Annotated in this window: 52 protein-coding genes; 21 read left to right on the top strand and 31 right to left on the bottom strand. The window is 60.9% G+C overall.

Annotation, left to right across the window (positions count from 1 at the left end):
* Positions 1–321 precede the first annotated feature (321 nt).
* The 3 genes from ACU680_RS07935 to ACU680_RS07925 all read right to left on the bottom strand — a co-directional run bounded on the left by ACU680_RS07935 (position 322) and on the right by ACU680_RS07925 (position 5,758).
* Positions 322–2,010, bottom strand: a complete 1,689-nt coding sequence (locus tag ACU680_RS07935) for an ATP-dependent DNA ligase (RefSeq protein WP_448179164.1) — start codon at positions 2,008–2,010, stop codon at positions 322–324.
* The gene (locus ACU680_RS07930; RefSeq protein ID WP_367083469.1) at positions 2,007–3,041 is read right to left on the bottom strand and encodes a ligase-associated DNA damage response exonuclease; all 1,035 of its coding nucleotides are present in this window, start codon (positions 3,039–3,041) and stop codon (positions 2,007–2,009) included. The genes ACU680_RS07935 and ACU680_RS07930 overlap by 4 nt, the downstream gene beginning before the upstream one ends.
* Positions 3,042–3,307: 266 nt before the next feature.
* Positions 3,308–5,758 (bottom strand): penicillin acylase family protein, encoded by a 2,451-nt coding sequence (locus tag ACU680_RS07925; protein ID WP_448179163.1) that lies wholly within the window; start codon positions 5,756–5,758, stop codon positions 3,308–3,310.
* A gap of 445 nt (positions 5,759–6,203) precedes the next feature.
* Between ACU680_RS07925 and ACU680_RS07920 the strand changes: the two genes are divergently transcribed.
* On the top strand, positions 6,204–6,761 hold the full coding sequence (locus ACU680_RS07920; RefSeq protein WP_448179415.1) for a cysteine hydrolase family protein: 558 nt from the start codon (positions 6,204–6,206) through the stop codon (positions 6,759–6,761).
* Between the two features lie 192 nt (positions 6,762–6,953).
* On the opposite strand, the gene ACU680_RS07915 is transcribed toward ACU680_RS07920, so the two are convergent.
* The 4 genes from ACU680_RS07915 to ACU680_RS07900 form a co-directional block, all read right to left on the bottom strand.
* Complete coding sequence (locus ACU680_RS07915; RefSeq protein WP_003198420.1) at positions 6,954–7,157, bottom strand: SEC-C metal-binding domain-containing protein; 204 nt, start codon at positions 7,155–7,157, stop codon at positions 6,954–6,956.
* Positions 7,154–7,648: an LEA/WHy family protein gene (locus ACU680_RS07910; protein WP_448179162.1), complete on the bottom strand. Its 495-nt coding sequence runs from the start codon at positions 7,646–7,648 to the stop codon at positions 7,154–7,156. Before ACU680_RS07910 ends, ACU680_RS07915 begins: the two co-directional genes overlap by 4 nt.
* A 112-nt stretch (positions 7,649–7,760) precedes the next feature.
* Positions 7,761–8,237, bottom strand: coding sequence for a YchJ family protein (locus ACU680_RS07905; RefSeq protein WP_448179161.1), 477 nt, complete (start codon positions 8,235–8,237; stop codon positions 7,761–7,763).
* Between the two features lie 4 nt (positions 8,238–8,241).
* Positions 8,242–8,739 carry a DUF6231 family protein gene (locus ACU680_RS07900; RefSeq protein WP_041070621.1) on the bottom strand — a complete coding sequence of 166 codons (498 nt, stop codon included), beginning with the start codon at positions 8,737–8,739 and terminating at the stop codon, positions 8,242–8,244.
* Positions 8,740–8,936: 197 nt separating this feature from the next.
* Between ACU680_RS07900 and ACU680_RS07895 the strand changes: the two genes are divergently transcribed.
* The 4 genes from ACU680_RS07895 to ACU680_RS07880 all read left to right on the top strand — a co-directional run bounded on the left by ACU680_RS07895 (position 8,937) and on the right by ACU680_RS07880 (position 11,634).
* A complete protein-coding gene (locus ACU680_RS07895) occupies positions 8,937–9,632 on the top strand; it encodes a PA1041 family peptidoglycan-binding anchor lipoprotein (RefSeq protein ID WP_007961897.1) in 696 nt (231 codons plus the stop codon).
* Between the two features lie 90 nt (positions 9,633–9,722).
* Positions 9,723–10,445 (top strand): PA1041 family peptidoglycan-binding anchor lipoprotein, encoded by a 723-nt coding sequence (locus ACU680_RS07890; protein ID WP_108590261.1) that lies wholly within the window; start codon positions 9,723–9,725, stop codon positions 10,443–10,445.
* A 162-nt stretch (positions 10,446–10,607) separates the two neighbouring features.
* Positions 10,608–10,883 (top strand): DUF1145 domain-containing protein, encoded by a 276-nt coding sequence (locus tag ACU680_RS07885; protein WP_007961894.1) that lies wholly within the window; start codon positions 10,608–10,610, stop codon positions 10,881–10,883.
* The gene (locus ACU680_RS07880; RefSeq protein WP_448179160.1) at positions 10,876–11,634 is read left to right on the top strand and encodes a collagen-like triple helix repeat-containing protein; all 759 of its coding nucleotides are present in this window, start codon (positions 10,876–10,878) and stop codon (positions 11,632–11,634) included. Before ACU680_RS07885 ends, ACU680_RS07880 begins: the two co-directional genes overlap by 8 nt.
* A gap of 441 nt (positions 11,635–12,075) precedes the next feature.
* Here ACU680_RS07880 and ACU680_RS07875 read toward each other — a convergent pair whose 3' ends face one another.
* The gene (locus ACU680_RS07875; RefSeq protein ID WP_095138445.1) at positions 12,076–12,540 is read right to left on the bottom strand and encodes a DUF2269 family protein; all 465 of its coding nucleotides are present in this window, start codon (positions 12,538–12,540) and stop codon (positions 12,076–12,078) included.
* 99 nt (positions 12,541–12,639) lie between these two features.
* On the opposite strand from ACU680_RS07875, the gene dinG reads away from it, so the two are divergent.
* The 5 genes from dinG to pdxH all read left to right on the top strand — a co-directional run bounded on the left by dinG (position 12,640) and on the right by pdxH (position 20,473).
* Complete coding sequence (dinG, locus tag ACU680_RS07870) at positions 12,640–14,784, top strand: ATP-dependent DNA helicase DinG (RefSeq protein ID WP_448179159.1); 2,145 nt, start codon at positions 12,640–12,642, stop codon at positions 14,782–14,784.
* Positions 14,785–14,878: 94 nt separating this feature from the next.
* Positions 14,879–17,221 carry a beta-galactosidase gene (locus tag ACU680_RS07865; RefSeq protein WP_448179158.1) on the top strand — a complete coding sequence of 781 codons (2,343 nt, stop codon included), beginning with the start codon at positions 14,879–14,881 and terminating at the stop codon, positions 17,219–17,221.
* A 190-nt stretch (positions 17,222–17,411) separates the two neighbouring features.
* The gene (locus ACU680_RS07860) at positions 17,412–18,557 is read left to right on the top strand and encodes a serine hydrolase domain-containing protein (protein WP_448179157.1); all 1,146 of its coding nucleotides are present in this window, start codon (positions 17,412–17,414) and stop codon (positions 18,555–18,557) included.
* Between the two features lie 113 nt (positions 18,558–18,670).
* Positions 18,671–19,801, top strand: coding sequence for an OmpA family protein (locus ACU680_RS07855; protein ID WP_448179156.1), 1,131 nt, complete (start codon positions 18,671–18,673; stop codon positions 19,799–19,801).
* Positions 19,802–19,825: 24 nt separating this feature from the next.
* Positions 19,826–20,473 (top strand): pyridoxamine 5'-phosphate oxidase, encoded by a 648-nt coding sequence (pdxH, locus tag ACU680_RS07850; protein ID WP_448179155.1) that lies wholly within the window; start codon positions 19,826–19,828, stop codon positions 20,471–20,473.
* A gap of 5 nt (positions 20,474–20,478) precedes the next feature.
* Here pdxH and ACU680_RS07845 read toward each other — a convergent pair whose 3' ends face one another.
* Positions 20,479–20,715, bottom strand: coding sequence for a hypothetical protein (locus ACU680_RS07845; RefSeq protein ID WP_448179154.1), 237 nt, complete (start codon positions 20,713–20,715; stop codon positions 20,479–20,481).
* A 167-nt stretch (positions 20,716–20,882) separates the two neighbouring features.
* On the opposite strand from ACU680_RS07845, the gene ACU680_RS07840 reads away from it, so the two are divergent.
* Positions 20,883–21,347 (top strand): outer membrane lipoprotein, encoded by a 465-nt coding sequence (locus ACU680_RS07840; protein WP_007969461.1) that lies wholly within the window; start codon positions 20,883–20,885, stop codon positions 21,345–21,347.
* Between the two features lie 72 nt (positions 21,348–21,419).
* Here the strand turns inward: ACU680_RS07840 and ACU680_RS07835 are convergent, their stop codons facing one another.
* From ACU680_RS07835 to ACU680_RS07825, 3 genes are read right to left on the bottom strand one after another with little or no spacing between them, the layout of a single operon-like run.
* Positions 21,420–21,677, bottom strand: a complete 258-nt coding sequence (locus ACU680_RS07835; RefSeq protein ID WP_448179153.1) for a DUF7683 domain-containing protein — start codon at positions 21,675–21,677, stop codon at positions 21,420–21,422.
* A complete protein-coding gene (locus tag ACU680_RS07830; protein WP_448179152.1) occupies positions 21,674–21,904 on the bottom strand; it encodes a DUF7683 domain-containing protein in 231 nt (76 codons plus the stop codon). Before ACU680_RS07830 ends, ACU680_RS07835 begins: the two co-directional genes overlap by 4 nt.
* Positions 21,901–23,088, bottom strand: coding sequence for a colicin E3/pyocin S6 family cytotoxin (locus ACU680_RS07825; RefSeq protein ID WP_448179414.1), 1,188 nt, complete (start codon positions 23,086–23,088; stop codon positions 21,901–21,903). The genes ACU680_RS07830 and ACU680_RS07825 overlap by 4 nt, the downstream gene beginning before the upstream one ends.
* A 336-nt stretch (positions 23,089–23,424) precedes the next feature.
* Here ACU680_RS07825 and ACU680_RS07820 point away from each other — a divergent pair, with 336 nt between their 5' ends.
* On the top strand, positions 23,425–24,519 hold the full coding sequence (locus tag ACU680_RS07820; protein ID WP_448179151.1) for a PLP-dependent cysteine synthase family protein: 1,095 nt from the start codon (positions 23,425–23,427) through the stop codon (positions 24,517–24,519).
* A 133-nt stretch (positions 24,520–24,652) separates the two neighbouring features.
* On the opposite strand, the gene ACU680_RS07815 is transcribed toward ACU680_RS07820, so the two are convergent.
* From ACU680_RS07815 to ACU680_RS07805, 3 genes are all read right to left on the bottom strand, one after another.
* Positions 24,653–26,266, bottom strand: a complete 1,614-nt coding sequence (locus ACU680_RS07815; protein ID WP_003222357.1) for an NAD(P)/FAD-dependent oxidoreductase — start codon at positions 26,264–26,266, stop codon at positions 24,653–24,655.
* 97 nt (positions 26,267–26,363) lie between these two features.
* A complete protein-coding gene (locus ACU680_RS07810) occupies positions 26,364–27,017 on the bottom strand; it encodes a COG3650 family protein (protein WP_007969466.1) in 654 nt (217 codons plus the stop codon).
* A 135-nt stretch (positions 27,018–27,152) separates the two neighbouring features.
* Positions 27,153–27,752 carry a short chain dehydrogenase gene (locus ACU680_RS07805; RefSeq protein WP_367083498.1) on the bottom strand — a complete coding sequence of 200 codons (600 nt, stop codon included), beginning with the start codon at positions 27,750–27,752 and terminating at the stop codon, positions 27,153–27,155.
* A gap of 103 nt (positions 27,753–27,855) precedes the next feature.
* On the opposite strand from ACU680_RS07805, the gene ACU680_RS07800 reads away from it, so the two are divergent.
* Complete coding sequence (locus ACU680_RS07800; protein ID WP_448179150.1) at positions 27,856–28,770, top strand: LysR family transcriptional regulator; 915 nt, start codon at positions 27,856–27,858, stop codon at positions 28,768–28,770.
* Between the two features lie 145 nt (positions 28,771–28,915).
* Here ACU680_RS07800 and ACU680_RS07795 read toward each other — a convergent pair whose 3' ends face one another.
* From ACU680_RS07795 to ACU680_RS07780, 4 genes are read right to left on the bottom strand one after another with little or no spacing between them, the layout of a single operon-like run.
* Positions 28,916–29,392 carry a DoxX family protein gene (locus tag ACU680_RS07795; RefSeq protein WP_448179149.1) on the bottom strand — a complete coding sequence of 159 codons (477 nt, stop codon included), beginning with the start codon at positions 29,390–29,392 and terminating at the stop codon, positions 28,916–28,918.
* Positions 29,389–30,144: an HvfC/BufC N-terminal domain-containing protein gene (locus ACU680_RS07790; protein ID WP_448179148.1), complete on the bottom strand. Its 756-nt coding sequence runs from the start codon at positions 30,142–30,144 to the stop codon at positions 29,389–29,391. The genes ACU680_RS07795 and ACU680_RS07790 overlap by 4 nt, the downstream gene beginning before the upstream one ends.
* On the bottom strand, positions 30,141–31,028 hold the full coding sequence (gene bufB / locus ACU680_RS07785) for an MNIO family bufferin maturase (protein ID WP_448179147.1): 888 nt from the start codon (positions 31,026–31,028) through the stop codon (positions 30,141–30,143). Before bufB ends, ACU680_RS07790 begins: the two co-directional genes overlap by 4 nt.
* Positions 31,029–31,053: 25 nt before the next feature.
* Positions 31,054–31,362 (bottom strand): BufA1 family periplasmic bufferin-type metallophore, encoded by a 309-nt coding sequence (locus ACU680_RS07780; RefSeq protein WP_448179146.1) that lies wholly within the window; start codon positions 31,360–31,362, stop codon positions 31,054–31,056.
* Positions 31,363–31,664: 302 nt separating this feature from the next.
* On the opposite strand from ACU680_RS07780, the gene ACU680_RS07775 reads away from it, so the two are divergent.
* A complete protein-coding gene (locus tag ACU680_RS07775) occupies positions 31,665–33,368 on the top strand; it encodes a DUF2599 domain-containing protein (RefSeq protein ID WP_448179145.1) in 1,704 nt (567 codons plus the stop codon).
* Positions 33,369–33,402: 34 nt separating this feature from the next.
* Positions 33,403–34,641, top strand: a complete 1,239-nt coding sequence (locus tag ACU680_RS07770) for a DUF2599 domain-containing protein (RefSeq protein WP_448179144.1) — start codon at positions 33,403–33,405, stop codon at positions 34,639–34,641.
* A 170-nt stretch (positions 34,642–34,811) separates the two neighbouring features.
* On the opposite strand, the gene ACU680_RS07765 is transcribed toward ACU680_RS07770, so the two are convergent.
* The 5 genes from ACU680_RS07765 to ACU680_RS07745 form a co-directional block, all read right to left on the bottom strand.
* The gene (locus ACU680_RS07765) at positions 34,812–35,513 is read right to left on the bottom strand and encodes an ABC transporter ATP-binding protein (protein ID WP_367083507.1); all 702 of its coding nucleotides are present in this window, start codon (positions 35,511–35,513) and stop codon (positions 34,812–34,814) included.
* Entirely contained in the window at positions 35,514–36,281 is a 768-nt protein-coding gene (livG, locus tag ACU680_RS07760) for a high-affinity branched-chain amino acid ABC transporter ATP-binding protein LivG (RefSeq protein WP_007969480.1), read from the bottom strand.
* Entirely contained in the window at positions 36,278–37,534 is a 1,257-nt protein-coding gene (locus ACU680_RS07755) for a high-affinity branched-chain amino acid ABC transporter permease LivM (RefSeq protein ID WP_007969481.1), read from the bottom strand. Before ACU680_RS07755 ends, livG begins: the two co-directional genes overlap by 4 nt.
* Positions 37,531–38,454, bottom strand: coding sequence for a high-affinity branched-chain amino acid ABC transporter permease LivH (livH, locus tag ACU680_RS07750; protein ID WP_027614381.1), 924 nt, complete (start codon positions 38,452–38,454; stop codon positions 37,531–37,533). Before livH ends, ACU680_RS07755 begins: the two co-directional genes overlap by 4 nt.
* A 230-nt stretch (positions 38,455–38,684) precedes the next feature.
* A complete protein-coding gene (locus ACU680_RS07745) occupies positions 38,685–39,812 on the bottom strand; it encodes a branched-chain amino acid ABC transporter substrate-binding protein (RefSeq protein WP_367083509.1) in 1,128 nt (375 codons plus the stop codon).
* Between the two features lie 351 nt (positions 39,813–40,163).
* Between ACU680_RS07745 and ACU680_RS07740 the strand changes: the two genes are divergently transcribed.
* Positions 40,164–40,484, top strand: a complete 321-nt coding sequence (locus ACU680_RS07740; RefSeq protein WP_400759511.1) for a DUF2288 domain-containing protein — start codon at positions 40,164–40,166, stop codon at positions 40,482–40,484.
* Between the two features lie 304 nt (positions 40,485–40,788).
* On the opposite strand, the gene ACU680_RS07735 is transcribed toward ACU680_RS07740, so the two are convergent.
* Positions 40,789–42,987 carry a hypothetical protein gene (locus ACU680_RS07735; protein ID WP_367083513.1) on the bottom strand — a complete coding sequence of 733 codons (2,199 nt, stop codon included), beginning with the start codon at positions 42,985–42,987 and terminating at the stop codon, positions 40,789–40,791.
* 197 nt (positions 42,988–43,184) lie between these two features.
* Between ACU680_RS07735 and ACU680_RS07730 the strand changes: the two genes are divergently transcribed.
* Positions 43,185–44,081 carry an NAD(P)-dependent oxidoreductase gene (locus ACU680_RS07730; protein WP_448179143.1) on the top strand — a complete coding sequence of 299 codons (897 nt, stop codon included), beginning with the start codon at positions 43,185–43,187 and terminating at the stop codon, positions 44,079–44,081.
* On the opposite strand, the gene ACU680_RS07725 is transcribed toward ACU680_RS07730, so the two are convergent.
* Together ACU680_RS07725 and ACU680_RS07720 are read right to left on the bottom strand one after the other, a co-directional pair.
* Positions 43,972–46,254: a putative bifunctional diguanylate cyclase/phosphodiesterase gene (locus ACU680_RS07725; RefSeq protein ID WP_045121932.1), complete on the bottom strand. Its 2,283-nt coding sequence runs from the start codon at positions 46,252–46,254 to the stop codon at positions 43,972–43,974. The two genes, ACU680_RS07730 and ACU680_RS07725, sit on opposite strands and share 110 nt — an antisense overlap.
* Before the next feature lie 147 nt (positions 46,255–46,401).
* Complete coding sequence (locus ACU680_RS07720; RefSeq protein WP_007969491.1) at positions 46,402–46,770, bottom strand: YkgJ family cysteine cluster protein; 369 nt, start codon at positions 46,768–46,770, stop codon at positions 46,402–46,404.
* A 301-nt stretch (positions 46,771–47,071) separates the two neighbouring features.
* Here ACU680_RS07720 and ACU680_RS07715 point away from each other — a divergent pair, with 301 nt between their 5' ends.
* Positions 47,072–48,421 carry a spinster family MFS transporter gene (locus ACU680_RS07715; RefSeq protein WP_367083517.1) on the top strand — a complete coding sequence of 450 codons (1,350 nt, stop codon included), beginning with the start codon at positions 47,072–47,074 and terminating at the stop codon, positions 48,419–48,421.
* Between the two features lie 186 nt (positions 48,422–48,607).
* Here the strand turns inward: ACU680_RS07715 and rapA are convergent, their stop codons facing one another.
* A complete protein-coding gene (gene rapA / locus ACU680_RS07710) occupies positions 48,608–51,454 on the bottom strand; it encodes an RNA polymerase-associated protein RapA (RefSeq protein WP_448179142.1) in 2,847 nt (948 codons plus the stop codon).
* 251 nt (positions 51,455–51,705) lie between these two features.
* Here rapA and ACU680_RS07705 point away from each other — a divergent pair, with 251 nt between their 5' ends.
* Entirely contained in the window at positions 51,706–52,047 is a 342-nt protein-coding gene (locus tag ACU680_RS07705) for a hypothetical protein (RefSeq protein ID WP_003222394.1), read from the top strand.
* On the opposite strand, the gene ACU680_RS07700 is transcribed toward ACU680_RS07705, so the two are convergent.
* From ACU680_RS07700 to ACU680_RS07690, 3 genes are all read right to left on the bottom strand, one after another.
* Complete coding sequence (locus ACU680_RS07700; RefSeq protein ID WP_448179141.1) at positions 52,008–53,228, bottom strand: aminotransferase class V-fold PLP-dependent enzyme; 1,221 nt, start codon at positions 53,226–53,228, stop codon at positions 52,008–52,010. The genes ACU680_RS07705 and ACU680_RS07700 overlap by 40 nt on opposite strands.
* On the bottom strand, positions 53,225–53,695 hold the full coding sequence (locus tag ACU680_RS07695; RefSeq protein WP_007969495.1) for a RidA family protein: 471 nt from the start codon (positions 53,693–53,695) through the stop codon (positions 53,225–53,227). The genes ACU680_RS07700 and ACU680_RS07695 overlap by 4 nt, the downstream gene beginning before the upstream one ends.
* 88 nt (positions 53,696–53,783) lie before the next feature.
* Positions 53,784–54,650, bottom strand: coding sequence for a LysR substrate-binding domain-containing protein (locus tag ACU680_RS07690; protein WP_448179140.1), 867 nt, complete (start codon positions 54,648–54,650; stop codon positions 53,784–53,786).
* 181 nt (positions 54,651–54,831) lie between these two features.
* On the opposite strand from ACU680_RS07690, the gene ACU680_RS07685 reads away from it, so the two are divergent.
* On the top strand, positions 54,832–54,993 hold the full coding sequence (locus ACU680_RS07685) for a hypothetical protein (protein ID WP_007969497.1): 162 nt from the start codon (positions 54,832–54,834) through the stop codon (positions 54,991–54,993).
* A gap of 149 nt (positions 54,994–55,142) precedes the next feature.
* A complete protein-coding gene (gene ccoM / locus ACU680_RS07680; RefSeq protein WP_003222396.1) occupies positions 55,143–55,256 on the top strand; it encodes a cytochrome c oxidase subunit CcoM in 114 nt (37 codons plus the stop codon).
* The last annotated feature ends 713 nt before the right edge of the window (positions 55,257–55,969 follow it).

The following is a 55,969-nucleotide window of genomic DNA, read 5'->3' as shown; positions in this document are numbered from 1 at the left end:
ACCTATAGAAAGTAGCAATTTCCGAACCAGAGTCCCGAACAAGTGTTTTAAAAGGTTGGGGGAGGGGGGAGGGAGAGGGATTGGTGCACGGGAATGGGCGTTCATTAGCGACTGCACCAACTTGGGTCGATGCATGCATTTTTAAGTAATGTGACGAGCTATTGTGGCGAGGGAGCTTGCTCCCGCTGGAGGGCGAAGCACTCCCCAGGATTTTCAGACAGACCGCATTTTTTGCGACTGCTGCGCAGCCGAGCGGGAGCAAGCTCCCTCGCCACAGGGACTTCATTCAGTTAAATGTTATCGCTGTCCCGGAAAACCCGGTCAGGCCAACAAATCCTGCAACGTCGCCAGACTATCGGCCTCATCCACCGTCTTGTCCTGCCGCCAGCGCAGCATCCTTGGAAAACGCACGGCAATCCCGCTCTTGTGCCGTCGCGACAGGGCGATACCTTCGAAACCCAGTTCGAACACCAGACTCGGTTTGACGCTGCTGACCGGGCCGAATTTTTCCACAGTGGTCTTGCGCACAATGCTGTCGACCTGGCGCATTTCCTCATCGGTCAGCCCCGAATAGGCCTTGGCGAACGGCACCAGCGCGCGTTGGCTGGACTCCGGCGGGCCGTCCCACACGGCGAAGGTGTAATCGCTGTACAGACTGGCGCGCCGACCATGTCCGCGCTGGGCATAGATCAACACTGCGTCGACGCTGAACGGATCGACCTTCCACTTCCACCACACGCCCATGTCCTTGGTTCGGCCCACGCCATACAGGGCGTCGCGGGCCTTGAGCATCATGCCCTCGACCCCCAGGCGCCGTGAGGCTTCACGCTGCCGGGCGAAATCGAACCAGTCGCTGCCGGTCAGAATTGGCGAGGCCAGTAACACCGGATTGTTACCGCGGGCGATCACTTGTTCCAGTTGCGCACGTCGTTCGGCCTGCGGACGGTTGCGCCAGTCTTCGCCCTGCCACTCCAGCAAATCGTAGGCGAGCACCACCACCGGCACTTCTTCGAGGATTTTCCTGTCGAGGGTCTTGCGCCCGATGCGTTGCTGCAGCAGGGCGAAGGGTTGCACCGCCGGTGGTTCTGTCGATTGCGGATCGAAGGCGTCTGCGGTGCTCGGATGGGTGCTTTTCCAGACCACGATTTCGCCGTCGATTACCGTGCCGTCCGGTAACGCGTGGACCAGTGTGTCGAACTCGGGGAAACGCTCGGTCACCAGTTCTTCACCCCGCGACCAGACCCACAGCCGACCCTCGCGCTTGACCACCTGCGCGCGGATGCCATCCCACTTCCATTCCACCTGCCAGTTGCTCGCCGGCCCCAGCAGCCCTTCAAATTCCTCGACCGGTTGCGACAAGGCATGCGCGAGGAAAAACGGGTAGGGCTGGCCGCCACGTTGCGCATGTTCGTCGGCGGACTCCGGCGCGATCAGTTTCAAATAGCTCGCGGCATTCGGCCGGTTCGACAGGTCGGTGTACCCCACCAGGCGCTGCGCCACGCGTTTGCTGTCGAGGCCGGCCATCGACGCCAGAGCGCGGGTGACCAGCAGTTTCGACACGCCGACGCGGAAACTGCCGGTGATCAGCTTGATGCACAGCATCAGGCTCGGCCGATCCAGTTGCGCCCATAGCGCGGGCAGGTGGCGGGCGAGGTACTCCGGGGTTTCACCGCGCAGCGGCAGCAGCTTGTCTTCGATCCATTCGGCAAGGCCGGCTTCGGAGCTGTGTGAATTTTCCGGCAGCACCAGGGAAATCGTTTCCGCCAAATCGCCGACGGATTGATAACTTTCCTCGAACAGCCACGGTTGCAGCCCCGAGACCTCGACGGCCAGTTCGCGCAGGATCCGCACTGGCACCAGTTGGCGTGGGCGCCCGCCGGACAGAAAGTACACCGCCCACGCCGCATCCTGCGGTGCAGCCTGGGCGAAATAGGCTTGCATGGCGGCCAGTTTGGCGTTGCTGGACGTGGTGGCGTCGAGTTCGGCATACAACTCGGCGAAGGCTTTCATGCTTGCACCTCGGCGATCACAGGTTCGGCGGCGATGTTTTCCTCTTCATCGTCGCCGTATTCGGTGTTGAACCCCTGCGCATCCAGACCCTTTTCCCGCAGATGCCGCACCAGCACGCCGATCGAACCGTGGGTGACCATCACGCGTTCGGCGCCGGTCTGTTCGATGGCCCAGAGCAGGCCGGGCCAGTCGGCGTGATCCGACAACACGAAACCGCGATCCACACCGCGCCGCCGGCGGGTGCCGCGCAAACGCATCCAGCCGCTGGCAAACGCATCGCTGAAATCACCGAAGCGGCGCATCCAGGTACTGCCGCCCGCCGAGGGCGGGGCGATCACCAACGCCTGGCGCATGATCGGGTCGGACTTCTTCACATCACCGGCGTAGATCGTCGGCGGCAGGTACACACCGGCCTCGCGGTAAACCCGATTCAGCGGCTCGACTGCACCGTGGCTGAGGATCGGGCCGAGGCTGGCGTCGATGCCGTGCAGAATCCGCTGAGCCTTGCCGAATGAATAACAGAACAGCACGCTGGCCTTGCCCGCCGCAATGTTCGCCTGCCACCACTGGTTGATCTCGTTGAACACCTGCGCCTGTGGCTGCCAGCGATAGATTGGCAGGCCGAAAGTCGATTCGGTGATGAAGGTGTGGCAGCGCACCGGTTCGAACGGCGCGCAGGTGCCATCAGGTTCGATCTTGTAATCGCCGGATGCGACCCAGACCTCACCGCCGTATTCCAGACGCACCTGGGCCGAACCGAGCACGTGCCCGGCAGGGTGGAAACTCAAGGTCACGCCGTGGTGGGTCAGTCGCTGGCCGTAGGCGAGGGTTTGCAGGTTGATGTCCTGACCCAGACGCGCACGCAAAATCCCTTCGCTGGCGCTGCTGGCAAGGTAATGCTGGTTGCCGCCACGGGCATGATCGCCGTGGGCATGAGTGATCACCGAGCGCTCGACCGGGCGCCACGGATCAATATAGAAATCCCCGGCAGGGCAATACAAACCTTCGGGGCGGGCGATAACAAGGTCCATGTCGTTACCAGAATGGAGGGCTTGTTAGCTATGAGGTTGGCGCGAGTCCGGAAGTTCTATCGATTTTAGAAAGCCCCCTCACCCCAGCCCTCTCCCGGAGGGAGAGGGAGCCGACCGAGGTGTCTGGCCAGCTACATCGACCTGAAAGTCCGCGTCGATTATGGATTCGGTGCGGCACGTTCAGGTCGGTGTATTGCGAAAGAACAACTCCGTCAGTCCCCTCTCCCTTGGGAGAGGGTTAGGGTGAGGGGCTTTTGATGTTTGCCTTACTTGCCCGGGGTCAGGGTCAAACGCGTCTTGCCATACACCCGGTCAAAGTTCTGCGGCTGCAGCGGCAAGCCGATGTACTGGCCCTTGAGCCAGGCGTCGATGCCGTTGAGGTAGTTCGGGCTGGCCGGGTTGCCGGACTGACCGGTGCCGTTCTGCCCCATCAGTGGCTCGCTCTGGCTGAAGTCGACGATAAAACGCATCGACGGTGCACGGGTGGTGTTGAAGTCCTGACCCCAGGCAAACGCCGCGGTATTCAGCGTGGTGTGATCGCCACCAGCCGCCAGTGGGCCGCGAACGGTCTGGCCATTGGCGTTTTTCCACGTGTAGCCATGCAGTTTGCCCCACTGCCAGGCCTTGCGATCGCCACCCAACTGACTGTCGCCGGCACTGATCGCCGCCGCCAGACTGCGCGCCAGAATCTGCGCTTTGTCTTCTTTCTGCGGCGTGCGGATGTCATCCCAGAACGGGCTGTCTTCGCGCCCGAGCAGGTGATCGGCCTGCGCTGCGTAGGACAAGTCGCCATTGGCGATAAAGGCTTTCCACGCTGGGCTCGACTCGGGGCCGAGCTCATCGAGGAAGATCTGCTTCATGCTTTCTTGCAGGAACAGTTCATAGATCGCCGCATCCGCCGAGGTCGGGCTGAGCTTGCCGTCAAACGCCATCAACCGCGTGAAGGCCTCGCGAGCCTTGCTGCGATCGGCTTCCGGCAGGGCGTCGATCGCCTGTTTCAGCGGCTGCTTCATGCCCGGCGCTTCAAACATCTTCTTCAGCTTGGCGGCAAACGTCGTGGTCTGGTCATACTGCATGGCGATTACGCTGCGACCGTCCTGTTTGCCGCTGCCGGCCAGTTCTGCCAGACGTTCGCCGCGCTCCGGCGCCGCCCACGAGTTGGACAACTGCATGCCGTAGCCGTGAGGAATGACCCGCTGGTTGGCGGTGCCGAGCCAACCCTGGGTCGGGTCCTGATCGTACGGATGCAACATCGGGTCGGCATAACCGTCCCAGTCGTAACGACCTTCCCAGCCCGGCGATGGCAGCAAACCTTCGCCTTCGCGACGGTTGGGGAAACGTCCGGTGACCTGCCAGCCGATGTTGCTGGCGTCGGCGAATACCATGTTCAGGGCGATGGCGCGGATCTCGCGGCTGGCGTCTGACGCGCGTTCAACGTTCTGCGCACGGGTCAGGTCAAAAAATGCGTCCAGCGATTTGTCATCGGTGAAGCTCGGGGTCTGCAGGGCCAAGCCGAAACCGTTGCCTTGCGCCGCAGCCTGGGCACTGTTGAGCAGCGCGCCGTGGCGGGTTTCATACACGGCTTCGCGAATCGGCCGCTGGCCTTTGACGAAATAGGTTTCGTTGCGCACGCCCAGCGGCTGCCATTTGCCGTTGACCTCGTAGGTCAGGCTGCTGCCCTGACGGCGGATTTTTTCCAGGAACAGGTCCTGATTGTCGCCGAGGACGCTGGTGGCGCTCCACGCGACTTTGCCGTTGAAACCACCGAGGACCATCGGCAAACCGGCAACGGTGACACCGGCAGCCTGATACTTCGGCGCGCGGATCTGCACGAAGGTCCACAGCGATGGCGCTGCCAGTGGGCCATGGGCATCGCTGGCGAGAATGCTTTTGCCGCTGCGGCTGCGTTGCGGGGCGATGGCCCAGTTGTTCGAGGTGCTGGCGCCCAGCAGATTCACCGCCGCCAGTTGCTGGCTGGCGTTGCTCAGTTCCGTCAGGCCGGGGATCTGCCCGTTGAGCTTGAGGCCTTGCAGCTTGTCGGCTTCGGCCAGTGGCAGGTTTTCATCCGGTGCGGACGGGGTCAGCCAGGCGAGTTTGTCGCTGGTCACGGTCTGCGCCAGCACCAGTGAGGAAATCTCTTCCGGCAGGTTGGCCGACTGGCTGAAGTTCAGCAGCGCGAACATCAGCGCCGAATCTTCCGGTTTCCAGTATTCCGGCTTGTAGCCGCTGCTGGCGAGATCGCCCGGCAGTTTATCGGCGTAGCGGAACAGGTAGGCGTTGACGCCCCGCGCATAGACTTCGAAGAAGCGCTTGAGGCGTGGCGAGGAGGCCTTGTACAGCTCGTCGGCGCTCTTCTTCAGGTTGACCGCGCGCATGTAGCGGTCGGCGTCGAGCATCGAAGCACCGGACATTTCCGCCAGTCGGCCCTGGGCCAGCAGGCGCAGGGTGACCATCTGGTTGATGCGGTCGCTGGCATGCACGTAACCGAGGGTGAACAGCGCGTCGTGGAAGCTGTTGCTTTCGATCAACGGCATGCCCATGGCATTGCGTCGCACCGAAACATTCTGCGCCAGGCCCTTGAGCGGTTGCACGCCGGAGGTGGGCGGGAGGGTGTCCTGCGCGTTCCAGGTCTGGCAACCGGACAGGCTCAAGACACCGGTTACTGCTGCGGCAACGCCGAACCGGGGAAGAAAATGTGTGAGGGCTGGCGAGGCCATGGCAAAGCTCCTGCGGGGGTGTAGAGGCTGGGGGCGCAATAAAGCCGCTACGTTAGTGAGCAGGCGGTGGCCGCGCAAGCGGGGCGAGTGGTTATTTCTGTATTTGTCTGACCAACAGTAAATCTGCAGAGATAACAGTGTTTTTGTGGCGAGGGAGCTTGCTCCCGCTCGGCTGCGCAGCAGTCGTTATCCAGACTGCGCATTTTTCTGATAGATCGCGGCGACCACTTTGGGAGCGCTTCGCACTCCAGCGGGAGCAAGCTCCCTCGCCACAACAACGATCCATCCAGATATCAGGATTTCGGCGGGGTGATCTTCTGCACCAAGACATACGCGTTCACCGTCGCCGGGCGATCCTTGATCGGGTTGAATCAGAGCTTGCTCACCCCGTGGCGGTGATGCTGAAGTGTGGGAAATTCACTGACCCTGCATGAGAAAAAACGCCATGGAGCTCAAGGCCGACGCCGCACTGATCATCATCGACCAGCAACAAGGCATTCTCGAGCCGCGCCTGGGGCGGCGGAATAATCTACAGGCCGAAGAGCGCATGCTCGATTTACTGAGGGCGTGGCGCAGTAGCGCGCGGCCGGTGATTCACGTGCAGCATCTGTCGCGCGAACCGGGTTCGGTGTTCTGGCCCGGGCAGTCTGGGGTGGAGTTTCAGCAACGGTTTTTGCCGCAGGAGGGCGAATGGCTGATCCAGAAACAGGTGCCGGATGCATTTTGTGCCACGGGGCTGGAATTGCAGTTGCGTGAGGCCGGGATCGGGCAATTGATCATCGTCGGCGTGGCGACCAACAACTCGGTGGAGTCCACGGCGCGCACGGCGGGCAATCTGGGGTTTGAGGCGTGGGTGTCGGAGGATGCGTGTTTTACCTTCGACAAGGCCGATTACTTCGGCACACCGCGTTCAGCCGAAGAGGTGCACGGGATGTCGCTGGGGAATTTGCACGGGGAGTATGCGACGGTGGTCAGTGCTGCGCAGATTCTGGCAGTCGCCTGAGGAACCTGTGGGAGCTGGCTTGCCAGCGATAGCGGAGCGTCAGGCTACATCAATGCTGGATGTACCGGCCTCATCGCTGGCAAGCCAGCTCCCACAGTGATTGCATTCCAGTTGGAGGAATACGCTCGAATGTAGGAGTGAGCCTGCTCGCGATGGCGATGGTTCAGGCGAAGAAGGTCTTCACCGGAAACATCAAGCGCCGTGGCACTTCTTGAATTTCTTGCCGTTGCCGCATGGGCAAGGGTCGTTGCGGCCGACGTCTTTCAGGGCGTTGCGCACCGGTTCCTGGTGGGCGTGGCCGCAGTTCGGGCCGTGGACATGGCCATGGTCGTGATCGTGATGATGGTCATGATCGTGGTTGCAGTCAGGGCCATGGACATGAGGTTGCTGAGTCATCGTTTGTGCTCCGGAATTAAATCGGCGGGGATTATCACGCCATTGCGCTCCAGGTGCACGTAGTGGGCGATGAATAAACCGGTTTCCATTTCGCCCTGCAACCGATAAGGAATCTGCTGATTGGGACTTTTCAGCATTTTCACCACGTCTTTTACCCGAGGCCACAGGTTGGTGCGGATCGGTATCCGGTAGAACCCGCTGCTTTTCGGCCCCACAGTGATCCAGTGTTCATGCTCGCCTTCGGCCAGCAGCATATCGGCCAGATGAATGCGATATTCCATGCCGCGCACGGTCAGATCGCTGTCGTTGGGGTTGTCGATACGAAAGTGCAGGATGAATTTCTGTTCGAGCAATTTGGCCCGCACCACCTCGACTTTCACCAGGTGCACGGCGGGGTCGATGCTGTCGTCGCTGAACCATGAGGCGCAACCGCCGAGGTTCAGGATCAGCATCAATGTGAAGAACTGAAATGTGCGCCAACGACCGAGCATGGTTGAACTCCCTTTGCAGCCAGTCTAGACGCTAAAAAGATCGCAGCCTGCGGCAACTCCTACAGGAGTTGCGTTTCCTGTAGGCGCTGCCGCAGGCTGCGATCTTTTGATCCTAAGCGCCGAAATACCCCGCACAGCACTTCTTGAACTTCTGCCCGCTGGCGCACGGACACGCATCGTTGCGCCCCAGCTTCAACTGCACGGTCGGGTCGATGAAGTACCAGCGACCGCTGTTCTGCACGAACGATGAGCGCTCGCGGTGGCTGTGTTCGCCCTGGCTGTCATGCCAGCGTGCGGTGAAGGTGACGAACGCATGCTCAGGCTGGCCGCCGAACACTTCCGAGCTTTCGACCGCCAGGCCGAGCCAGGTGCTCTGCGCGCTCCAGGCACTGATCGCCTGGCGATCCAGACCGGCCTGCTGGGCGGGCAGGGTGGTGGCCACCAGATAATCGATCAGCCCCAGCACGTAGGCGCTGTAGCGTGAACGCATCAGAGCTTCGGCGCACGGCGCCGGGTGGCCTTCGTGATAGTGACCGCAGCAGGCCTCCAGCAGGTTGCCGCTGCCGCACGGGCAAATGGCTGTACTCATTGCATTACCACCAGTATTTCCCGAAGTTTTCCGGATTGGCCCAGAACCGCGAGTTGAGCCAGTCGGGGACTTGTTTGTAGTCAAGCAGATCGTAGGTGAACAGGGTCAGTACCTGCTCGTCTCGCTGAAAACGTTCGCTGGCTTGCAGCGCCAGTGAATAGAAATCGGTTTCCTGCCAGCCGCTGGCCGGCAGATCCGCCAGCACGGCGATGCGGCTGGCGTTGAGGTTGCGGATCCCGCCCAGCAGGTTCAGGCCGTCGCGCTTGGGCAGGTGCTCCAGGCAATCGACCACCAGCGCCAGGTCAAAGCGCCGCGCCGCGAGTTCAGCGGGCAACGCACCGGGTTCGGCGTGGGCGACGCAGCAGTCCGGGTGCGCCTGCTTGAACGCGGCCAGCGCCGGAAATTCGCTGGCGCCGATCAGCAGCAGACGCGCCGGGGCATAGCGATCCAGTAAAGCGGCCAGCGCCTGTTGCGGCGTGCGCGAAGAAATGGCGACGTTCATCGAAGCTCCTCAATCAGATCGCCAAGACTAGCGCGCCAGACGGATCCGGCCTAGACCCCGTTTTGTCACGCATGGCAAAAGTGCCAAATCCCTGTGAACACGGTCCCAAATGACGCTGGCCTATTGCTGGCGGAGATTAAAACTCCGGTCTTTACTCCGTGAATCGGTTCTAAGCCGATCCCTCAGGAGAAAACCAGATGAGCATAGTTCGGACAGCATTACCTTTGATTCTGCTAACCAGTGTGTTGACTGGTTGCGCAGGTTTGCAGAAAACCGACTGGCCGACCTGTGCGGCGGTCGGTGGTGTGGTCGGTGCCGGTCTCGGTGCGACGGAAAGTTCGGCGTGGGCCGGCTACGGCGCCCTGTTGGTCGGCGGTACGGCGGCAGCCTATTGCTGGGTGCACGGTGATGGCGACGAAGACGGCGATGGTGTGCCGGACAGTCGCGACAAGTGCCCGCACACCCCTAAAGGCGTGCAGGTCGATGCTGACGGCTGCCCTCCACCAGCCCCGGCGCCAGTGGTAGAAGAGGCCGTTGTGGTCAAGGAAGAAACCATCGTCATTCGCGATGTGCACTTCCAGTTCGACAAAGCCACCCTGACCGGTGCCGATAAACAGGTTCTGGACAAAGTCGCCACGCGCCTGAAACAAGAGTCGTCCACGGCGCAACTGACCGTGACCGGCCACACCGACAGCGTCGGCAGCGATGCCTACAACAAGAAACTGTCGGATCGCCGTGCGCACTCGGTGGTGGAATACCTGATTTCGCAAGGTGTGCCGCGTGCCAGCTTCGTTTCGGTATCGGGCATGGGTGAAAGCCAGCCAGTGGCGGATAACAAAACCGCCGATGGCCGCGCACAGAACCGTCGCACCGAAATCAAAATCGTCCGCTAGTCCCTCTCGCATCCGCGGCTTGTGCAGTCGCGGATGCGGGTCTTTACTCCTGTGTAACCGGTATGGGCCGGTGACACAGGAGCTTTCACAATGACTGTTTTCTCAAGGTCCGTCTTGCCGGTGCTGCTGCTGGGCAGCCTGCTCACTGGTTGCGCCACTCATAGCGATGGCGATGCACCCCTCAATCAACGTACGTGGCCGATCTGCAGCCTGATCGGCGGGCTGGTCGGTGGCGGTCTTGGCGCCATTGAAAGTGGCGGCTGGGCCGGTGGCGGTGCGGCGCTGGGGATTCTGACTGGCGGGCTGATCTGTTATGCCCAGGATGGCGATGAAGACGGCGATGGCGTGTTCGACCGCCGCGACCGTTGCCCTGACACCCCGGCCAATACTCCGGTCGATCATCGTGGCTGTCCGCTGCCGCAATATCCGGTCACTGCAAAAGCCCCCGAGCCTGCGCCGCAAACCGAAGTCATCACCCTCAGCGATGCCGGCAATGTGTTGTTCGATTTCGACAAGTCGGATCTGACCCCGGCCGCCAAAGCCCAGCTCGATACGCTGATGGACAAGTTGCGCAACGCCGACGTGGTGAGCATCAAGGTTATCGGTCATACCGACAGCAAAGGTTCGGATGCCTATAACCAGGCATTGTCGGAACGACGCGCCAGCAGCGTGGCGGCGTACCTGCTGAGTCAGGGCCTGGCGCCGGACAAACTGACCAGTGAAGGACGCGGCGAGAGCGAGCCTGTGGCTGACAACGCGACCGACGAGGGACGGGCGAAAAACCGTCGGGTGGAGTTGCATATCAATCGCTAGGACTTGTCTGTAGTCCGCAGGCTAGAGCTGCCGGTCGACGATCGTCGTCGAACCGGCAGCGATCCGACGACTGACAAAAGTTTTTTCTTTTGCCCCTCTGGCTTATCCCCCGCGTAAGCCGTTACTGTGCGCCCAAAGAATAATTCCGACACGGGGGAGCGTATGAAGGTTTTCTGGGGGCTGGGGCGTTTGCTGACCCTGCTGTTCTGGTGCGTGGTGGTGGTCAATCTGCTGCTGCCGTTTGTGCATCCGCTGCATTTGCTAGTCAATCTGGCCGGCGGCTTGTTGCTGGCGCTGCATGTACTCGAATTGCTGTTCTCGCGCCTCAAGGGGCGTCCCAATCCGTGGCGCGACCGTCTGCGCATCCTGCTGTTCGGCGTTTTTCACCTGCAAACCATCCCGGCCCCGGCCGCTCCGGAGGCTTCTTCCCATGCGTAAACTTTGCCTGCTCGCTGCACTCATCAGTCCCCTGGCCTGCGCCCAGGTGGTCAGCGTCGAAACCAATTCCCTGATGCGTTTGCCCAACACCGCCAGCACTTTGCAGCTGGAACGGCTGGAGGTGGCGGATTACGGCACCTTGCTGATTCCTTCCAACGTGACCGAGCTGACCGTCGGCGAACTGCGCCTGGGCCACGAAGCGCGCATTGCGATCGTCCCGAGTGAACAAGCGCTGGACATGAAAGTCAGCCGTGCGCAGTTGTCCGAAGGCAGCCTGATCACTGCACGCGGGGCGCCGGGCACTTATGAAAAAGCCGCCCGCGCCGGGCGCAATCTGAATTTGCAGTTCAAGGCGCTGGACGCGCCAAAACTGTTTGTCGACGCCCGCGGCGGCACCGGCGCACCGGGTTTTGTCGGCCTCGATGGCGGCAATGGTGAAGATCCGGGCTGCACCTGGGGCGAAGCCGGACACGGTTTTGATGGCAGCAATGGCAGCGACGGCCAGCCAGGTGCTCCGGGAGCGCTGGTGCGCCTGCAAGTGCCACGCGAGTTTCCGGCTGAACTGATCAAGGTCAACGTCGCTGGCGGCGCCGGTGGCCCGGCAGGCGTTGGCGGCAAGGCCGGCCAAGGCGGCAAGTCCAAGGGCTGCCTGGTGTACCGCGCCGATGGCGGCAAAAACGGCAAGGCCGGGGCTGATGGTCAGCCAGGGCCTGCGGGTGCGGCGGGGGCTGTGACCGTGCAGCGCCTCTAAAGCACCGCACAATTCACAACTGTGGCGAGGGAGCTTGCTCCCGCTGGGTCGCGAAGCGGCCCCACCCCAGATACCGTTTCGTCAGATTGAACGCGCCAGCTGATTTGGGGCTGCTGCGCAGCCCAGCGGGAGCAAGCTCCCTCGCCACAAAAAGTGCTGGTCGTCTGTGGCTCAGAACATCGGTCGAGCTGCGGCAATCGCCACCAGCACGAATCGTCAGCCTGGGCCGGTGGGGGCCGCGGGTGCGGTGACCGTACAGCGCCTGTAAATAACAGCGCTACTCACAATTGTGGCGAGGGAGCTTGCTCCCGCTGGGTCGCGTAGCGGCCCCACCCCGGATACCGCGCTCCATCAGATTGAACGCGTCCGTTGATTTGGGGCTGCTGCGCAGCCCGGCGGGAGCAAGCTCCCTCGCCACAAAAAGTGTTGGTCGTCTGTGGGTCAGAACATCGGTCGCGCCGCGGCAATTGCCACCAGCACCAACCCGACAATCAGGTTGATTCCCACCACCCGGCGAATCCGCCCCAGCACCGCCGCACCTGCCGGCCAGTCTTTCGCCTCCACCGCTTTGCGCAACTCCGGCAGCATCAAGCCCTGAATCCGGATGAACAGTGCGGTCATCACCACATACAGCCCGATCATCACCTGCACGTACTTCGGCGCGGTCTCGAAACCGACCTGCTGCAAATGCAACATGCCCACGCCGCTGATCGGCAGCAGGATCACCGCGACCCAGACCCAGCGGAAAAAACCTTGAAACACTTCCACCCACAAGGTCAGGCGGGCGGGGCCGTCGAGCGCCTTTACAGCCGCGGGGCGCAGGACCATCCAGGCGAAAAACATGCCGCCGACCCAGACCAGGGCGGACAGGACATGCAGCGGATAAACGAGGCTAAAAGGTGTCATTGGGGCACTCCGTTCTGCGCGGGATTGATTAGCGGGGTATGATAGCCGCCATCCGAAACCACTGAAAATTTATCCAGCGTTTTTTGCGCCCGACAATCAATGATCAGCACTGAACTCAAAACCACGATCCAGGGCGCCTATTCGCGTTTTCTTGAAGCCAAGAGCCTCAAGCCGCGTTACGGCCAGCGCCTGATGATCGCCGAAGTCGCCAAAGTCCTCGGGGATATCGACACCGACGACGAAGGCCGGCGCAGTGGCGACCCCGCGATTGTCGCGGTGGAAGCCGGCACCGGTACCGGCAAGACCGTGGCCTACAGCCTGGCCGCGATTCCGACGGCGAAGCAGGCCGGCAAACGTCTGGTGATCGCCACCGCCACCGTGGCCCTGCAAGAGCAGATCGTCTACAAGGACTTGCCCGACCTGATGCGCAACAGCGGGCTGAATTTCAGCTTTGCGCTGGCCAAGGGCCGTGGCCGCTACATGTGCCTGTCCAAGCTCGACATGCTGCTGCAGGAAGGTCACGCGCAGACCGCCACTGCCCAGTTGTTCGAAGAAGAAGGCTTCAAGATCGAGGTTGATGAGGCCAGTCAAAAGCTGTTCACCAGCATGATCGAGAAACTCGCCGGCAATAAATGGGACGGCGACCGCGACAGCTGGCCCAACGCCCTGGAAGACGCCGACTGGGCACGGCTGACCACCGATCACAGCCAGTGCACCAATCGCCACTGCCCCAACTTCGGCCAGTGCGCCTTCTACAAGGCGCGCGAAGGCATGGGCAAGGTCGACGTGATCGTCACCAACCACGACATGGTGCTGGCTGACCTCGCTTTGGGCGGCGGCGCGGTACTACCGGATCCGCGTGACACCATTTACGTATTCGACGAAGGCCATCACCTCCCGGACAAGGCCATCGGCCACTTCGCCCACTACACGCGTCTGCGTTCCACTGCCGACTGGCTGGAAACCACCGCCAAGAACCTCACCAAACTGCTGGCCCAGCATCCGTTGCCGGGGGATCTCGGCAAGCTGATCGAGCAAGTGCCTGAGCTGGCGCGGGAGATCAAGACCCAGCAGCAATTCATGTTCACCGCGTGCGAGCAGATTGCCGATTTCAAACCCGGCGAAGACGTCGAAGGTCGCGAGCGGCCCCGCCATCGTTTCGTCGGCGGGGTGATTCCCGAGCACATGCGCGAAATGGGCATCGAGCTGAAGAAGGGCTACTCGCGGCTCAACGATCTGTTCACCCGTCTGACCGACCTGCTCAAGGAAGGCATGGACGGCGAGGTCAACATCGGCATCGCCAGCAATCAGGCCGAGGAGTGGTATCCGCTGTTCGGCAGCCTGTTGTCCCGGGCGTCGGGCAACTGGGAGTTGTGGACCGCGTTCACCGCCGAAGACCCGGAAGACAGCCCGCCGATGGCGCGTTGGCTGACCCTGGCGGAAAGCGGTTCGCTGTTCGACATCGAGGTCAACGCCAGCCCGATTCTTGCTGCCGAAACCCTGCGTCGTAGCCTGTGGAACGTGGCTTACGGCTGTCTGGTGACGTCGGCTACCTTGACTGCACTGGGCACTTTCGACCGTTTCCGCATGCGCGCCGGTCTGCCGAAGAAAGCTGTCACTGCCGTGGTGCCAAGCCCGTTCCATCACGCCGACGCCGGTGTGCTGCGGGTGCCGGACCTGAAGGCCGACCCGCGCGACGCCGCTGCTCACACCGCGGCGATCATCCGTGAGTTGCCGGATCTGGTCGAAGGCTCGCGCGGCACGCTGGTGCTGTTCTCTTCGCGCAAACAGATGCAGGACGTGTTCGACGGCCTCGACCGTGACTGGCGCAAGCAGGTGTTCATTCAAGGCAACCTGTCGAAACAGGAAACCCTGAACAAGCACAAGGCGCGGGTCGATGGCGGCGATTCCAGCGTGCTGTTCGGCCTCGCCAGTTTCGCTGAAGGCGTGGACTTGCCGGGCGCCTACTGCGAGCACGTGGTGATCGCCAAGATCCCGTTCTCGGTGCCGGACGATCCGGTCGAGGCCGCACTGTCGGAGTGGATCGAGGCCCGTGGCGGCAATCCGTTCATGGAAATCTCGGTGCCCGACGCCTCGTTGAAGCTGGTCCAGGCCTGCGGGCGTCTGCTGCGTACCGAAGAGGACCGCGGCACCATCACCTTGCTTGATCGGCGCCTGGTCACCCAGCGCTACGGCAAGGCGATCCTCAATGCGTTGCCGCCATTCCGTCGTGAAATATCCTGAGACAACGGTGGGCAGTTTTGCCCGCCGCGCTGTCTATCTCTCTGCCATGCTTTTCCATTGGCCTTAGTTGGTCGTTAGGGAGAACTCCGTTCTTATGATTCGCCGTTCGTTGCCTGCCGTATTCGCCTTGATTTTCGCTGCCCCGTTACTGGCGGCGCCTGCGGGTCAGCAGACCCTGTTCAACTTCGTCCGTCCTGCCGACGTGGTGAAAGTCGTCACCGAAAACACTGACCTGCCACAAGCCAACGCCGAGCAGACCCCGGAAGGTGAAGTGCTGCGCCGGGTGACGTTCAACCCGGTAGCCCGCCCAACCTTGCGCCTGACTCCGCAGACTGGCGCCTGGGACTGGTCGCAGTCGGGCATGATGAGCCTGCGTCTGCAGAGCGCGATGAACTGGGCCGTGACGGTCTACGTGCAAATCCAGAGCAACAACGGCCAGACCCTGACCAGCCGCGTGGACCTGCCGGCCGGCCCCGCGCAAACCCTGCTGGTGCCGTTGGTGGCGACCTCGCCACTGAGCCAGGGCATGAAGGCCGGGCCGCCGATGCCGATGACCGTCGATGGCCAGCGGATTCTGCTGGCCAGCAGCAGCGGTGAACTGGATCGCAGCCAAGTGGTGTCGGTGAGCCTGTGGATGGATCAGCTGAAAGCCGCGCAGAGCCTGCTGCTCGAGCGATTCGGCGTGCAGGATGGCGATGCCGTGACCCAGGCCGTTTACGGCAATCTGGTGGACGCCTACGGTCAATCGACCCGCAGCAAATGGCCGGAAAAAATCAGCAACGATGAACAACTGAAATCCGCCGCCGCCAAGGAACAGCAACAGCTGAAGACCTGGCTGGCCGAGCGCGAAAAGTCCTCGCTGGACAAGTTCGGTGGCTGGAGCAAAGGCCCGGCGTTCAAGGCCAGCGGTTTTTTCCGCACCGAAAAGCGTGACGGTCGCTGGTATCTGGTAACGCCGGAAGGGCATCCGTTCTATTCGCTGGGGGTCAACACCGTCAGCCCGCAGGTCAACCAGACCTACGTGGCCGGACGTGAGTGGATGTTCGAATCCCTGCCCAAGCCTGACGAACCACTTGCCAGTCATTTCGGCGAAGGCGACAACCGTGGCGGCAACGGCGCCGATCAGGGCCGCGGCTATGGCAACGGGCGCTGGTACGATTTCTATGGTGCCAACCTGCAACGCCTGTATGGCGAACCTTGCGCAGCACCGGCGCAAACCGAACCGGCGAACGCCGCTCCATGCAAAGCCACGGTCGATGAACAGAAGTGGGCTGCGCACACTCTCGATCGCTTGCAGGCCTGGGGTTTCAACACGGTCGGCAACTGGAGTGCCGACTCGCTCGCCAACGCCGAGCGGGTGCCGTACACCTTGCCGCTGTCGATCGTCGGCGACTACACCAGCATCAGCACCGGCAGCGACTGGTGGGGCGGCATGCCTGACCCGTTCGACCCGCGTTTCGCCATGGCCACCGAGCGTGCCGTGGCCATCGCCGCCCGCGATCACCGCGATGATCCATGGCTGATCGGTTACTACGCCGACAACGAATTGGCCTGGGCCGGTCCGGGCGATGATCCGCAATCGCGCTATGCCTTGGCCTACGGCACGCTGAAAATGACCACCGACGTGCCGGCCAAGCGCGCGTTCCTCAAGCAACTGCGCGACAAGTACCGCAACCAGGAAGGCCTGTCGAAAGCGTGGGGCATTGATTTGCCGGCGTGGGAGTTGATGGAGGATCCGGGGTTTGTGCCGCCAATGCCGAATCCGGAGCACCCGGAGATCGAAAACGACTTCAAATACTTCCAGAAGGTGTTCGCCGACACCTACTTCAAGACCATCTCCGATTCGCTGAAATGGCACGCGCCGAATCAGTTGCTGCTCGGTGGCCGTTTCGCCACCAGCACCCCGGAAGCGGTGGCCTCCTGCGCGCAGTATTGCGATGTGCTGAGCTTCAACATGTACACGCTGAAACCGCAGGACGGCTACGACTTCGCCGCCCTGCGTGCCCTCGACAAACCGGTGCTGATCACCGAATTCAACTTCGGCTCCAGTGATCGTGGCCCGTTCTGGGGTGGCGTGACGCAACTGGCGAAGGAAGAAGACCGTGGCCCGGCTTACGCCAACTTCCTCAAGCAGGCACTGAGCGAGCCGTCGATTGTCGGCGTGCACTGGTTCCAGTACCTGGATCAACCGGTGACCGGGCGTCTGCTCGATGGCGAGAACGGGCACTTTGGTCTGGTGGGGATTACCGATCTGCCGTATCAGGGCTTTGTCGAGGCGGTGCGCAAGAGCAATCTGCAAGCGGTTGATCAGTTGGGCAAGGAGGCTGAGAAAGCTGCCGCCGCTGTTGGTCATGAGGCCGAAGGCGGGCGCAAGGGTGAAGCCGGCAAAGGCCCGGGGGCCGGGCATGCGGGCGGGCATTCGGGGAATGGCCATTAAGGTTTGATGCCTTAAAGATCGCAGCCTTCGGCAGCTCCTACAGGGAATGTGATTTTGTAGGAGCTGCCGCAGGCTGCGATCTTTTGATTTTGCTTTGAAATGACCACCCGGCCCGCAGCTGTTCCCAAATCCCTCAAGGGCTGGAACAATGCGGGCCACTTTGTAGAGCGTTTTCGCGGGGGAGTTGCGGGTGCAGATTCAGGGACATTACGAGCTTCAATTCGAAGCGGTGCGCGAGGCATTCGCGGCACTGTTCGACGATTCCCAGGAACGCGGCGCAGCCCTGTGCATCAAGGTCGGCGGAGAAACCGTCCTCGACCTCTGGTCCGGTACCGCCGACAAGGACGGCACCGAGGCCTGGCACAGCGACACCATCGCCAACCTGTTTTCCTGCACCAAGACCTTTACCGCGGTCACCGCATTGCAATTGGTGGCCGAAGGCAAACTGCAACTGGATGCACCGGTTGCCCGCTACTGGCCGGAATTTGCAGCCGCCGGTAAAGAAACAATCACCCTGCGCCAATTGCTCTGCCATCAGGCCGGTCTGCCGGCCCTGCGCGAGTTGCTGGCGCCCGCCGCCCTCTACGAATGGCAGACCATGGTCGATGCCCTTGCGGCCGAAGCGCCGTGGTGGACGCCGGGCACCGGCCACGGCTATGCCGCCATCACCTATGGCTGGCTGGTCGGGGAGTTGCTGCGTCGCGCTGACGGTCGCGGGCCGGGCGAGTCGATCGTCGCCCGTGTCGCCAAGCCGCTGGGGCTGGATTTCCACGTCGGCCTGGCTGACGAAGAGTTTCACCGCGTGGCGCATATCGCACGGGGCAAGGGCAACGTCGGCGACGCCGCGGCCCAGCGCCTGTTGCAAGTGACCATGCGCGAACCGACCGCCATGACCACTCGCGCCTTCACCAATCCGCCGTCGGTGCTTACCAGCACCAACAAACCGGAATGGCGCCGCATGCAGCAGCCCGCCGCCAACGGTCACGGCAACGCACGCAGTCTGGCCGGTTTCTACACCGGTTTGCTTGACGGCAGCCTGCTCGAAAGCGAAATGCTTGAAGAGCTGACCCGCGAACACAGCTACGGCGAGGACAAGACCCTGCTGACCCGTACCCGTTTCGGCCTGGGCTGCATGCTCGATCAGCCGGACATGGCGAATGCCACTTACGGCCTCGGCCCACGTGCATTCGGTCATCCGGGTGCGGGTGGTTCAGTGGGGTTTGCTGATCCTGAGCACGATGTCGCGTTCGGTTTTGTGACAAATACCCTTGGGCCGTACGTCTTGATGGATCCGCGCGCGCAGCAACTGGCGCGGGTACTTGCCACTTGTCTGTAAAGCGTTACATGAGGTTCCAGGGTTGGAACCAGATCCGGTTTTTCGATTCAAAGCGTCTGTTTATCCGGGCAAAAGAGCTCTGATTTTTCATTACTTCACTTTGTGGATTTTCAATGTCATCCAAAAAAACTCTCGCCCTGGCCCTGTGTGTTGCGATCACCGGTTGCGCACAGACTCCTAAAAACGATGCGGATGGCGGCAGCTGGTGGCCGTTCGGATCCTCCGACAAAGTAGCGGCCAAAGAGCCGGCCCCGGCTCCTGCCACAGCCCCGGCGCCGCTCAAACCTGCCGCTACCGCACCGGTGGCCAAGACTGAAAGCAGCAGCCACTGGTACTGGCCGTTCGGCGGTTCCGATGACTCGACCGCCAAGGCCGATGTGAAACCCGAAGTCAAACCAGAAGCCAAACCGGCGGCAGTGGTCAAGGCCGATGCCGACACCGGCACCAAGTGGTGGTGGCCGTTTGGCGGCAAGGATCAGTCGACTGCCAAAGTGGTGCCGATGCCTGACCCGAAAGTCACCCAAGCCTGGCTGGATGACTACGAGCCACGCCTGCGTGCGGCAATCAAGGACAGCAACCTGCAACTCGAGCGCCGTGACAATGTGCTGGTGGTGATCGCGCCGGTTGAAGGCTCGTTCAACCCGAAGCGTCCGGCCATGCTGCTGCCGGTGACCCTCAGCCCGTTCACCAATGTCGCGAAAATCCTCGAAGCTGATCCGAAAACCGCAGTGCTGGTGCTCGGTCACAGCGACAACACCGGCGCCGCGCCAGCCAACGTCAAACTCAGCCAGGAGCGCGCCCAGTCCGTGGCGGCGATCTTCCGCCTGAGCGGCTTGCAGCGCGATCGCCTGATGCTGCGCGGCATGGGTGGCGATGCCCCGCGTGCCGCCAACGACAGCGCCGAAGGCCGTGCCCTGAACCGTCGTGTCGAGCTGCTGGTGACCCCGCAGAACACCATGGTTGCGCTGTTGAGCAAGTACAACATGCCGGCGCCGGCACCGACCACGATGCTTGCCGCACAGGACGTCAAGCCTGCAGCCAAACCGGTCACCCCGGCGCCGGCCGCTTCGAAGGCTGCTGTACCTGCAACCAAAAAGGCTCCAGCGAAGAAAGCCGCCGCCAAGGCACCTGCGAAGAAAGCAGCGACCAAGGCACCGGCAAAAACGCCTGCCAAGAAAACCGCTCCGGCCAAAGCGGCGACCACAGACAAGAAAGTCGCCGCCAGCGATACTTCCAAGCAGTGATCCGCTAACGAAAAGGAATGCGCCATGACCCAGGCTCTGGCAGATATGCGTCGTGATTACACCCGGGACGGTCTGACCGAGGCGCAAGCCCCGGCCGAACCCTTTGCGCTGTTCCACCAGTGGTTTGCCGACGCGGTGAAAACCGAACAGGCGCCAGTGGAAGCCAACGCCATGACCCTGGCTACGGTCGATGCGGACGGTCGCCCGCATTGTCGCATTCTGCTGCTCAAGGGCCTGGACGCGCAGGGCTTCACCTTTTTCACCAACTACGACAGCGCCAAGGGCCAGCATCTGGCGGCGAATCCTTTCGCGGCCATGACGTTTTTCTGGCCAACCCTGGAGCGCCAGGTGCGCATCGAAGGGCGGGTGGTCAAAGTCACCCCGCAAGAGTCCGACGCGTATTATCAGGTGCGTCCGCTGGGCAGTCGGCTCGGCGCCTGGGCCTCACCGCAAAGCCGGGTGATCAGCGGGCGTGGCGAGCTGGAAGATCTGCTCAAGGCTACCGAGCAGCGCTTCAGCGATACACAGCCGGATTGCCCGGAACACTGGGGCGGTTATCGTCTGCTGCCCGAGCGCATCGAGTTCTGGCAAGGCCGTCCAAGTCGTCTGCACGATCGCCTGAACTATCGTCAGCAGGGCGCCAACTGGATTCTTGAACGTCTGGCGCCTTAAGCAGTCTACCGAGCGTGATAGCCTGCCGCAGCGGCCTCAAGCCACTGCGGCAGGTCCCGGCGCTTGATCTTCCGCGCGCGGGCCTCGGCCAGCCGTTCCAGCATGAAGGCGCGTTTGCCTTCATCCTTGCCTGCCAGGGACAGCGCCAGATCACGATCCATCCAGCGTCTGATCCGCACGTACAGCCATCCGTGGAAGTACAGACCGGCGACGGTGGTGACGAAAATGATCAGGTAATCCATGAAAATCCTTGGGTCGGCAGGGCGGATTGGACGATTTGGCGCTACTGTTGGGTGGGTCTGCAGGTGCCTGTACCGGGCCTGAATAAAACCAAGTTTATCCGGGCTGTGTCGTGACAGGCGTCAAGCAGCGGGGTTTAATGAGCAAATGTACTTTTGGAGTTGATGCTATGCGTAAGTCTGTTCTGCTGGTTGCTTCCTTTTCCACGATGGCGATGTTGCTGACCGGCTGCCAGTCGAGCCTGACCGGTGACTCCTATTCCCGTGACGAAGCGCGTCGTGTGCAGACGATTCGCATGGGCACCATCGAATCCCTGCGTCCGGTGAAAATCGAAGGCACCAAGACCCCGATCGGCGGCGCTGCTGGCGCAGTGGTCGGTGGTGTCGGCGGCAGCGCCATCGGTGGCGGCAAGGGCAGCATCGTTGCGGCGGTCATCGGCGCCGTGGCCGGTGGCCTGATCGGTTCGGCCACCGAAGAAGGCCTGACCCGTACCCAGGGCGTGGAAATCACTGTGCGCGAAGACGACGGCAGCATGCGCGCCTACGTGCAACAGGTTCAGGAAAACGAAGTGTTCCGTGTTGGTGAGCGCGTGCGCATCTCCACCGTCGGTGGCACCAGCCGCGTTTCGCACTAAGCGGAAACGAGCGGTAAAAGAAAACCCCGATCAGGTGACTGGTCGGGGTTTTTTTGTCAAGACTAATCAGTATTACTCACTTCCATAACAGCTCAATTGAAAGTCATATTCCGGATCGTAAAATGGCCGGCCGATTAAAACTTCGAGTTGTGTTATTTGCTTGGGGTCGAGATCGTAGCCGTAGATTTCGTCTTCTGGCACGGTCCACTTCATGATTGCTCTGAGCTGGTCGATTTTCCCGTCTGGAACAGGTATTTCGAAAACAAGGAGTGACGTATTTTTATCATAGGCATCGACAGTATGATTAAGTTTTGGGTAGCGACATGTCATTCGATGCATACCAGTTGAACTATACGATTTACACCTGATAGCTGTTTCCCGGTCCAGTCTTCCAAAATATTAATCTGTTCCTCAGACAGGTCGTACCCATCAAACTCATCTTCCGGTCGCTTCCAGTTCATGAGTACCTTCAGCGCGTCCTCATGATGTTCGGCAATATCAACGCTTAGGAGTAAAACCTCGGTTTTTTGATCAAATACCTCAACTATATGTTTCACTTTTCTACTCTCCTTTTGGGGTCAGCAGGCTTGGTCTGTTCCCCGGTTCTCGGGTCATATTCTCCAAGGTGTTTTCCTTGTTTGGTGTACAACTCAACCTTGCCGTGCTGGGAATCCCATTCATAAATTTTCCCTGATAGATCCTTCCATCGCCTGCGTTTTTTTCCTCCCCCACGAACAGATGTTTTCATTGGTGCGGATTTGGCCTCAGGAAAGGCTGTAAGGGAGTTTGGGGCCGGATGATATTTGATATCCCCAGCAATATTCAGAACGATGTATACCGGCGCTACCCCCGAATCCGCCGGAAAGACCAGAATGAAATCCCGATACTCCGGCGGATAAACCGGGTTCACCAGAATCCCGTCCGCCGCTTTCGTCGGTGGGTACACCCAGATATGTGGTGCCTGCGGAGCGGCCTCCAGTGCGGGGATGCCGAGGATGTCGGAGCCGTCCACGGCGGGCGTCCAGATCAGTTCGATGCCTTCGCCGAGGTCTGCGACAAAGCGGTTATCACGTGCGGTGAACTGCGCGACATCGACCATTTCCCAGTCGCGATTCTTGCCGGTGTAGAAACCATAACCCTTGAGGCTGCCGTCGGCCTGTTGTTCGACATGTAGGCGCACGCGGGTTCGAGCCTGTTTGAGGGCGAGCAACTGGTCTTCGGTGTAGAGGGCGCTGTCGCCCAGATTCGATGGCATGAGCAACGCCACCAGCCCAACCAAAGGGGTCACAACGGCGGCGGAAGCGATGGCGGGCAATGCCTTGAACGCCTCACCCGCAAGGGCGAAGGTGCCCAGGCCTGCCGGGATGGCAGTGCCGCTGATTTTCTTGAGTGGAACGCCGCCGCTGTCATCGGCTTCACGGCCGCCGAGAAGGACCAGATCTCCGTAATCTTTCAGGCTGTCGGTGGGGACCATCCCCGAACGATTCACGTAGTCGATGATCGCGTCCGGCAATTTGCAGGATTTGGCGAACACGCATCCGGCGCGCACCGGATCAGGCTTTTTGGCCGCCATCTCGCGGCTGCGCTCGAAGGCCTCCTGCCGCGCCAGCATGGCGTCGTAAGCGTTCTGCCGGGCTTCGCGCTCGGCCAGTTCAGTGGCCGTCATGTAGCGCCAGGTGACGTGATGACCGTCGCCCGCTGGCGGGTTGGGGACCCGGGGAATGTCCTTGTTGCGAGCCACTGAGCGTCCTTCGTTCATCCATCGACAACCCTTCGAGAGGGCTATGCGACGTTAACGAAGCGGACAAATGCTGGCTGTAGGACGGATCTTTGATTAAGTGCGGATTGTTCGCTATTTGTCTGTCAGGGGGGCGAGCAGGCCGCTTCAGTTCAAAGAACGGGGAGATGGGTTCTGCGCAATTACTGCAAAAGCCTGATACTTATTTGTCCCAGAACCTGGCAGTTGGTGGATGAATTGAGCCTCAGCTGTATCTGTGAGCCTTGCCGGTTTTTTCCTATGCTGGGGGACTGAGCCTGTGACAAGGCTACTCCTGCCCGACTCAACGAGAGCATGACCATGAGCGACAACCGCCAGTGGGCCCGCGAAGCCATCCGCATCATCGAAGCGGACTTCCAGCGCAGCGCCGACACCCATCTGATCCCCTTGCCGCTGCCGGGTTTTGCAGGCATCGAGTTGTATTTCAAGGACGAGTCGAGTCATCCCACCGGCAGCCTCAAGCACCGTCTGGCGCGGTCGTTGTTTCTGTATGCGTTGTGTAACGGCTGGCTCAAGCCCGGCGCGCCGGTGATCGAGGCGTCCAGCGGTTCGACGGCGATTTCCGAAGCGTATTTCGCGCGCATGCTCGGTTTGCCGTTCATTGCGGTGATGCCGGCGACCACCTCGAAAGAGAAGATTGCGCAGATCGCTTTCTACGGTGGCCAGAGCCATCTGGTGAAAGATCCGACGCAGATTTATGCCGAGTCCGAGCGCCTGGCCCGCGAGCATGGCGGCCACTTCATCGACCAGTTCACTTACGCCGAGCGGGCCACCGACTGGCGGGCGAACAACAACATCGCCGAGTCGATCTTCCAGCAGATGCGTTTCGAGAAGCACCCGGAACCGAGCTGGCTGATTTCCAGCCCCGGCACCGGCGGCACCACCGCGACCCTTGGCCGCTACGTGCGTTATCGCCAGCATTGCACCCGGGTGTTGTGTGCCGACGCCGAGCGCTCGGTGTTCTTCGATTATTACCAGACTGGCGACGCCAGTCTGCGTCTGGACTGCGGTTCACGGATCGAAGGCATCGGCCGGCCACGGGTCGAGGCCTCATTCCTGCCGAAGGTGATCGATGCGATGGTCAAGGTGCCGGACGCCTTGTCGCTGGCGGCCATGCATTATCTGGCGCAGCGTCTGGGCCGGCATGTCGGCGGGTCGAGCGGCAACAATCTGATCGGCGCGCTGATGGCGGCGCAACAGATGAAAGCGGCGGGGGAGTCGGGGTCGATCGTGGCGATTCTGTGCGATGGCGGCGAGCGTTATGCCGACACCTATTACGATCAAGACTGGCTAAAGGCGCAGGGCTATGAGCTGGAGGGGTTGATTGCGGCGGTGGCGGCGAGTGCCGAACGGGGTGAGCCGCTGCCAACCACAGTGCTGCGCGCGAATATCTGATACACCGAAAACCACTGTGGGAGCTGGCTTGCCAGCGATAGCGGATTGTCAGTCAACATCAATGTCGAATCTGAGTCCGTCATCGCTGGCAAGCCAGCTCCCACAGGGTTGGGCGTTTTGCAGATTTGGCTGATCAGGCTTCCAGACCAAGAATGTCCCGCGCCACAGCTTCCGCAATCCGAATCCCGTCCACACCCGCCGACAGAATCCCGCCGGCATAACCCGCACCTTCACCGGCCGGGAACAGACCTTTGACGTTCATGCTCTGCAACGATTCGTTGCGCGTGATACGCAGCGGCGACGAGGTGCGGGTTTCGATGCCGGTCAACACCGCATCGTGCAGCGAGTAGCCGCGAATCTGCTTCTCGAATGCCGGCAACGCTTCCCGAATCGCTTCGATGGCAAAGTCCGGTAGCGCCAGGGCCAGGTCGCCCAAGGCTACGCCCGGTTTATACGACGGCTCGACTTCGCCCAGTTCGGTAGACGGGGTGCCGTTGATGAAGTCACCGACCAGTTGCGCCGGGGCCTTGTAGTCGCTGCCGCCGAGGATGAACGCGTGGGACTCCAGACGCTCCTGCAGCTCGATACCGGCCAGCGGGCCGCCCGGGTAATCGACTTCCGGGGTGATGCCGACGACGATCCCGGAGTTGGCGTTGCGCTCGTTACGCGAGTACTGGCTCATGCCGTTGGTGACCACGCGGTTCGGTTCGGAGGTCGCCGCCACCACGGTGCCGCCCGGGCACATGCAGAAGCTGTAGACCGACCGGCCGTTCTTGGCGTGATGCACCAGTTTGTAGTCGGCAGCGCCCAGCTTCGGGTGGCCGGCATATTTACCCAGCCGCGCACGGTCGATCAGCGACTGCGGGTGTTCGATGCGGAAACCCACCGAGAACGGCTTGGCTTCCATGAACACGCCGCGGCTGTGGAGCATGCGGAAGGTGTCGCGGGCGCTGTGGCCGAGGGCCAGAACCACGTGTTTCGAATGCAGGGTTTCACCGCTCGCCAGCTCGACGCCGACCAGTTGGCCGTCTTCGATCAGCACGTCGGTCACGCGCTCCTGGAAGCGTACTTCGCCACCCAGGGCGCGGATCTCTTCACGCATGGTCTCGACCATGCCGGTCAGACGGAACGTACCGATGTGCGGTTTGCTGACGTAGAGGATTTCTTCCGGCGCGCCGGCCTTGACGAACTCGTGCAGGACTTTGCGGCCAAGGAACTTCGGATCCTTGATCTGGCTGTACAGCTTGCCGTCGGAGAACGTGCCCGCGCCGCCTTCGCCGAACTGCACGTTGGACTCGGGGTTGAGCACGCTTTTGCGCCACAGGCCCCAGGTGTCCTTGGTGCGCTGGCGGACTTCGGTGCCGCGTTCGAGGATGATCGGCTTGAAGCCCATCTGCGCCAGCAGCAGGCCGGCGAAAATCCCGCACGGGCCGAAACCGACCACGATCGGGCGCTGGCTCAGGTCGCTCGGCGCCTGACCGACGAATTTGTAGCTGACATCCGGCGCCACGTTGACGTTACGGTCGTCGGCGAACTTGCCCAGCACCTTGGCCTCGTCGCGCACAGTGAGGTCGATGGTGTAGATGAAGCACAGTTCGGAGGACTTTTTGCGCGCATCGTAGCTGCGCTTGAACAAGGTGAAATCGAGCAAATCATCGCTGGCGATGCCCAGACGCTGCACGATGGCGGCACGCAGGTCTTCTTCGGGATGGTCGATTGGCAGCTTGAGTTCGGTGATTCGTAACATGGCGAGGATCCGGATTCGCGGGGCGCACAACTGCGCCAGGGCGTTTGAAGGCCGCGATTATAAGCCGCAAAGGCCGGATCCGGTGAGGCTAAAACGCTCAGTCGTTACGCGAACCGCCGAAATACCCGCAACCACGCTCGACCTTGCCGTCGATGCGCAGCTCGGCGCTCATGTGCTGCACGCTGCCGGTGCTGCTGTCGACGCAGCGTTGCGGCGCGACCCACAACTCGATGCGCTGATTATTGGCTTCGCTGCTGAGGTTGAAGCGGCCGTCGCCCAGTTGCTCTTCGACATACGGTACCGCCAGCGCCGGCTGGCCTTCGCGGTCGATGACCATGCCCTTGCCGCTGACTTTGACGTTCCACTCGGGACCGTGACCGGCGGCACGCAGGATCAACAGCTTGAAATTGGGGTCATCGCAGGCGGTGCCGGAACGCTCGACGCGATACAGCTGGCCGAGGTCGAGGCGGTCGCCGACAAGCTTGCCGCGCACATCGGCAAACAGTTTGCCCTGCTGATCGGCGAGGGTCGCAGCCTCTTGCAGGACGCTGGTGCCGCCGATGTCGTTGACCACGTACTGACGCTGTTCGCCACACGGCTGAAACACCAGTTTGCCGTCGGCCGCCGTCAACTGCCCTTGCATCCGGGATTGCCCGACGTGGGACGCGCTTTCACGCGGGCCATCGAGCAATTGGCAGGCGGCGAACAATGGCAGCAGGGCAACAACGATCAACGAACGGGCAACACGCATCTTCGGCTCTCCAGACAAGTGCCGCCACGTTACGCAGGCTGACCATCAAATGCAAAAGATCGCAGCCTGCGGCAGCTCCAACATGGAGACATGCATTCCTGTGCAGGAGCTGCCGAAGGCTGCGATCTTTTGCTCTTAACCGACGTGAAAAGTCTGACCGGTTTGCAGGCCTTCGACACTTTTCGCATAGGCCAATGCCACGTCCGCCGCAGGAACCGGCTTGTAGCCACGGAAGTACGGGGCGTAACTGCCCATCGCTTCCAGCAGTACGGTCGGGCTGATCGAGTTCACCCTCAGACCGCGCGGCAGTTCAATGGCAGCGGCTTTGACGAAGCTGTCCAGCGCACCGTTGACCAGTGCCGCCGAGGCGCCGGTACGGATCGGGTCGTGGCTGAGCACGCCGGTGGTGAAGGTGAACGAGGCACCGTCGTTGGCGTATTCGCGGCCGATCAGCAGCAGGTTGACCTGGCCCATCAGCTTGTCTTTCAGGCCCAGGGCAAAGCTGTCAGCGTTCATCTCGCCGAGTGGGGCGAAGGTCACGTTACCGGCGGCGCAGATCAGCGCGTCGAACTTGCCGGTCTGCTCGAACAGCTTGCGAATTGATGCGCTGTCGCTGATGTCCACCTGGAAGTCGCCGCTGCTGCGACCGATGCGAATCACGTCGTGACGCTGGCTCAGCTCTTTATCCACGGCCGAACCGATGGTGCCAGCGGCACCGATCAACAGAATCTTCATGGGCTGTTCCTCAATGAGTTGAATGAGGTTTCAGTCTAGAGTGGTTTTTTCTGCGGATAAGCGCACTAATAGGCAACCTTTGGTTTTCAAATGGAAACAATCCATGAGCGAGATGGATGATCTGGCGGCGTTCGCGGTGTTGATCGAGGCCGGCAGTTTTACCCTGGCGGCGCAGCAACTGGGTTGCAGCAAGGGCCAGTTGTCCAAGCGCATCAGCCAGTTGGAAGCGCAGTTTTCCGTGGTGCTGCTGCAGCGCACGACGCGCCGTTTGAGCCTGACAGCGGCGGGCGCCGCATTGTTGCCGCAAGCCCAGGCGCTGGTGGTGCAGGTGGAGCGAGCACGTCAGGCGCTGGCGCGTTTGAAAGACGACATGGCCGGGCCGGTGCGGATGACAGTGCCCGTGTCACTGGGCGAAACGTTTTTCGATGGCTTGCTGCTGGAGTTCTCGCAGAAGTATCCCGAAGTACAGATCGAGCTGGAACTGAACAACAACTATCGCGACCTGTCGCGCGATGGGTTCGACCTGGCGATTCGCAGCGACGTGGCCAATGATGAGCGCCTGGTGGCCAAACCCTTGCTGGCGTGGCAGGAAATGACCTGCGCCAGCCCGGCCTATCTAGAACAGTTCGGCGAACCGCTGACCCCGCAGGAGCTGGCCGAACACCGCTGCCTGCTCAACAGCCACTACAGTGGCCGCGAGGAATGGCTGTATCACCAGCAGCACGAATTGCTGCGGGTGCCGGTGTCGGGACCGTTCGCCAGCAACCATTACAACCTGCTGAAAAAGGCCGCGCTGGCCGGCGCCGGTATCGCACGGTTACCGTCGTATCTGCTGCAAACGGAACTGGCTGACGGCCGGTTGCGCTGGCTGCTGCGCGATTTTCAGACACGGCGGATGCCGATGTACCTGGTGCACCCGTATCAGGGTGGATTGCCCAAGCGCACGCAGGTGTTGGCGGATTATCTGATCGGCTGGTTCAAGCGCAGTGGTGAGGCGCTGGATCGGCTGGCGCATTGACCACGATGTCTGTGATACCCGTGATACCCGTGAAATCGGGGATACCCGTGATACACGTGTAGGAGCTGCCGAAGGCTGCGATCTTTTGATCTTGAAAATCAAAAGATCGCAGCCTTCGGCAGCTCCTACAGGGACATCAGGGACATCAGCGGTTGCAGTACCTGGCAATCAGGTGATCAATCGACAATCTGCCCGGCCCGGTCGCCATCAGGTACAGCAATACCGCCGCCCAGGTGCCGTGGGTCGGATAGGCATCGGGGTATACAAATACCTCGATGACCAGCGTCATGCCCAGCAGCGCCAGCGCCGAAAAGCGTGTGGCGAAACCGATCAGGATCAGCACGGGAAAGAAGTGCTCGGCAAACGCCGCCATGTGCGCGGCGATTTCCGGTGACAGCAGCGGCACGTGGTATTCGCTATGGAACAACGGGATCGTCGAGTCCGCCAAGCGCGGCCAGCCGAGCTGAAAGGTGCCGTCGATCAAGTCGATGGCCAACCCCTCGACCTTGGTCTGCCCGGACTTCCAGAACACCGCGGCAATCGAAAATCGCGCGATGAAGGCAATCAGGCTGAGAGGGATTTTTTCCATTAGCCCGATGGCACGAGTGATGAGGTTGTTCATGGCAATACCTTGTTCAGGTCGGTGATGGCGTTGTGGCCGATCAGCAGGGCGAGGGTCTGCGGCAGATCGAAGGGCGGACTGTCTTGCGCCGCGTCCAGCAGCGCTCGGTGATGGAGCAGATGGCGGATGAACACGCTGGCGCCGTGATCGAGGGCAAAGACCTCGACCTCCAGACCGTTGCGCAGCACCAGTGCGTGTTGCCCTTGATGGATGTCGATGCCGGCCAGCGTCGCGTCTCCTTGATGCGCTGCCCAGATCGAAACCACCGCACAGGCTGAATCGAGCAGGTGCAGCGAGGGATGCAGGGTGATGTTCAGTTCGGCGAGTGTTTGTGGATCGGCCAGTGCAGCGCTGATCTGTTGCGCACTGACCGTCTCGGCATCGGCGGCGTGATAAGCGCGGGTGCGCAAGCGTTCGAGCCGTGCGACATCGGCCAGATACGGTACCTCGGCCGCCGGTTCGAATGCGTCAATGAAGTCCGCCAGTTCGCCGCCATATCGGCTCATCAGCGGACTGCGCGGTGGCTGCTGCTGGATGAAAATCCCGGCCATGGCGCGGAAGAACTCCTCGCCGACCAACTGCTGCACCACCGGATAACTGTCGGCCAGCGCGTTGATCAACGAACCTTGCACGTTATTGCGATACACCGAGAATCGGCTGGCAGGATCGGCACCGTTGGCGCTGCACAGGCCGGCGGGGCAGGGCAGGCGAGTGTCGAGCAGGGCGGCAGCGAAATCGGCTTGAATGCTCATGGCTGACCCCCTGCACGCAGCAACAACGCTTCGGCCTGCTGCGCCTCGGCCAGCAGCACATTGAACGCCGGGACCAGATTGTCCCGCTCGATCAAGGTTGCCACCGGGCCAACGCGTTCGAGCGCCTGTCGGTATAGCGCCCAGACCGCGTCATCAATCGGCGCGCCGTGATCATCGATCAGCAAGCGATCACCGAGGCTGTCGGCATCTTCGGCGAACCCGGCCAGATGGATCTCACCCACCGCGTGCAAGGGCAGCGCGTCGAGGTAGGCCAGTGGATCGCGCTGATGATTGATGCACGAGACGTAGACGTTGTTGACGTCGAGCAGCAGACTGCAGCCGCTGCGGCGAACCACCTCGGCGATGAACGCCGGTTCATCGATGGTTGAGCGTTCGAAGCCGAGATAGGTCGCCGGATTTTCCAGCAGCATCGGACGCTTGAGGGTGTTTTGCACCTGGTCGATATGTGCGCAGACGCGGTCAAGCGTCGGCGTGTCATACGCCAGTGGCAGCAGGTCATTGAGGAACACCGGGCCGTGGCTCGACCAGGCCAGGTGTTCGGAAAAGGCTTGCGGTTGATAGCGCTCGATCAGCGTTTTCAAACGTTGCAGGTGCTGAACATCCAGTGGCCCTTCGGCCCCGATGGACAGCCCGACACCGTGCAGCGACAGCGGATACTGCTCGCGGATCAACCCGAGGAAATGATGAAACGGACCGCCGTCGACCATGTAGTTTTCGGCGTGGACTTCGAAGAAACCGAGGTCCGGTCGGGTGCCGAGCACTTCACGCAAGTGCCCGGTCTTGAGCCCCAGCCCGGCGCGGGGCGGGAGCCCGCAAAGGGCTGCCCGAGTGCGCGGTGGGACAGGTTCGCTGGTTGAGAACATGAGCGTCACTCGGGCAGGCAATGGATCAGGACTTGGCTTTGAAGGCTTCCATCTGACCGAAACCGGTCGGCGAGGTCTTGCTCTCGGTGGTGGTGCAGGTGCCTTTTGGCACGAACTTCCAAGAGTTGGCCTGGTAGTCCATCTTCGCTGTGCCGGCACAGGTAGTGCCCGCGCCCGCGGCGCAATCGTTGTGACCCTTCATGGCCACGCCGAAGCATTTTTCCATGTTGCTGTTATCGGCGGCATTGGCGCTGGAAACGGCGGTCATGCTCAGGGCGGAACCAAGAGCCAGAACCAGTGCAACGGCGGACAGGGTGCGAGTGGTAGCAGTCATGATGTTTCTCCAGATTTGAGCTTGGGTTTTACAAGCGAAGTGCGCTTGCTTACCCCACTAGAGAAGGCCCATGGCGATGCGTTACAGCGCAGCCGAAATTTTTCAGAAAAAAATGCACAACCCTGTAGGAGCTGCCGCAGGCTCGGGCCGCGATCGGACAATCTTTTGACTTTGATTCTAAATTCAAAGGCCAGATCAAAAGATCGCAGCCTGCGGCAGCTCCTACAGGGATTTCTGCGGTTGCGCGTCTATAGTCATTGCAACGGCCCCTGTCACAGGCCGATTTACCAGGACGGTATCTCATGACGAAGGAACGCTCAGCCCGCGCTGCGCTATTGCGCACGACTTCCTCTTTTACGCTCGCCTGCACGCTGCCCTTGTTGTTCAGTACGGTTTGCGCGCAGACGCAAGTTGATCCGCTGGACACGCTCAAGCGCATCAACCACAACTACAACACCCTCAAGGACGCTTGCCAGGAACCCGATACCGGTGCTGCGCGCGGGCTGTATTACTGCAGCGGCGTGACCTTGCGCATGGTCAATGACGGGCCGTTCAATCCGTGGGATTACAGCCCTTACGCGATCAAGATTGGCGCGACGTCTTATTCGTGGATTCGCAAGGACTTGAGTACGCGGATTCTGATTCACCCGGCGGGTTTCATCCTGCGCACGCCTACCGATGCGGCGGCGTTGAAGCTGCCGGTCAAGGAACAGGGCTTCACCTGCATCTACGCCTTCGATGGCGGCACCGGACCGGAGCGCAAGTGGTACGGCTGCGGGTTCTTCGACAGCCGCGAACCGCCGCGCGCGGCCCAGGGCACGATGAACAACCGCAATGCCGCGCTGGCCTACGGCACCTGTGCCGAGGCGGGTGTCACCACCGCCGAGCAATGGACGCAGAAATACACCGGGCTGATGAAAGGGCCGATCCAGTACGGCCAGTGTTCGTGGAACGCGGAAAAAACCAGCGACTGGCACGCGATGATCCGCGTGCACGAGTCGCGTCCGAATACCACCAACAAGGATCCCTTTGCCTTCAGTGCCCAGGTCAACGAGTTCATGTTGAAGAACGCCACCGCCACCAACGACGGCAGCGAAAACATGAAGTACATCGACGCCTTCATCTACAACGTCAACAGCACGCAGAACTTCGCCACCCGCGGTGATCAGGCGCCGCCGAAGCCGGAGAACGGCCTGAACAGCGCGCGCAATTTCCAGAAGAAACTCCAGGCTCAGGGCTACAGCGTGCCGATCCTGCGGCTGGATTTCACCAAGCCTGCCGAACAGCGTTTCAGCTATGTCGCCGCCGATCAGGCGATCGCCGAAATGGTGGTGGGTGGCGCCCCGGCGCCCAGATACATTGCTGATGCCGTGTGGATCGAGCGTTACGACCCGGGCAGCAAGAAAAAAGAATGGTCGCTCAAGGTCACACCGACGGCCGAGGGCAAGGCGATACAGGCCAGCAATCAGGACGCCGTTTATCAGGAGTTGTCAGCCCTGCGTGGGGCCGACAGCCAGTGGCGTGATCACGAGAAATCAGCGGGCAGCATGCGTCAGCAATTGAGCTGTCTGGTACAGAACTACCCAGCCAAGACCGAGTGGAATCTGGAACCGTTCCGCCCCGTGGTCAGCCCGCAGGAAGCGGCTAAGGCCGGCTGCAATCCGGTGGCAGCCCCGGCGCCGCAATACATCGCTTCGGCCGACTGGATCAAGCGTTACGACCCCGGCACCCGCAAGGATGAATGGAGCCTGAGCATCGTGCCCACTGCGGCGGGGCGCGCCTTGCCCAATGACCAGCTCGGCGCCTTGTACGAGCAGTTGTTCGCGCTCAAGGGCGCGGACAGCAATTGGCGCGACAACGAAACGGCGGCCGGCAGCATGCGTCAGCAATTGGGCTGCGTGCTGGCCAACTATCGCAACAAGACGCCGTGGAATCTCGAGCCGTTCCGGCCGGCGCTATCGGATGCCGAGACCCGGGCCGCCGGTTGCAACCCGGTTCCGCGTTAAGTGTGTGTGTTGGCTAATCAAGGAGATGCAAGCCATGAACAAACGTCTGAACAGGATCGCCCCGTTGCTCGTGTTGCCGCTGTTGGTGCATGCGACATGGGCCAACGCCGAGTCATGCGACGAGACGCTGAGGAAGGTTGAAAAGCTCTACAACAACACCGTCGACAGTTGCGGTCAGGACCCCGCGTCTGACTGCTCGGGGCTGCTGGTGCGCGGCACGCATCGGGCCGATCCGGCCAAGGGGCAAAAGTGGGACGTGTGGAACCCCAGCCCGAAAGCCGTGGAGCTGGGCACGTTTGCTGCTTCGTTCATGCGCGCCGACGGCATCAGTTATGAAGACCCCGGCATGAGCACGCAGAATGGCTACCTGATTACGCCCCGGGATCTGGTGAAAGACCCCGAGACGCCGGTGCATGTCTATTGCGCGTTTCCCAACGATGCCTGGACCGACTTTCGCAATGATCGCGGCTGCGGTGACAACAAGAATACCGCCCCGACCGAAGCGGTCTGTCAGGCCATGAAACCACCGATCACCACGCCGAACGCCTGGGTCGCGCACTTCACCCAGTACAACAACAATCGTCAGCAGGACCAGTTGCAGTGCGGTTTCAACATGCGCAATCCGATGAGCAGCAAGGAGCGGGTCGACGCCTTCCGCAATTTCATGGGTGCGCGCAAAGTCATCAACAGCCGTGAGTTTCAGACCCAGACCGAGCTACGCCTGGGCAACCCGAAAACCGATGAGCTGCCGATTCTGGCGTTCTTCTACAGCGATCAGCGCGGCTTGAACGACGCGTTGGCCAACCAGAAGGACTACAAGGCCAAGACCGGCAAGGATCGCAACATCATCAAGATCGACTTCCCGAAAACCCCGGTGGCCAAGGCCACATTCTCCTGCATTCAGACTTCGACGCCGACCGCGCCAAAATTCTGCGACAAGTACATCGAGTCCAGCACCTGGGTACAACGCCCCGATCCAAAACTGGGGCCGAAGACCTGGTCGCTTTCGGTGGTACCGACCGCGTGTGGTCGGGCGATCAAGGACGACCAGACCGACCGCATGTTTGCCGAGCTGTACAACAAGCACAAGGACGATCCGCAATGGCGCGAGTACAGCGTCAATGGCGGTTCGTTGCGGCGGCAGATGGTTTGCCATCTGGCGGCAACCTACGAGGGCAAGCCAGTACGCAACAAGCCTGAGTGGAACCTTGAACCGGCGCGTCCGTATGTCGATCAGGCCACCGCCGTAGCTCAACACTGCAACCCGTACTGACGGCACTTCCCTGTAGGAGCTGCCGCAGGCTCGGGCCGCGATCGGACGATCTTTTGACTTTGCCTTTTAAAAGCTAGATCAAAAGATCGCAGCCTGCGGCAGCTCCTACAGGGGATGTGTGAGGTGTAAAAAAAACGGCCCGAAGGCCGTTTTTTATTGGGCGAAAAGCATCAACCGCCGAGGTACGCCTCGCGCACTTTCGGGTCGGTCAGCAGTGCTTCACCGGTGCCTTGCATGACCACGCGGCCGTTCTCCAGAACGTACGCACGGTCAGCGATTTTCAGCGCCTGGTTGGCGTTCTGCTCGACCAGGAACACCGTTACACCGTCCCTGCGCAGCTGTTCGATGATGTCGAAGATCTGCTGGATGATGATTGGTGCCAGGCCCAGCGACGGCTCGTCGAGCAGCAGCAGTTTCGGCTTGCTCATCAGCGCGCGGCCGATGGCGAGCATCTGCTGTTCGCCGCCGGACATGGTGCCGCCGCGCTGGTTGAAGCGTTCTTTCAGGCGCGGGAACAGGCCGAGGACCTTGTCCATCTGCTCCTGATAGTCGCCCTTGTCGGTGAAGAAACCGCCCATGGACAGGTTCTCTTCGACGGTCAGACGGGCAAATACCCGACGACCTTCCGGCACCACCGCGATGCTCTTGCGCATGATCTGCGACGAGTCCTGGCCGACCAGTTCCTCACCCATGTAGCGGATGCTGCCGCTGTGCGCCTGCGGTGAACCGCAGAGCGTCATCAGCAACGTGGACTTGCCGGCACCGTTGGCACCGATCAGGGTCACGATCTCGCCCTGACGGACTTCGACGTTGACGCTGTGCAGGGCCTGGATCTTGCCGTAGAAGGTGGAAACGTTTTCGAACTGCAGCATTTACGCTTCCCCCAGGTAGGCTTTGATCACTTCAGGATTGTCGCGGATCTGTTCCGGCGTGCCATCGGCCAGCGGCGTGCCCTGGTTGATCACGACGATGTGGTCGGAAATGCTCATGACCAGTTTCATGTCGTGTTCGATCAGCAGCACAGTGACGTTGTGCTCTTCACGCAGCACGCTGATCAGCGCCTTGAGGTCTTCGGTTTCCTTCGGGTTCAGACCGGCGGCCGGTTCGTCGAGCATGAGGATCCGCGGGCGGGTCATCATGCAGCGGGCGATTTCCAGACGGCGTTGCTGACCGTAGGCCAGGGTGCCGGCAGTACGGTTGGCGAACTCTTTCAGGTTGACCTTTTCCAGCCAGTATTCGGCATATTCCATGGCCTCGCGTTCGCTCTTGCGGAACGCCGGGGTCTTGAACAGGCCGGACAGGAAGTTGGTGTTCAGGTGACGGTGCTGGGCGATCAACAGGTTCTCGACCGCCGTCATGTCCTTGAACAACCGCACGTTCTGGAAGGTGCGCACCACGCCCTTGAGGGCGATCTTGTGCCCCGGCAGGCCCTGGATCGGTTCGCCGTCGAGCAGGATGCTGCCGCCCGATGGCTGGTAGAAACCGGTCAGGCAGTTGAACACGGTGGTCTTGCCCGCGCCGTTCGGCCCGATCAGCGCCACCACTTGTTTTTCCTTGACGGTCAGGGCCACGCCATTGACCGCGAGCAAGCCGCCGAAGCGCATGCTCAGGTTTTCGACCTTAAGAATCTCGCGGCTCATTTTCGCAACTCCATGTGTGGGCGTTGCATCGGCAGCAGACCTTGTGGACGCCAGATCATCATCAACACCATCAGCGCACCGAACATCAACATCCGGTATTCGCTGAACTCACGCATCATTTCCGGCAACAGGATCATCACCACGGCCGCGAGAATCACGCCCAGCTGCGAGCCCATGCCACCCAGCACGACGATGGCGAGGATGATCGCCGACTCGATGAAGGTGAACGATTCCGGCGTCACCAGACCCTGACGGGCGGCGAAGAAGCTCCCGGCGAAACCGGCGAAGCTCGCACCCAGGGTGAACGCCGACAGCTTGATGATCGTCGGATTCAGGCCCAGTGCACGGCAGGCGATTTCGTCTTCACGCAGCGCTTCCCACGCACGGCCGATCGGCATGCGCAGCAGGCGGTTGATGATGAACAGTGCCGCCAGCGCCAGCAACAGGGCAACCAGGTAGAGGAAGATCACCTTGTTGATCGAGTTGTATTCGAGGCCGAAATATTCGTGGAAGGTTTGCATGCCTTCCGCCGCTTTGCGTTCGAAGGTCAGACCGAAGAACGTCGGTTTCTCGATGTTGCTGATGCCGTTCGGGCCACCGGTGATGTCGGTCAGGTTACGCAGGAACAGACGAATGATTTCGCCGAAACCGAGGGTCACGATCGCCAGATAGTCACCGCGCAGACGCAACACCGGGAAGCCCAGCAGGAAGCCGAACGTCGCCGCCATCAGGCCGGCAATCGGCAGGCAGATCCAGAAGCTCAGGCCGTAGTAGTGCGACAGCAGCGCGTAGCTGTAGGCGCCGACGGCGTAGAAGCCGACGTAACCCAGGTCGAGCAGACCGGCCAGACCGACGACGATGTTCAGGCCAAGGCCGAGCATCACGTAGATCAGGATCAGCGTGGCAATGTCCACTGCACCACGGGAGCCGAAGAACGGCCACACCAGTGCACCGAGGATCAGCGCAATGATGATGTAGCGTTGCGTGGTCGGCAGGGTCAGGAAGTTGCTGGCCTTGGCCGGGATCAGCGGCAGCCCCGGCGAGGATTTCCACGCCTTGCTGATCTGCTGGTTGAACAGCACCCGCAGGAACATCAGCACCGAGCACACGGCGATGGTCGCCAGAATGGCCGGGCTGGTGCCGTGCACTTCAAGGTTGATGCCGACGATGGTCAGTTTCAGACCGAGTACCGGGTAGGCCACGGCCCACACCAGCAAGGCGCTGAACAGCGCCTGTTTAAGATTCCTAGTCATACTTTCTCAACCTCCGGACGGCCCAGAATGCCGGTCGGACGGAACAACAGCACCAGAACCAACAAGCCGAAAGCCACGACGTCCTTGTACTGGTCGCCGAAGATATCGGCGCCAAAGGCTTCCGCCACCCCGAGCACCAGCCCGCCGAGCATCGCGCCGGGGATGCTGCCGATCCCGCCCAGTACCGCAGCGGTGAAGGCCTTGAGGCCGACGAGGAAACCGGCGTTCGGGTTGATCACGCCGTACTGCATGCTCAACAGCACAGCGGCGACGGCTGCCAGCGCAGCACCGATGACGAAGGTCAGGGCGATGATGTTGTTGGTGTTGATGCCCAGCAGGTTGGCCATCTTGATGTCTTCGGCACAGGCGCGGCAGGCACGACCCAGGCGGGAGCGGGAGATGAACAGCGTGAGGCCGAGCATGGCGACCAGGGTCACCACGAACACCACGATTTGCATGTAGGAAATCAGCACTTCATGTGCGCCACCTGGCCCGATGGAGAAGTTGCCGGGGATCAGGTTGGGGATGGATTTGTCCTTGGAGTCTTGCGCGAGCAGAACCGTGTTCTGCAGGAAGATCGACATACCGATCGCGGAAATCAGCGGGATCAGACGGTTGCTGCCGCGCAGGGGGCGGTAGGCGATCCGTTCGATGCTGTAACCGTAGGAACTGGTGACGACGATGCTCGCGATGAACGCGGCGGTCATCAACAGCGGGACGTTGTCGATTCCCATCATGGCCAGCCCGGCGATGGCGATGAACGCCACGTAGGAACCGATCATGTACACCTCGCCGTGGGCGAAGTTGATCATTCCAATGATGCCGTAAACCATCGTATAGCCGATGGCAATCAGGGCATACGTGCTGCCAATGGTCAGGCCATTAACCAGCTGTTGGAAGAAGTGATAGATGTCAGGCATTACAACGCTCCTAAAAACCTGATACGCATTTCACTGGTGGAGTCATTTTCCCGCCCGGCCCCGTGGATCTTTATCCACTTCGAATCCGGGTTTTGCCAGCGAACCGCTGATGACGGTTTTGAGATTTTCAGGTGGGGAGACTGGCGGATCACGCCAGCGCGGCCCATACATTCGTAAAACAAAGCCCACGGCACGCCGTGGGCTTTATTGGCAGTCAGTCAGGGCGCGCCTTACTGAGGCGAAACTTCAGTTTTAGGTTTGCCGAAGTGCCACTCGTAAACCACGAATTTGAAGTCCTTCAGGTCGCCCTTGGCGTCGAAGCTCAGGTCGCCGGTAGGGGTCTTGAAGGTGCCGGCGTGAATGGCTTCGGCCACTTTGGCCGGGTCTTCGGATTTGGCAGCGGCGATACCGCCGGCAATCACTTCAACCGCCGAGTAGGAAGGGAACACGAACGGGCCGCTCGGGTCTTCTTTCTTCGCCTTGAAGGCATCAGCCAGGGCGACGTTGGCCGGATCCTGGTCGAAGGATTTCGGCAGGGTCACCAGCAGGCCTTCGGAAGCGTCCTTGGCGATCTGCGAAATGGAGTCGTTACCCACGCCTTCCGGACCCATGAACTTGGCTTTCAGGCCTTTTTCCTGGGATTGACGCAGGATCAGACCCAGCTCCGGGTGGTAGCCGCCGTAGTAGACGAAGTCGACGTTGGCTTGCTTGAGCTTGGAGATGATCGAGGAGAAGTCCTTGTCGCCGGCGTTGACGCCTTCGAACACGGCGACTTTCACGCCTTTCTTCTCCAGAGTCGCCTTGACTGCGGTAGCGATGCCTTCACCGTATTGCTGCTTGTCGTGCAGTACGGCAACGATTTTCGGCTTCACGTGGTCGGCGATGTAGTTACCGGCGGCAGGGCCCTGGGCGCTGTCCAGACCGATGGTGCGGAAGACCATTTTGTAACCACGGGCGGTGATGTCCGGGCTGGTGGCAGCCGGGGTGATCATCACGACGCCTTCGTCTTCGTAGATGTCCGAAGCAGGCTGGGTGGAGCTGGAGCACAGGTGACCGACCACGAACTTGACGCCGTCGTTGACGACCTTGTTCGCAACCGCTACCGCTTGTTTCGGATCGCACGCGTCATCGTATTCAACGGCTTCGAGTTTCTTGCCGTCGACGCCGCCCTTGGCGTTGATCTGTTCGATGGCCATTTTCGCGCCACTGAACTGCATGTCGCCGTATTGGGCTACAGGACCGGTTTTAGGGCCGGCGATACCGATCTTGATGGTGTCAGCGGCGAACGAATGGCTGGCAACCCCGGCCAGAACCATAGCGGCAAACAGTTTGGAAATCTGCTTAGTAGCCTTAGTCATAGTGCTCCACTCTTACTGTTGTAATTTTTTTGAGTTCTGGCGCCGTAGCAGCAGAACCGGGTCAGATATCTTTGCGATACCCTCCGGAAATGCCCCCGGCAACTGTACCGGTACAGTGTAGAGCGCCGGTTGTTGGCCTGGGAAGCGGGCGCCGAGGGGCAAAACTTGGGGGTGTCGCATTTTTGAATGAAAAAGACAGAATTGCGGCGGGGCATTCGTGGGCATATATCCCAATCACCAGCATTCCTTGGCGTTCCTGCTCTTTTCGTTCGGTGAAGCCATTTGCAACCGGGTTTTTCTGCCGGACCACCGACGTTATCATTCGCGTCGATTTCTTTTCCGGACAGTCCCATGAATCAAGAACCTAGCACCCTCTATGCCAAGCTGCTTGGTGAAACCGCATCTATTACCTGGAAAGAGCTGGAGCCGTTCTTCGCCAAGGGTGCCCTATTGTGGGTCGACCCGGCCCTGGATTTGATCGCCGCCGCCGAGGCCGTGGCCGCGGATGATGGCGAGAAAGTCGCCGCCTGGCTGGCCGAAGACAAGGTCGCCAAGCTGTCTGAAACGCGGGCGCTGGATATTTTCGAGCGTGATCCGCAGCTGTGGGCGGTGGTGGTGAGTCCGTGGATTCTGATCCAGGAAAGGGCGGGCAATTCCAACGTTGCACCTTGATGGTGCGAATGGTTGACCGCGAAAAGTGTGTAGCCGAGTAGCGTGATGGCACGTTGCCGTAGAGAAAGGCCACAAGCGTGGGTGGCCTCACGGTGACGTAAACGTAACGGGAACAGTTTATTGAGCAGCCTGAGGGCTGCTTAATTGTTTCTGGATGTTGGTTTGACTGAAATCTTCAGGACATTTGCGGGCCTCATCGCTGGCAAGCCAGCTCCCACAGGTTTTGTGGTGTTCACAAATAGTTGTGTTCACGCAGATCCTGTGGGAGCTGGCTTGCCAGCGATAGGCGCTACTCGGTTGCGGATCAGACCGAGTAAGTCTTCCCGGTATGGTTATTCAGGGAAATAACCTTGGTCTTGCCGATCCGGTGACGGTAGATCTCGCGCAGGTACTTGATCGACTTCTTCACGCAATCGCGCGACAGGCGAATGTCGTTGATCGAGACGAACTTGTCTTTGTCGTTGATCAGCTCGCGGTACTTCTTCTCGTACATCGGTTTGATCGCGTACCAGTTGGTGTCGAGGATCTTCGCCGGATTTTCGAACTCGTTGAGCAAGTCGTCGATGCGGTCTTCGTCGAAGTCCTCATTAATGATGAAGTCGAGGATCGAGTTGTCCAGGGTTTCGTCGAAACGGTACGGGGTCTTGGCGAAGCAGCGCTTGATGAACGCCACGATCAGGGTCAGGAAGTCGTCCGACAGACACGGGCTCTTGGCGATCAGGGTGGTCAGCGACAGGTTGGCCGAGGCGCCGATCACCAGCGCATAGCGCTTGAGCGTGGTGTTGGGGAACAGGCTGTTGAGGTGAGTCTTCAACCGGTTCAGATCCATGTACGACAGCTTGTAGTCCTTCGGCAGGGAGACGATCGAGACCACCGACGAGCAGTTCTTGAAGAAGTGCAGGTCGTGCAGCGCCGCGGCGTCGTAGCCGGAATTCTTGTACTGCTCGAGCGAGGCGCGATAGCGCTTGGATTCGATCGGCAGCAGGCTGATGCCCTCGATGGCCTGGGTGACCTTGTTGAAGTGCGGCAGGTCGATCGAGCGGAAGAACAGGTCGTCGATGTTCAGACGCTGCGGCTCTTTGTCGAACACCTTGAACTTGTCGCTGCTCGGCGGCGGGGTTTCCGGTACCACTGATTCGGCGTAGGCAATCGCCACCGGGCCGGCCAGGCTCATGAACAAGTCGTTGGCATCGAGGCGAATGGTTTCGCCGATGTCGATGCCGGCGCGACGGAAGTAGTTCTGGTCGTAGTCGGTGGTCACCGCCTGCGCCGTCAGAATGTTGAAGATCTGCTGCGAGATGTACTGGTTGGCGTGCTTCTCCATCGCATTGACATCAATGTTCTGGATGTTGCCGTCATCGCTTTCTTCGGCGTAACGCATGATGTCGTTGGAGATCAGCATCATCGCGTTCCATGGACGGATACGGCCCATGACGCTGGCTTCGCTGCTGTCTTCGTTGGCGAAGTTGTAGGAGAAATCCCATTCCTCCGACAGGTATTTGCACAGCAGGCGTCCGGCGTTGATGTGCAGCGCCTCGGACATTTCACTGCGGTGGTCGGAAATGTTCGGCAGCACGCAGATGCCGCTGGTGAAGATCGGCTCGAACACGAACGAATGCCCGCTCTTGCCGTCATGCTCGTCCATCGGCTTGGTGTCGAACGTCTTGTTCATGTACGAGTGCTGCTGGGCCAGGCCGAACTCCGAAGCCATGCCCGAACCGGTACCGCCGCCGGCACTGAAGATCGAAAAGTACAGGCGCGACTGGTTGGCCTTGATGCCGCAGCTGTCGATCAGGTACGAGTGGATCATTTTCCAGTCGGGGCTGGAGAAGCGCTGGGTGTCCTTGTTGAGGATGATCTTCGCCAGATACTGACCGAGGATCGGCGCGTTACCGGCGCCACCGGCGTGGACTTCGGACAAGTCCATGATCTTCATTTTGCTGTAGTCGCGCAGGAAGCCGCTTTTCTCGCCCTTGCGCGAGAAACGAATGCGCCCGGCGATGTCCTTGTCGAGGTCGCCGAGCATCACCAGCGGTTCGACCAGGAACACCGGTTTGCTCGATTTGTTCGGGCCGATCCGCAGATTCTGCTTGATCCACTGCGCCGGGCTGTAGCCCTTGTCGGCCAGACGCCGATCCGCCGCACGGTCTTCGTTGTTGAATTCGTTGAGGTAGAACTTGCGCGCGTTGTACACCAGCTCCGCAACATCGAGGGCGATGTTCGAGCCGCAGCGACCGAGGCCGATCAGGCACACCGAGGGAAATTCCTGGTCGTTGTGCTGTTCGTTGTCGCCTTCCAGGTGCGGCGGGCGCGGGAACACCAGATCGCGCAGCCCGTCGAGATTGTCGAGGATGCGGTCGGTGTTGGTTTCGGTGTAGTACAGATATTGCTGAGTGCCCAGCGGGCGCGAAGGAGGCAATGGCTTCATCGGAGCCGGGCTGTTCGCCGCAGGGCTCAGGGTCAGATCGGATACCGCAGTGGCCGGATTGTTTTTAGAAGTCATTGTGCGCCATATACCTGGACAGGGTTGGCTCGGCGACCGTTGTCATCGAGCCTCACGGAAAGAGGATCTCGCGTCTTTGACTGCGCGTATTTGGCCCGGGCGTCAGGGGCTTGGCCTGATCGTCGCGCGGGGGAATCCTTTCCTGATCGTTCATGAATCGGCCATTATTCAGTGATCTTTAATCGAAAAGAGGCAAAATGATGTCAACGCTACCTTCGTTGGGCTTTGCCGGAATCGGCCTGATGGGCCTGCCGATGTGCCGTCGTCTGCTGGCGGCGGGTTATCCGCTGACCGTGTGGAACCGCAATCCGGCCAAGTGCGCGCCGCTGGTCGAAGCCGGCGCCCGGCAGGTGGCGAGTCCCGCTGAATTGTGTGACCACGCGGACATGGTGATGCTTTGCCTGGCCGACACGGCAGTGGTGCGCGAGGTGGTGTTTGGCGCCGGGGGTGTGGCTGAAGGTGCGAAAAACGGCCAGTTGCTGGTGGACTTTTCCAGCCTCGAACCGACCGCTACCCGCGAGATGGCCACCGAGTTGGCCGACAAGACCGGGATGAGCTGGCTCGATTCACCGGTGTCCGGCGGCGTGGTGGGTGCCGAGGCCGGCAGTCTGGCAATCATGGTCGGCGGTGCAGCATTGGATCTGGATCGGGTGCGCCCGGTGCTGCTCAACCTCGGTCAACGGGTCACGCACATGGGCGGCATTGGCGCCGGGCAAGTGACCAAGGCCTGCAACCAGATGATCGTCGCCTGCAATGCGCTGGTGATCGCCGAAGTGGTGGCGCTGGCCGAGCAGTCCGGCGTCGATGCGCGCCTGATCGCCGAGGCGCTGGCCGGTGGGTTTGCCGATTCGAAACCGTTGCAGATCCTCGCGCCGCAAATGGCCGAGAGCCGTTTTCAACCGGTGAAATGGCACGTGCGCACGCTGCTCAAAGACCTCGATACCGCAGTGAAATTCTCCCGCGAACAAGGCTCGGCCACGCCGATCAGCGGATTGGCCGCACAATTGATGCGCCTGCATGGGGCGCAGGGCTTTTTGCAGAAGGATCCAGCGACACTGGTACAAATGTACCGCGCGCCAGACTCAACGGATTGACCGCATGCGAGTGTTTACGCTGATTGATTTCTTCCAGCACCGGGCGTAACTCGTCCAGCGGCACCGGACGGCTGAGCAGGTAGCCCTGAATGAAATCGCAGCCCGAGCGCTCAAGGAATTCGTACTGCTCCAGGCTTTCCACGCCTTCGGTCACCACCTGCAGATGCAGGGTGTGGGCCATGACGATGATCGCCTGGACGATCTCCATGTCGGCGGTTGCCTTGGGGATGTCGAGGATGAACGAACGGTCGATCTTCAGTGTGTTGAGCGGCAGGCGCTTGAGGTAGGCCAGCGATGAATAACCGGTGCCGAAGTCGTCGATTGACAGCGACACCCCGAGGGCGCGGATCTGCCGCAGCAACACCAGGGTGTTGGCGATGTTGCCCATCAGCGCATTTTCGGTGACTTCCAGTTCCAGGCGTTCCGGCGCGACGCCAGCGGTGCGCAGCGCATTTTCGATTTCATCGGCGAGTTCTTCCCGGGCAAGGTTGAGCGGCGAGCAGTTCCAGGCGATTTTCAGTTCGTCGCAGCCGTGGCGCGTCAGTTCGCCAAGGTCGGTGCAGGCCCGGCGCAGCACCCAGTTATCCAGTTCGGCAATCAGGCCGTTGGTTTCGGCAATCGCGATGAAACGATCCGGGGCCAGCAAGCCATGCACCGGGTGCTGCCAGCGAATCAGCGCTTCGAGTTTGGTCACTCGACCGGTTTTCAGTTCGAAAATCGGCTGGTAGTAGAGCATCAGCCCGTTTTCTTCGCGCAGGGCGTGGCGCAGTTCTTCTTCCAGTTGCAGTTCGAGGCTGGCGCGAGTCTTCATGTTGGAACTGAAAAAATGCAGGCCGTTACGCCCGGCGCCCTTGGATTGATAGAGCGCCAGATCCGCGTGCTTGAGCAGTTCTTCGCAGGTGGTGCCGTCGTCGGGAAACAGGCTGATGCCGATGCTGGTGGTCATCACCATACGCCGTCCGGCCAGTTCGATCGGCTCCTTCATTTTCAGCATGATCCGTTGCGCCATGTTGCGCGCTTCTTCGCGGTCATGCAGGCCGATCAGGATGCAGAACTCGTCGCCGCCGAAGCGCGCAACCACGTCTTCATGGCTGCGCACCGAACCTTTGATGTGATTGGCGATGACTTTGAGCAGGGCGTCACCGGCGTCATGGCCGAGGCTGTCGTTGATCCTTTTGAAGTGGTCGATGTCGAGAAACATCACCGCGAGCATGCCGCCTTCGCTGGTTTTCTGGTTGAGTTTTTCGGCGAAGATCTGGTTGAAACCGCGGCGGTTGATCAGGTTGGTCAGTGCGTCGTAATTGGCCACTTGCTGCAGTGACATGCGCGCCTGATCGAGCTGGCCGAGCAGGGCGTTGACCCGGCGCAGGTCGTGCTCCTTGTTCTGCAGTTTCTTGTCGGCGAGTGCCGCACTGATCGCGCTGCCGAGAATCAGCAGGATGATCAGCGCGACCGTCAGACCCAGTTGCAGATGGCTGGTTTCGCTCGCCATGGTCGGCGCGGTGCCTTCGGGCAATACCAGATGCAACGCGGCCATGCCGGTGAAATGCATGCTGATGATGCCGGCGCCGAGGATGACTGCGGCGGTGTATTTGAGCAATTGATGAAAACGCCCGCTGCCTTCACGCAGATAACCGGCGACCCACAGTGCGGCGAAGCTGGCGCCGATGGCAATCACGATCGACAGGCAGAACAGCAGTGGCTGATAGTAGGCAGTGGCCGCCGAGTGCATCGCCGCCATGCCAACGTAATGCATGCCGGCGATGCCCAGGCCAATGACGATCGCGGTTTTCAGGTAGTGCACCAGGCTGGGTTGCGGCTCACTCAAGGTGTGCATCGCCAGCCACGAGGCGAGCAGGGCGATCAGCAGGGAGAACAGGGTAATCGCCAGATCGTAGTGGACTTCGATCGGCGCCTGGAATGCGAGCATGGCAATGAAATGCATGGCCCAGATGCCGCCGGCCAGGCACGAGGCGCCGATCCAGCGCCACACTCGTTGCGAGCCCGGGTCTTCGGCATGCCCGACCCGCTCGGCCATGTCGAGGGTGGCAAAACTCGCGGCGCAGGCGACCAGATAGGCCACCAGCACCAGCAAGGGATTATGGGTGCAATCGAGAATGACCTGCCCGCTCTCCGGCAGCTCGGTAACAAACTGCAAACCAAGCCACTCCATAGCATCCCCGTCTGTGAAGTCGTCCCTGCTGCGTCAGCAACGCAGGCGAATGAGAGGAGTATAGAGGCGGTTTTTGCCATGCAAGCGGTAGTGGCACATTGGCGCCAACGATTTCGGCATGAGCTTTATAGCGATTGGCGCTAAATCTCAGGCGCTTTGCTCGTAAGGGATCTGATTCCAGTCAGGCTCAAGCGGCGGCAAGCCGAAGCGGGCGCGCGCCTTGTCGCAATCGACATTCTGTTCGCCGTTTTCCCAGGACGACTCGAATTCGCGGCAGGGGCTGGAACGCTGTTCGTAAATCGAGCACTGCACCTGGCTGCCCACCTCGCCGACCAACGCCGTACACCGCGGCGATTTGCAGTCGGTGCCGTTCATTGCCACCCGACTGGGGCTGATCTGGGTGACCAGTTCATCGGGCACCGTTCCGCCGGAGGAGGCGCATTCACCCCAGAAAAAAGACACGCGAAAATGGGAACAGCAGGCACCGCAATTCAGACACGGACTGACTTCGGACATTGGGAGGGCATCAAAGGGGTTGATCGGCGAATCCGGACGGATCCGGCGGCTATTCTAGGCTTCGCCAAGAACTTGGGAAGGGGGGCGCGAAAGTATTTTTTTGTGGCAGGATTTTGCTGCAAAACCCCCGGTTTATAGGGGATTGCTGCGTTATCAAGGGCTTACGTTTCTTTACAGTGCCATGGCTCATTATCAGGCTGACGAATGATCACAGACAGCCCTGGTCCGCCTGTCTAGATTGCAGGTTCCGGGCTCGGATGCGTCGGCAGTGAAGCCCTCATAACAATAAAGAGACGGACCCATGCAGAACTCGACCCAAGCGGCGAATGCCTGGCGCATTCTGTTCCTGTTGTTCCTTGCCAACCTGTTCAATTTCTTCGACCGCACCATTCCGGCGATCATCATCGAGCCGATCCGCATGGAATGGCACCTCAGCGACTTTCAACTGGGGATCGTCGGCACTGCGTTCACCCTGGTTTATGCGATCGCCGGCCTGCCGTTGGGACGCATGGCCGATACCGGTTCGCGCAGCAAACTGATGGGCTGGGGTCTGGCGACCTGGAGCGCGCTGACGGCGGTCAACGGTCTGGTCGGCAGCTTCTGGAGTTTTCTGCTGGTGCGCATGGGCATCGGTATTGGCGAGGCCAGTTATGCACCGGCGGCCAACTCGCTGATCGGTGACCTGTTCCCGGCGCACCGTCGGGCGCGGGCCATGGGTATTTTCATGCTCGGCCTGCCGTTGGGCCTGCTGTTGGCGTTCTTCACCATCGGCGCGATGGTCAAGGCCTTCGACAGCTGGCGCGCGCCGTTCTTTATCGCGGCGGTGCCGGGGCTGATCCTCGCGGTGTTCATGTTCTTCATCAAGGAGCCGAAACGCGGTGCGGCGGAAACCGTCCAGGTCTCGCAGGAAAGAGTCGACAAGCCGATCCGCCGGGTGCTCGCGGTGCCGACATTCTTGTGGCTGGTGATGGCCGGTTTGTGCTTCAACTTCGCCACCTATGCCTGCAACTCGTTCCTGGTGCCGATGCTGCAGCGCTACTTCCTGATGCCGTTGCAGGATGCGGCGGTGGCGACCGGGGTGATTGTCGGTATCACCGGGCTGATCGGCCTGACCCTCGGCGGCTGGATCGCCGACAAGATTCATCAGCGGGTCGCCAACGGGCGGCTGCTGTTTGCCGGCTTCAGTCTGATCATCTCGACCCTGTGCACGGCGTGGGCGCTGCATGCCGGACGGGTCGAGATCGGCGTGTTCGTTGCGGTGTTCAGCGTCGGCTGGCTGTTTGCCTATAACTTCTATACCTGCGTGTACACGGCGATTCAGGACGTGGTCGAACCGCGCCTGCGGGCCACGGCGATGGCGCTGTTCTTTGCCGGGTTGTACCTGCTCGGCGGCGGCTTGGGGCCGGTGGTGGTGGGAGCCTTGTCCGATCACTTTGCCAAATCGGCGATGCTCTCGGCAGGCGCCGAACAGATGACCGAGGCGTTCAAGGCTGTGGGGCTGCATGATGCGATGTACCTGATTCCGGTGGCGCTGTTCTTCACCATGGTGTTTCTGTTTCTGGCAGCGCGGTGTTTTGTGCGGGATGCGCAGCGGATGAGGGAGGGGTTGGTGGCTGTGGTTGAGCCTGATGTTTCTGTGGCGACGGCATGATTGCTATCGCTGGCAAGCCAGCTCCCACAGTGACCGAGTCATACGCATAATTTGTAAACACTCCAAACCCTGTGGGAGCTGGCTTGCCAGCGATAAGGCCATCAGCATCAGCCGATAAATACCAGACAAACAAAAAGGCCCGCATCGCTGCGGGCCTTTTCATTTATAGCATTGGAGCAGGGCGCTTTAACCCGCCACCAACACCCGGATCGCTTCCAGACGCAGTGCCGCTTTATCCAGCATCGCCAGGCCCAGTTCACGCTGCTTGCGCAACGCATCCAGTTCGCTGTCGCGTACGGTCGGGTTGACCGCTTGCAACGCGGTCAGGCGCGCCAGTTCTTCTTCGGTGTCCGCCGCCAGACGACGACGGGCCTCGGCCACGCGCTCGGCGTGACGTGGGGTGATCTTGTCTTCACCGGCGTTGATCCGTGGCGTCAGCTGATCGCGTTGGGCCTGGATGAACTTGTTGGCGCTGGCGCGTGGCACGCTTTCCAGTTGATCGTTCAAGGTTTCGAACGAGACGCGGGCCGACAGATCGTTGCCGTTGGCGTCGAGCAGGCAGCGCAGGGCGGCCGGTGGCAGGTAGCGGCCCAGTTGCAGCGAACGCGGGGCCACCACTTCGCTGACGTAGAGCAGTTCCAGCAGCACGGTGCCCGGTTTCAGCGCCTTGTTCTTGATCAGCGCGACGGCGGTATTACCCATCGAACCGGACAGCACCAGGTCCATGCCGCCCTGCACCATCGGGTGTTCCCAGGTGATGAACTGCATGTCTTCGCGCGACAGCGCCTGGTTGCGGTCGTAGGTGATGGTCACGCCTTCGTCGTCGCCCAGCGGGAAGCTGGCGTCGAGCATCTTCTCGCTCGGCTTGAGGATCAGGGCGTTTTCCGAGTGGTCTTCGCTGTCGATACCGAACGCGTCGAACAGGGTTTCCATGTAGATCGGCAGGGCGAACTGGTCGTCCTGCTCAAGGATCGCCTCGACCAGCGCGTCACCTTCGCCAGCACCGCCGGAGTTGAGTTCCAGCAGACGGTCGCGACCGGTGTGCAGCTCTTGCTCCAGACGCTCGCGCTCGGTGCGCGCCTCGTCGATCAGGGCTTGCCACTCGCCGTCGTCGGCCTCTTCCAGCAGCGGCAGCAGGCGCGGGCCGAACTGGTGCTGCAAGGCGTTGCCAGTCGGGCAGGTATTGAGGAAGGCGTTCAGCGCTTCGTGGTACCACTGGAACAGACGCTCTTGCGGGCTGGTTTCCAGGTACGGCACGTGCAGTTCGATGATGTGCTTCTGACCGATTCGGTCGAGACGCCCGATACGCTGCTCGAGCAGATCCGGGTGCGATGGCAGATCGAACAGCACCAGGTGGTGAGCGAACTGGAAGTTGCGACCTTCACTGCCGATTTCCGAGCAGATCAGCACTTGCGCGCCAAATTCTTCGTCGGCGAAGTAGGCGGCGGCGCGGTCACGCTCGAGGATGTTCATGCCTTCGTGGAACACCGTGGCCGGAATGCCGGAACGCACGCGCAGAGCGTCTTCCAGGTCCATCGCGGTTTCGGCGTGGGCGCAGATCACCAGCACTTTGGTGCGCTTGAGCATTTTCAGCTGATCGATCAGCCACTCGACGCGCGGGTCGAATTTCCACCAGCGTTCTTCTTCGCTGGCGTCCGGCTGGGCCTGGAAGCTGACTTCCGGGTACAGCTCGGCGTGATCGCCCAGCGGCAGTTCGAGGTATTCGTCCGGGCATGGCAGCGGGTACGGGTGCAGTTTGCGCTCGGGGAAACCCTGCACCGCGGCGCGGGTGTTACGGAACAGCACGCGGCCGGTGCCGTGGCGGTCGAGCAGCTCGCGCACCAGGCGGGCGCTGGCTTCGGTATCGCCATCGTTGACCGCGGTCAACAGGGCTTCGCCTTCGTTGCCGAGGAAACCGTGGATGGTCTTGTGCGCTTCCGGCGACAAGCGTCCCTTGTCGAGCAGTTCCTGAACGGCTTCGGCCACCGGGCGATAGTTCTCGCTCTCGGCGCGGAACGCGGCCAGGTCATGGAAACGGTTCGGGTCGAGCAGGCGCAGACGGGCGAAGTGGCTGTCCTGACCGAGCTGTTCCGGGGTCGCGGTGAGCAGCAGCACGCCGGGAATCACTTCAGCCAGTTGTTCGACCAGCGAATACTCGGGGCTGGCCTTGTCTTCGTGCCACACCAGGTGGTGGGCTTCGTCGACCACCATCAGGTCCCAGCCGGCGGCGAACAAGGCGTCCTGCGCCTTCTCGTCTTCGACCAGCCACTCCAGGGCAACCAATGCCAGCTGGGTGTCTTCGAACGGGTTGGTGGCATCGCTTTCGATGAAGCGTTCTTCGTCGAACAGCGCCACCTGCAGGTTGAAACGGCGGCGCATTTCCACCAGCCACTGGTGCTGGAGGTTTTCCGGAACCAGGATCAGCACGCGATTGGCGCGGCCCGAGAGCAACTGGCGATGGATCACCAGACCGGCTTCGATGGTTTTCCCCAGACCCACTTCGTCCGCCAGCAGAACCCGTGGTGCAATACGGTCGGCGACTTCACGGGCAATGTGCAATTGGTGCGCGATCGGTTGCGCACGCACGCCGCCCAGGCCCCAGAGCGAGGACTGCAACTGGCGGCTGGTGTGTTCCAGGGTGTTGTAGCGCAGGGAGAACCACGACAGCGGGTCGATCTGCCCGGCGAACAGACGGTCGCTGGCCAGACGGAACTGAATGAAGTTCGACAGCTGGGTTTCCGGCAGGGTGACGGCTTCGTTCTGCCCGTTGAGACCGTGATAGACCATCAGTCCGTCGACGTCGTCGACTTCACGGACGGTCATCTTCCAGCCTTCGAAGTGCGTAATGGTGTCACCCGGCGAGAACCGCACGCGGGTGAGGGGCGCATTCCGTAGCGCGTACTGGCGGGTTTCGCCAGTGGCCGGGTAAAGCACGGTCAACAAGCGGCCGTCCTGTGCCAGAACGGTGCCTAAACCAAGCTCTGCTTCGCTGTCACTGATCCAGCGTTGCCCCGGTTGATACTGCTGCGCCATGCTGCCTGACTCCCACCTTGAAAAAGCGGGCTATCTTAACGGAATGCAGGCTTCAGGGCCAAAGATTACTGGGTAGGAGCTGCCGCAGGCTGCGATATTTTGATCTTCGGGAACGCTTGCGTTCTACGGTGTTCCATTAAAGATCGCAGCCTGCGGCAGCTCCTACAGTGCCAACCCGGTCACAAGTTTGCGACCAGTGGCTCAAGGCGCCTTTGCCGCAGCCGATAGCCTGCTGACAGGAGACCCTATATATGCTGCCACCGATGCTCCCCCTGAGCGCTGTGCCGATCACTTCCCAGCAGGATCCGATTCGCCAGCGGCCGGACATTCCTCCGGTGGTGCCGGTGCAGGAAAGCTCCAACGAAAGCACGATCGACCTGCAAAAACGCGACCCGGAAGAGGATCGCCTGCTGGCGCGCGAAGAACAGCGTCGCCAGCAGGAGCGTGATCGTCGCCGGCGCGAAGCCGACGAAGACCCCGAAGAGCATCTGGCCGTGCCGGGCACCGAGCTGAATGCCGACAACACCGTACCGGTGGTGCCGTTGATGGAAGATCAGCCGCGCCAGGGCTTGTGGGTCGATATCGAGATCTGAGGCGAGGCCGCCAGTTCGCCCAGATTGTCCAGCAACGCCTCGATTTCCTCTTCAGTGTTGAGATAACTCACCGCCACCCGCGCCAGGCTTTCGAGCCCGCGGGCCTGCATGTCGAGGGGCGTGTAGGCCACGCCGTTGGCGCCGATGTTGATTCGCCGTGCAGCCAGCGCCTGCTTCAGTTCGACACAATCCCAGCCTTCCAGGGTGAAGGCGATCAGCCCGGACTGTTGGTCCGCCGGACCGAGATTGCGCAGGGTCAGGCCGGGAATGCTCGGCAGGCGTTGGCGCAGATGATCGCTCAAGCGCTGGATGCGTTGGCGAATCGCCCCTGCGCCGATCCGATTGTGTTCTTCCAGCGCATTGGCCAGCCCGGCCAGCAGGGCCAGCGACACTTCACTGGTTTCAAAACGGCGCGCATCATCGCGCAGGGTGAAGCGCCGGCCATCCCATGGCGCTGACAACACATCGCGTTGCTGCGGCAACAGCCGTTGCAGAAACTCCTTCCGGATGTACATCAATGCCGTACCGCGCGGGCCGCGCAAAAACTTGCGCCCGGCGCCCTTGAGCACATCGCACTGCAAGGCCTGGACGTCGCAGGGCAACTGCCCCAGCGCCTGACCGGCGTCGATGAAGTAGGGGACTCCATGTTGTCGAGCGACCTGGCCGATCCGCTCGGCGGGGTTGATCAGGCCACCATTGGCCGGCAGCCAGGTCAGGGCGATCAGGCGCACATTGCGGTCGATCATCCGCGCGAGCGCTTGTGGATCGACAGCGCCATCGGCATCGCACGGGATCACCTGCAGTCGCGCACCGGACTTTACCGCTTCAGCCATGCACGCCAGATTACCGGCCCATTCGTGACGTCCGACAAGGATCCGCTCGCCGGGTTGCCATGGCCCCAGCGCATTGAACGCCTGACTCCATGCCGCCGAGCCGCTGCTGGCGAAGGCGATGTCTTCAGGGGGCGCATTGAGCAGTGTCGCGGCGGCGCTGCGTGCTCTGTGCTGCAGTTGAGTATCAGCGGCCTCCATCGGGCCGCCGAGCGCTTCGCGTTGCAACTGCTCGATGATTGCATCGAGGGTTGCCTGGCTCGGCAAGGAGGCACCCGCATGGTTGAAGTGAATGATCCGGGCGCAGCCGGGCGTGGCCGCTCGCAGATATTCGACGGCCTCGGCATTCACGGGAGCAGCTCGAAAATCGCATCGACTTCAACCGCCACACCGCTCGGCAGACTGCACACACCCACAGCGGTACGGACATGCCTGCCCTTTTCACCGAGTGCGTTGACCAGCAGATTCGAAGCACCGTTGGCCACAGCGCCCTGGCGTTGAAAGTCGGGCGTGGTGGCGATAAAAACGCCGAGTCGCAGGATACGTCCCAGCCTGGACAAATCATCGCCCAAGGCATCACCCAATTGCGCGAGCAGGCCCAAGGCCGCCAGTTCGGCAGCCTTGATCCCTTCCTCTTCGCTGATGGCTTCACCCAGGCGCCCGATGAAGGCCGGTTTGCCGTCAATCAACGGAATTTGTCCGGAGATGTACAGGCGGTTTTGAGTGCCGACCTGATTGACGTAATTGGCGATGGGCTGGCTGGGAGGCGGAAGTTGCAGCCCGAGTTGTTCAACGCGCTTGCTGAGCAGATCTGTCATGTTGAGTCCTCCTGAGTGAGGGCATCAGCATGTTGAAGCGACGGATCACCGACAAACGGATAGATCTAATCCGATGTATCGAAATCGCTCATGGGTGGGCCTTTGCATCCAGCCATTGGCTGAAACTCTGCACGTCTGCCTCGGGCGGGCGCTGGGGAGTGACCAGCCAATAACCGATTTCGCCGTGCAACGGCGGCGTGTCAAAGGCCGGGACCAGCGAGCCCTCCTTGAGCCGGCGTTCGATCAGGCATTGGCGGCCCATGGCGATGCCCTGACCGGCGACCGCCGCCTCGACGACGATGTTGTAGTCATGGAGCATCACGCTGGGGACGTGGCTCAGATCGATGCCGCTGTGCTGATACCAGTCTGTCCATTCGAAAGGCTGGTGCGACTTGGCCATCAGCAACGGACCGTTTTTCATGCCATTGGCTTTGAAGTCCGGGCTGCATACCGGGGTCAGGATTTCGCTCATGAAGCGTCGGGCCAGGACTTTCGGCCAGCCACCCTTGCCATAGCGGATCGCCAGATCCACCTCGCCGCCAGCGACATCGGCCAGTTGCACGGAGGGCAGCAGTTCGACGTGGATGTGTGGGTTTTTCGTGCTGAAATCCGCCAGTCGCGGTGCCAGCCATAAAGTGGCGAACGAGGCGAGCAGGCCAATGCGCAAGGTGCTTGGCTGCTCACCGCGCAGTGGCCGGGTGGCGGCAGCGATGGCGGCGAGGGCAGGTTCGATTTGCTGGTAGTACGCTTGCCCGGCCGGCGTCAGATCGATGGCCCGGGTGCGTCGGACAAACAGGCGCAGGCGGAGAAATTCTTCGAGTTTTTGCACCTGATGACTGACCGCACTCTGGGTCACTGACAACTCGTCGGCAGCCTTGATGAAACTCAAATGGCGGGCCACGGCTTCAAAGGCGCGCAGGGCCATCAGCGGTGGCAGGTCCTGATGCAGGGGCACGGCAAACATCCTTGGGGTTCGCGGCAAAGCGCAGATTGTGCGGTGAAAACCGTCATGCGGTACATCAATTGTTCCAGGTCGCCAGCGTCGACGGCTGGTCAGGCTCGGCGCCAGGCGGCATTATTGGCGCAGTCCTGCCTTTGATGCGGCAGTTGTGATTCTTCTAAGTGATGCTCCCGCCATGAGCCAAGACGACAAACTGATCGACCTCAGCACCGAACGCGCCAAGCGTGTGCATGACCTCAATGAGAAGCGCCTGAACGAAGTGCGCAAGGCCTTCGAGCAGGCGATGCCGTTGGGAAAAGTAAAGAAAAAGTCGAAAAACAAGCCGAAAAAGCGTTGATCTCCCCCCTGCATCCTTTGATGCAGGTCAGTTATTTTCCCGCCTTTGCCTTCTGTGTTGACCGGACTTGATCCTGGTCAATTTCTGCGCCTGCGTGATTGGTTAACTTAGCTCCATCGCAGCAAAGCAGGGGCCAGGAGGCCACAGTCATGTTTTTCGATAACGTGGTGTTTGCCGGGGTTCTGACCGTAGGTCTCATGGTTCTGTTTTTTGCAGGGTTTGGATTTTTTATCTGGAAGGATGCGAATAAGCGCAAGAAGTAGGTCTTTCCAGGTTTGATGAGCACGCAAGGCATTTTGGGGCGACTTCGGTTGCCCTTTTTTTTGTGTCTTGGCGGCCTTTGGGCCGACCAGACTTTGGGTGTGCTTTGTGAATATCCGTTGCTGCGGTAACGGCGGCTTAGGGTTCCGCCCTTACGGCGGGTCACTTTTGACAAACGCCTCAAAAGTAACCAAAAAGGCTTTACCCTGACGTTCGGCCCTCGCTTAGGCTCGGGTTCCTTCGCTGCGGGATTCATCCGGGGGGCAGCGCCTACGGTTTGCTTCGCTGCACCTCCTCTCGCTGTGTTTGGCTGCGCCAAACGGTCGCTGCGCTCCCACCCACGGATAAATCCCTCCACTCAGCCTGCCGACGGGCCTTGAGATCAAAAGCGGTACTCGAGCTAACGCTCATTGTGTTGAGTGGGGCGGCTTCGCCGCATGGGGTGCACGCTCTCTAAATTGTAGGAGCCAGCCTGCTGGCGATGGCGGCCTACGAGCCGACCAGTCTCTAACTGACTACACCCCATCCAAATGTGGGAGCGAGCTTGCTCGCGAAGGCGGCCTTCCAGCCGACCAGTCTCTAACTGAAAACACCCAATCCCCTGTAGGAACTGCCGAAGGCTGTGATCTTTTGATCTGCTTTGGCTTTGGCTTTGGCTTTGGCTTTGGCTTTGGCTTTGGCTTTGGCTTTGGCTTTGGCTTTGGCTTTGGCTTTG

The organism is Pseudomonas sp. LF020 (assembly GCF_053456425.1).
This window is presented reverse-complemented; position numbering and strand designations above follow the sequence as displayed.

Bases quoted from the DNA above. Each gene is read 5' to 3' on its own strand.
- ACU680_RS07935 (WP_448179164.1), bottom strand. From the start codon at position 2,010: ATGAAAGCCTTCGCCGAGTTGTATGCCGAACTCGACGCCACCACGTCC.
- ACU680_RS07930 (WP_367083469.1), bottom strand. From the start codon at position 3,041: ATGGACCTTGTTATCGCCCGCCCCGAAGGTTTGTATTGCCCTGCCGGG.
- ACU680_RS07925 (WP_448179163.1), bottom strand. From the start codon at position 5,758: ATGGCCTCGCCAGCCCTCACACATTTTCTTCCCCGGTTCGGCGTTGCC.
- ACU680_RS07920 (WP_448179415.1), top strand. From the start codon at position 6,204: ATGGAGCTCAAGGCCGACGCCGCACTGATCATCATCGACCAGCAACAA.
- ACU680_RS07915 (WP_003198420.1), bottom strand. From the start codon at position 7,157: ATGACTCAGCAACCTCATGTCCATGGCCCTGACTGCAACCACGATCAT.
- ACU680_RS07910 (WP_448179162.1), bottom strand. From the start codon at position 7,648: ATGCTCGGTCGTTGGCGCACATTTCAGTTCTTCACATTGATGCTGATC.
- ACU680_RS07905 (WP_448179161.1), bottom strand. From the start codon at position 8,237: ATGAGTACAGCCATTTGCCCGTGCGGCAGCGGCAACCTGCTGGAGGCC.
- ACU680_RS07900 (WP_041070621.1), bottom strand. From the start codon at position 8,739: ATGAACGTCGCCATTTCTTCGCGCACGCCGCAACAGGCGCTGGCCGCT.
- ACU680_RS07895 (WP_007961897.1), top strand. From the start codon at position 8,937: ATGAGCATAGTTCGGACAGCATTACCTTTGATTCTGCTAACCAGTGTG.
- ACU680_RS07890 (WP_108590261.1), top strand. From the start codon at position 9,723: ATGACTGTTTTCTCAAGGTCCGTCTTGCCGGTGCTGCTGCTGGGCAGC.
- ACU680_RS07885 (WP_007961894.1), top strand. From the start codon at position 10,608: ATGAAGGTTTTCTGGGGGCTGGGGCGTTTGCTGACCCTGCTGTTCTGG.
- ACU680_RS07880 (WP_448179160.1), top strand. From the start codon at position 10,876: ATGCGTAAACTTTGCCTGCTCGCTGCACTCATCAGTCCCCTGGCCTGC.
- ACU680_RS07875 (WP_095138445.1), bottom strand. From the start codon at position 12,540: ATGACACCTTTTAGCCTCGTTTATCCGCTGCATGTCCTGTCCGCCCTG.
- dinG (WP_448179159.1), top strand. From the start codon at position 12,640: ATGATCAGCACTGAACTCAAAACCACGATCCAGGGCGCCTATTCGCGT.
- ACU680_RS07865 (WP_448179158.1), top strand. From the start codon at position 14,879: ATGATTCGCCGTTCGTTGCCTGCCGTATTCGCCTTGATTTTCGCTGCC.
- ACU680_RS07855 (WP_448179156.1), top strand. From the start codon at position 18,671: ATGTCATCCAAAAAAACTCTCGCCCTGGCCCTGTGTGTTGCGATCACC.
- pdxH (WP_448179155.1), top strand. From the start codon at position 19,826: ATGACCCAGGCTCTGGCAGATATGCGTCGTGATTACACCCGGGACGGT.
- ACU680_RS07845 (WP_448179154.1), bottom strand. From the start codon at position 20,715: ATGGATTACCTGATCATTTTCGTCACCACCGTCGCCGGTCTGTACTTC.
- ACU680_RS07840 (WP_007969461.1), top strand. From the start codon at position 20,883: ATGCGTAAGTCTGTTCTGCTGGTTGCTTCCTTTTCCACGATGGCGATG.
- ACU680_RS07835 (WP_448179153.1), bottom strand. From the start codon at position 21,677: ATGACATGTCGCTACCCAAAACTTAATCATACTGTCGATGCCTATGAT.
- ACU680_RS07820 (WP_448179151.1), top strand. From the start codon at position 23,425: ATGAGCGACAACCGCCAGTGGGCCCGCGAAGCCATCCGCATCATCGAA.
- ACU680_RS07815 (WP_003222357.1), bottom strand. From the start codon at position 26,266: ATGTTACGAATCACCGAACTCAAGCTGCCAATCGACCATCCCGAAGAA.
- ACU680_RS07810 (WP_007969466.1), bottom strand. From the start codon at position 27,017: ATGCGTGTTGCCCGTTCGTTGATCGTTGTTGCCCTGCTGCCATTGTTC.
- ACU680_RS07805 (WP_367083498.1), bottom strand. From the start codon at position 27,752: ATGAAGATTCTGTTGATCGGTGCCGCTGGCACCATCGGTTCGGCCGTG.
- ACU680_RS07800 (WP_448179150.1), top strand. From the start codon at position 27,856: ATGAGCGAGATGGATGATCTGGCGGCGTTCGCGGTGTTGATCGAGGCC.
- ACU680_RS07795 (WP_448179149.1), bottom strand. From the start codon at position 29,392: ATGAACAACCTCATCACTCGTGCCATCGGGCTAATGGAAAAAATCCCT.
- ACU680_RS07790 (WP_448179148.1), bottom strand. From the start codon at position 30,144: ATGAGCATTCAAGCCGATTTCGCTGCCGCCCTGCTCGACACTCGCCTG.
- bufB (WP_448179147.1), bottom strand. From the start codon at position 31,028: ATGTTCTCAACCAGCGAACCTGTCCCACCGCGCACTCGGGCAGCCCTT.
- ACU680_RS07780 (WP_448179146.1), bottom strand. From the start codon at position 31,362: ATGACTGCTACCACTCGCACCCTGTCCGCCGTTGCACTGGTTCTGGCT.
- ACU680_RS07775 (WP_448179145.1), top strand. From the start codon at position 31,665: ATGACGAAGGAACGCTCAGCCCGCGCTGCGCTATTGCGCACGACTTCC.
- ACU680_RS07770 (WP_448179144.1), top strand. From the start codon at position 33,403: ATGAACAAACGTCTGAACAGGATCGCCCCGTTGCTCGTGTTGCCGCTG.
- ACU680_RS07765 (WP_367083507.1), bottom strand. From the start codon at position 35,513: ATGCTGCAGTTCGAAAACGTTTCCACCTTCTACGGCAAGATCCAGGCC.
- livG (WP_007969480.1), bottom strand. From the start codon at position 36,281: ATGAGCCGCGAGATTCTTAAGGTCGAAAACCTGAGCATGCGCTTCGGC.
- ACU680_RS07755 (WP_007969481.1), bottom strand. From the start codon at position 37,534: ATGACTAGGAATCTTAAACAGGCGCTGTTCAGCGCCTTGCTGGTGTGG.
- livH (WP_027614381.1), bottom strand. From the start codon at position 38,454: ATGCCTGACATCTATCACTTCTTCCAACAGCTGGTTAATGGCCTGACC.
- ACU680_RS07745 (WP_367083509.1), bottom strand. From the start codon at position 39,812: ATGACTAAGGCTACTAAGCAGATTTCCAAACTGTTTGCCGCTATGGTT.
- ACU680_RS07740 (WP_400759511.1), top strand. From the start codon at position 40,164: ATGAATCAAGAACCTAGCACCCTCTATGCCAAGCTGCTTGGTGAAACC.
- ACU680_RS07735 (WP_367083513.1), bottom strand. From the start codon at position 42,987: ATGACTTCTAAAAACAATCCGGCCACTGCGGTATCCGATCTGACCCTG.
- ACU680_RS07730 (WP_448179143.1), top strand. From the start codon at position 43,185: ATGATGTCAACGCTACCTTCGTTGGGCTTTGCCGGAATCGGCCTGATG.
- ACU680_RS07725 (WP_045121932.1), bottom strand. From the start codon at position 46,254: ATGGAGTGGCTTGGTTTGCAGTTTGTTACCGAGCTGCCGGAGAGCGGG.
- ACU680_RS07720 (WP_007969491.1), bottom strand. From the start codon at position 46,770: ATGTCCGAAGTCAGTCCGTGTCTGAATTGCGGTGCCTGCTGTTCCCAT.
- ACU680_RS07715 (WP_367083517.1), top strand. From the start codon at position 47,072: ATGCAGAACTCGACCCAAGCGGCGAATGCCTGGCGCATTCTGTTCCTG.
- rapA (WP_448179142.1), bottom strand. From the start codon at position 51,454: ATGGCGCAGCAGTATCAACCGGGGCAACGCTGGATCAGTGACAGCGAA.
- ACU680_RS07705 (WP_003222394.1), top strand. From the start codon at position 51,706: ATGCTGCCACCGATGCTCCCCCTGAGCGCTGTGCCGATCACTTCCCAG.
- ACU680_RS07695 (WP_007969495.1), bottom strand. From the start codon at position 53,695: ATGACAGATCTGCTCAGCAAGCGCGTTGAACAACTCGGGCTGCAACTT.
- ACU680_RS07685 (WP_007969497.1), top strand. From the start codon at position 54,832: ATGAGCCAAGACGACAAACTGATCGACCTCAGCACCGAACGCGCCAAG.
- ccoM (WP_003222396.1), top strand. From the start codon at position 55,143: ATGTTTTTCGATAACGTGGTGTTTGCCGGGGTTCTGACCGTAGGTCTC.